We start from the raw sequence: 43,093 nt of genomic DNA on the forward strand, positions 1-43,093 counted from the left end.
CAAACTCTTCAATTAAAAGTTCGATTTGCTTCAACAAGTGAAGCGGTGCTCAGAGATTACTTCGTAATAATTCAACTAAATGAATTACTGCTTGGTCACTCTAAGACTTGATATTTTTTGCCACCGAGGTGGCTGATATCGTCTTGTGAGTGCCCACACAGATTGTCTGATAAATTGTTAAAGAGCATGCCGCGGTTCGCAAGGAATCTTATGCGGCGCGGGAGGCGTATATTACGTTTTCCCGCTGAAGAGTCAAGAGATTATTCATTCGAACATTCTTCTTTTTCTCTTCCAGTCCGGGCGACTTGTCAGTCGTTGTTCCCGGTCAGTGGAGGCGCATTATAGGGAGTTCTCAGAAGGCCGCAACCCCTAAAATACAAATAATTTACCGACCGCTGAATCTTTCATCAAATGATGTTTAAAGCGGCAATTCCTGGATACTTCTGAAGCCATATGCCTGTAAAACAGGCAGCAAACTTTGCGCCTCTGCAGTCATCGCCATGCAGTAGGCGACACACTCGATTTCCACATCGGCTTTTCTTTCAGGAATTGGCACATGAGAAGTTTCAATTAACCAATGCGCACGCCTCGCAATCGCAGAACCCGAGTCGATCATACGCGTACCATCAGGCAAAACCTGTGACAGCTCTTGCGAAAGCAACGGGAAATGCGTGCAACCTAAGACCACCGTGTCTGGCGGTTCACGTAAACGCAACCAAGGATGCAGGATTTTCTTCAACGCCGCTAACGAAACCTCTTCACCATGCAGCTTCGCTTCCGCAAGTTCTACCAGTTCCGCCGAACCCAGCATCAGAATCTGACAATCCGTCGCAAAGCGTGCGACCAGATCATGCGTATAAGGACGCTGAACTGTCGCACGGGTCGCCAGCAATCCGACCACACCATTACGCGTTAATTTAGCTGCAGGTTTGATTGCCGGGACAACCCCGACAACAGGACAACTAAATTTGGCGCGTAATGCGGGGAGAGAAACGGTGCTCGCAGTGTTGCAGGCGATGACAATAATAGAAAGGGGATGGCGTTTCGCAACAGCGGTGACAATCTCCACCACGCGCTCAACGATAAACTCTTCGGATTTCTCGCCGTAGGGGAAAGCCACATTATCGAAGGCATATATATAGTGCAGGTCCGGCAACATCTGCCGGACCTCATCATAAACCGACAACCCGCCGACGCCAGAATCGAAAACCAGCACCGTCGGGCGGTCAGGAACTTGTGTTGTATCAGAAGGTATAGCTTCCAGTAAGGTTGTACTCACGTCCTGGTGTTTCGTAGCCATAAACCGTCTCGTAATCTTTATCAAAGAGGTTGGCAATTCTACCACGAACCGTCAGATGTGACGTTACCGGATATGACACAGCAAGATCCCAAAGACTCACACCACCCAGGCGTACATTTTCATTGGTGTTGTAATTCTTATCGTATCGTTCACCCAAATACTGATAATTGAGCGACCAGTCAAAATCAGCCACAGTCCAGTCGAGCTGATATTTCGCCTGTTGTTTAGCACGGCGTAATAAAATCTCGTTGGTCTCAGCATTGCGGGGATCCAAATATTCCAATGTGACCTGATGCCTCAACGGACCCGTATCGAAAGACCCGGTCCATTCAACACCCTTAATTGTTGCCTTATCGATATTGTAATAACCGAATTGCTGATTGTCGTAACTGATCATCTGATCGATGTCATTACGATAAGCAGACAAACGCCAGTTCAATGGTCCGGTCAGGCCTTCCAGCCCACCTTCCCATTCTTTACTTTCTTCAGGCTTAAGATCGGCATTACCGCCAAAACTGCCATATAACTGTCCCTGATTAGGCGCTTTAAACGCTGTTCCGTAAGACGCAATCAAACGGTAGCCGTCAATAAACTCCCAGGCAGCACTACTTTGCCAGGTGCCATGCGAACCAAACTGTGAATTATCGTCATTACGCACTGCGCCTTCAAAAGTAAAATCGCTCACTTTTTGCTGAGCTGTCGCGTACACCCCCGTGTTTCGTTGGGTATAGCCATCGGTAATATAGTTGGTGCCTGGCTGAGTACTGAGTTTCTGCCAGTCAGCGCCAGCGCTGAGGGTTCCCTGCCCTACCTGGAAAGTGTTTCCCCATTGCAGGTTGTATTGATCTGAATCGTCCAGCGTTGCAGAAGCGGAATAAGGACCGTATTTCGGGTCATAATTGTAGTCTTTAGTATTGCTATAGCTTCCGCTGATTTGCGTCGAATAGATCCCTTGCTGGAAGCGCAACCCGGTATCGTAAGTCCGGCTGTACAACTGGCGTGTGTCAGGCAGCGCATCACTGTGTGCCGGATCTGCGTAACTGTATGTTCCGTCATAGGCCGTGCGGTTATCAAAACCGTATGCGCGGGCAAAACCGCTGAACTGGTCGTTGAACTGATGCTCAAGACCTGCCCAGAGCGTCTTACTCATGAAGCCATCACGATCGGGTTGACGCGGATCACCGTAATTATCCGGCAGATTCGCCACCACATCGGTACCTTTTGTATAGGTATAGTTCCCCGCTACCGTCAGAACAGTATTCTCACCGAGTTTCTGCTGCGTTGAGCCGTCATAAGCCTGATAGCCGTTTGAACCGATACCGGCTGTCAATGTCGTGCCTAATTTATCACGCGTGGTAATGATGTTAACCACGCCCCCAATGGCATCGGAGCCATAAACTGCCGAGCGTGGGCCACGAATAAACTCAATACGCTGAACCAGAGAAATGGGAATCTGGCTGATATCCACCGCGCCGGAAATACCTGCCTGGTTAAGACGCACACCATCCATCAGCACCAATGTGTGGCTGGCATTCGTTCCGCGAACAAATAATGAGGTCTGCTGGCCCATTCCACCGTTCTGGGCAATATCCACGCCCGGTAAACGACGCAAAACATCAGCCACAGATTTTGACTGCCACCGGTCGATATCTGCGCGCGTGACGATATCCGTCGGCGCGAGTACTGAGGAAACGGGCTGTGGAAAACGGTTCGCGGTAACAACCAGATCATCGCCACTGTTTGTGGAAGTGCTGTCTTGCGCCCACCCTGAAAAAGCCGTGACAGATAATGCCGTCAGCAGCACATGCTTTTTAATTGTCATGAATCGAGCATCCAAACTTAATTGGCGGATGCCGCAGAGGATCACCGACGGTATTTCGCGACGACGATGATTAATGCGACGTAACATCGGCAGGTCTTCGGACTTAGGATTTGCAGGCTAATTAATTACGTCGTAATTAATTAAAAAATACCCGCACCGGGCGATGACTTCCCATCTCCTCTTCTCTCTTGTCTTTATATAAAGAGGGAAAGAGAAAGAAGAAACAGTGTCTGCATAATAAAGAATGCTATCGCCGTGATTTCCCCATACCGCTGCGCGCCAGTTCCGGATTCACACCGGATTCCCTTTTAACTCAGTCAATGAGGCCGAAGCGCAATCCTACGATCAACCCATTTGGAAATCCAGACATCCGTAACGTCAGGTATGTTTTAGCGGAAGAAATGCAACAAAGGTGGACATAGGAGTGACTTTCCCTACAATCCCCGCAAAGTTTGTTCATTTACTTCCTGTTAGACGAGATAACCGATGACGCCTGAAAACCTGCCCATTGAACACTATGACGACCAGTTGGCGGAAAAGACCGCACGTCTCACGGCGATGATGTCGCCTTATAATGCGCCGCAGCCTGACGTTTTCCGTTCTCCTGTCAGCCATTATCGTATGCGCGCCGAATTCCGTGTCTGGCACGATGAAGGCGACCTGTACCACATCATGTTTGATCAGCAGACCAAAGCCCGTGTGCGTGTGGACCAGTTCCCGACCGCCAGCGAACTGATTAACCGCCTGATGCCTAAGCTTATTGCGGCCATCAAACAAGATCCGGCATTGCGCCGCAAGATCTTCCAGATCGACTATCTGTCGACCCGCAGTGGCAAAATCATTGCCTCGCTGCTTTACCATCGTAAGCTTGATGACGAATGGCAGCATGCCGCCACCGCCTTGCGCGACCAGTTGCGCGCTGACGGGTTTGACATCCAGCTGATTGGTCGTGCAGCCAAAACTAAAATCATGCTCGATCAGGATTATGTCGACGAAGTCCTTCCGGTGGCGGGCCGCGATATGATTTACCGTCAGGTGGAAAACAGTTTCACCCAGCCAAACGCTGAGATGAACATTCAGATGCTGGAATGGGCGCTGAAGGCCACGGAAAACTCGACCGGCGATTTGCTGGAACTTTACTGTGGTAACGGCAACTTCTCGCTGGCTCTGGCACGCAACTTCCGCCGCGTTCTGGCGACAGAAATCGCCAAACCTTCCGTCACAGCCGCGCAATTCAACATTGCGGCGAACCATATTGATAACGTGCAGATTATCCGCATGGCGGCCGAAGATTTCACACAGGCGCTGAATGGCGTACGCGAATTCCGCCGTTTGCAGGATATTGATTTAAGCGGGTATGAATGCAACACCATTTTTGTCGACCCGCCGCGCAGCGGACTGGATGACGAAACAGTGAAGATGGTGGCAGGCTACGACCGTATTCTTTATATCTCCTGCAATCCGGAAACACTGTGCGCGAATCTGGAAACACTGAGCAAGACGCACCGCGTGACACGTCTGGCGTTGTTTGATCAGTTCCCGTATACGCACCATATGGAATCTGGCGTGCTGCTGGAAAAAATCTGACAGCGGATGAAAAAACAAAAACGGGCACCTTTTGAGTGCCCGTTTTTACTTCAGTCCGTTATCCGCAATACTACAGATAAACCCGCAGATATTCTGACAGACACAGGATCGCCATTGCCTGTCCGTAAGGCATCGAGGTCAGCGCGATTTCACGATAGAAATCGAGATCATTCCCCATCGCCGTTCCGAATGATGTTTGCGTCAGCTCCCCTGCCGGGTTGATGTGTTTGATCACCCCCTGAATGGCTTTCTCCGCCACCGGCGCATAAGACGCATCGATATAACGTTTACGCACGGCTTTCAGAATGCCATAGGCGAAACCGGCGGTCGCTGAGCTCTCAAGATAAGATTGCGGGTCATCAAGCAGCGTATGCCATAAACCGCTGTCATCCTGACATTTCGCCAGCGCACTGACCTGACTTTCCAGCACCTGCAATAAATAGCGACGGGTGGCGTTATTTTCCGGTAAATCCACCAGTTCGAGGAATTCCGGGATCGCGATGGTCAGCCAGCTGTTGCCACGCGCCCAGCGGGCCTGCGCAAAGTTATGATGTCCGTCGAACGTCCAGCCGTGGAACCACAGACCGGTCTCGCGATCCATCAGATACTGCACGTGCATCAGGAACTGATACGTCGCTTCTTCGACAAACTCCGGACGATCCAGCAATTTGCCGATTTTCGCCAGGGGCAACACGCTCATCATCAGCGTGTCATCCCACATTTGCTGGTGATTTTCGTTGTTATAAACGATGTGCTGCATCGCGCCTTTATCAGTGCGCGGCATTTCGTACATTACCCATTCCGCCCAGCGCTCCAGATAAGGGCGCCATGCCGCATTGCCGGTTTCCTCATAACGATAAGCCAGCGTCAGGAACGGGCTCATGGTATTGACGTTTTTGGTCGGCGTGCCTTCCGCCAGACGCGCGGTAAACCAGTCGTCGATCACCGCACGCATTTTTTCGTCACCAGTCTGCTGATAATACTGATAAATCCCGTAAAGTCCGATACCGTGCGTCCACTCCCAGCCTGCCCAGCCTTTGGTATCAATCACGCGGCCATCGTCCAACCGCAGCAGGAATTCACCGGTTTTATCTTCGATATTCACCAGATTGTTGGTCACGTTGTGGATCAGCGATTTCAGTTCCCCGCGAGAAATGAAATGTTCCGGCTGTCGCAGCAAGGCACTGTGTTTAACTTCAAAAACTTTCATGGCGTTCTCCTGTGAATTCAAAATTTATAAACGTCCCTGGACCGGCATTTCAGCGGTATTTTCACGGGTCAGCTTTTCGGGAGGCGGGTTATTGCGATGCAGATAACCGATGTTGTTATTGCCCCACAGAGATTCGTATTTCATTCCTGTCAGCATTTCGACCGTAGCCCGGTCTTCCGGCGTAATTTGCTCCGGTACGATACGGTTAGCATCACGCATTTTCTGCGTTTCGCGGGTCAGCACACCGTGCGTTTTCTGATTAAGACGGAAGAACAGGGAGATGGTGAAACCGATACTGAGCATCAGCAATGACCCGATCACCAGTACACCAAGAATGGTATGACCGACTGCCGGAACCTGCTGACTTTGCCCGGAAACGAACCCGGCAAGTTGCAAGATAATCCCTACCAGCATCACCGCACCGGCCTGTGATGCTTTGCGGGTCAGCGTCATCACGCCGGCGAAAATCCCTTCGCGGCGCTGACCGGTAATGGTTTCATCAACGTCAGCGATATAGGTGTAGATATTCCACGGCACGTAGTTGATCCCGCCACGGCCAAGACCGGCCAGCGCGGAAATCAGCAGCAGTAATGACATCGAATCATTCATACCGGTGTAATACAGCACGCCGTACGAGATAGCGGCCAGCCCGAACAGGGAAACAGCCAGACGATAAGATGGTGCAGGACCAAAGCGGATACACAGCGGGATCATGCCAATTACCGCCACGAATTGCAGGATGGCCATCATGCCCATCAGGTTGGAGGCAATTGCAGCACTTTGCATCAGCACGAACACGACGTAATAGGTGAAGACGGCATTAAACACGTCCTGCGCGATATACCCGCCAAGGTATAACCCCAGATGTTGACGGAAAATCTTGATGCGCAGCGTCGAGGATAATTCCACTTTCAGACGTTTCAGGCTCTGCGCCAGCGTCAGTTGCTGACGTTCGCGCTCAATTTTCTTCGTGGCTTCAGATTTGAGCTCTTCCGGTCTTTCCCAGGTAAAGAAATACACCAGTGTCAGAACGAATGCGCAAATTACCGCAAAGACCAGGCTCGAATAGAAGAAGGAAATGGCATTATCTTTGCCGAAATGCTGCAACAGAATCCCCGGCAGGAAGGCCGCCAGAATCGCTGACAACTGTGCCAGAGCGATACGGGCGCCGGAAAATTTAGTTTTCTGTTTGAAATCATCGGTCATTTCCGGCACCAGTGTTTCATACGGCACCAGAATCATGGTGTAGACGATATCGAACAGCAGATAGGTCAGCAGATAATAGACATATCCCATGTCTCCCACCCACATGAAGCTGTAGCTAAACACACAAGGAATACCGAGCAGGATGAAGAACTTGCGGCGGCCAAAACGCTTGCCGAGCCAGGTGTTGCCGAAATTATCAGTGAGATACCCCATCAGCGGGCTCAGCACCGCATCGGCTACGCGCGCGGTGGCAAAAATAAAGGTCGCTTCAATGGGCGAAAGACCGCAAAACGTGGTGTAAAAATAGAGTAGCCACGCCGCAGTCAGAGCTGTCGTTCCCGCCCCGAGAAAATCGCCTGACCCGTAAGCGATGTAATTAAAGAATCCGATTTTACGTGTTTTCATTGCCGTGTTGCCTCTGTTAAATCACCTATAGGCGTAGGCTGAATGCGAACGAAAATACTTCGTCCGGCCATGATTCAAATTAACGAGGAGCAGGAATGAAAACCTTTTGGTTTTTGCCACTCAAACGGACTTTATGGCAAAGAAATGAAGAAGTGGGCGATCAATCTCTAAATATTGAACATAGGTTTGATATTAATGAAATGACAGTTCATTAAATGGCTGGATATAAAAAAAGGCAATCCGCAGATTGCCTCGTTGGCTTATGAGGAAGGACTACAGAGCGGAAGACTTACGTTTTTTCAGCTTCAGACCTATCCAGAAGATCAGTGCCACACAAATCAGCGACGGCAGGAAGTTTGAGCCCAGTTCAGGGTATTCTGCGCGCACGATGGTGCTGTACAGCAGCAGCCCCAGCAGGAAGCAGGCTGCGGCCAGAACCGGTAACCCTTTCGGCATTTCACCGCGGTGGTAACGAACGTGCAGGCAATACACCGCTAACACCAGAGAAATGATCGGGAAGATCGAAAACGTTACGACAGAACTGAATAACGCATCGAAAGTGCCATTAATTGATAGCCCGGCAATCAAAGCCAAAACCAGAGTGCCATTATCCTGGTTCGGTTGTTCGGTCATCTTCTTTACCTCGGGTCATATTAGTGAGGGGGGTCACAGCCGTCCGTTCCTGCTGACGGCGATACCAGTAATATGCGCCTTTGGAAATCATCCGCAGCTGCAACACCAGGCGTTCCTCCAGCTGGCGTCGCTGTGCAATATCCACATCCAGCGCTTCCGCCCCGGCGTTGAAAACGATGATCACCATGGCTTCAGCCTGCGCTTCAGTAAAACTGCGCGGCATATGGTTTTCGAGTTGCAGATAGTCGGCAAGTTCCGCAATAAAATGCTGAATTTCACGGGCGACGGCGGCACGAAATGCCGATGACGTACCGGAGCGTTCACGCAACAACAGGCGGAATGCGTTGGGATTGTTACCGATGAATTCCATAAACGTGGAGACGGATGTGCGGATCACGCTGCCCCCTTTCGCAATGCGCTGGCGTGCCTGGCGCATCAGCTGACGCAGCATCAGACCACTTTCATCAACCATTGTCAGACCCAGTTCATCCACATCGCGAAAGTGCCGGTAAAAGGAGGTTGGCGCAATGCCTGCCTCGCGGGAAACCTCACGCAGACTCAGACTGGCAAAGCTACGCTCGGCACTAAGCTGGCTAAAAGCCGCCTCAATCAGCGAGCGGCGCGTGCGCTCTTTTTGTTGTGCTCTTACGCCCATAACCTTCATCCGGATAGTATTCTTCTTTTTGATTATTCGCCCGATATCGCTTCACTATACCAAAAATTTTAACGGCCGGAGCCAAAGATACAACAGCATAAAGTGGGTCAGAATGTTGCTGCATTACCATTAAATGACAACTGCATGTGGGGTAAATAGGTGTAATATGTTACTTTCTCGTTGTGATTTTGTATAAAAATAGGTTTCGAACCATGCCACAGCACTCACATTTTGATGCCATCATCATTGGCTCAGGCCCTGGCGGAGAAGGCGCCGCGATGGGACTGGTTAAACAAGGCGCCCGGGTTGCTGTCATCGAACGCTATAACAACGTCGGTGGCGGATGTACTCACTGGGGAACCATCCCTTCCAAAGCATTACGCCACGCCGTCAGCAGAATCATCGAATTTAACCAAAACCCGCTCTACAGTGATAACTCCCGCACTATGAGTTCGAGTTTCCCGGACATCCTGCGTCACGCCGATTCGGTTATTAATCAGCAAACACGTATGCGCCAGGGTTTCTATGAGAGAAACCAATGCCAGCTGTTTTCCGGAGATGCCAGTTTTGTGGATGCCAACACCATCAGCATCCGCTATGCCGATAACACACACGAACAAATTACCGCTGATAACATCGTGATTGCCTGCGGCTCCCGTCCTTACCGGCCAGCCAATGTCGATTTTGGCCATCCGCGGATTTACGACAGCGATCTCATTCTTGAACTGAGCCATGAGCCACGCCACGTGATTATCTACGGAGCGGGTGTAATCGGCTGCGAATATGCGTCGATCTTCCGCGGTCTGAACGTCAAAGTGGACTTAATCAACACCCGTGACCGCTTGTTATCTTTCCTCGATCAGGAAATGTCAGACGCCCTGTCCTATCACTTCTGGAATAACGGTGTGGTTATCCGCCACAACGAAGAGTTCGAGATGATCGAAGGCGTGGAAGACGGTGTGATCATGCATCTTAAATCCGGTAAAAAAGTGAAAGCTGATGCACTGCTGTATGCCAACGGGCGCACAGGTAACACCGATAAACTGGGTCTGGAGAACATTGGTCTGGAAGCTGACAGCCGTGGGCTGCTGAAAGTGAACAGCATGTATCAGACTGCGCTGTCGCATATTTATGCGGTCGGTGACGTCATTGGCTATCCAAGCCTGGCATCAGCGGCTTACGATCAGGGACGTATCGCCGCGCAGGCCATGATTCAGGGCGAAGCGAAAGTCCACCTTATAGAAAACATTCCGACGGGTATTTACACCATTCCTGAAATCAGTTCCGTGGGTAAAACCGAACAGGAACTGACAGCGATGAAAGTGCCCTACGAAGTGGGCCGCGCACAGTTTAAACATCTGGCACGCGCACAAATTGCAGGCATGAACGTGGGTAGTCTGAAGCTCCTGTTCCACCGTGAGACCAAAGAAATTCTGGGAATTCACTGCTTTGGTGAACGCGCCGCCGAGATTATTCACATCGGTCAGGCCATCATGGAACAGAAAGGTGAAGGGAATACTATCGAGTATTTCGTTAATACCACCTTCAACTATCCGACCATGGCAGAGGCCTATCGCGTTGCGGCACTGAACGGCTTAAACCGCCTGTTTTAAGACTGCGGTTCGGTCCATGTAAGGCTGCATGTGCTCTTTGATGGCTTCCGCCAGCTGCTCGTAACGCCCGCGCAGTGGCGAACCGGGACGATATACCAGCGCGATTGTGCGTCGTGGTTCCGGTTTGTCACACATCAGGTACGTCACGCCGTCACGGCTGCGCTCATTGGGCACAGCCAGTGATGGCAGCAAGGTAATCCCGCTTCCCGCTGCCACCATATTACGCAGCGTTTCCAGACTGGTTGCCCGGAAATGGGTATCTTCATCCGCACCTGCCTGGAAGCAGAAACCGAGCGCCTGATCACGCAGGCAGTGCCCGTCTTCCAGCATCAGCAGTTTTTCACCGGCCAGATCTGCCATCGCCACACGATCGCGAGATGCCCATGGATGATCGTCGTAGATCGCCAGCCTCATCGGCTCATCAAACAGCGGCACTTCAATAAACGCTTCGCTCTCTTTCACCAGCGCCAGAATGGCACAGTCGAGTTTTCCGCTGTCCAGTTGAGCCAGTAACTGATGGGTTTGCGCTTCGTGCAGATACATTTCCAGCTTCGGGAAGGTTTTGTGCAGCGAAGGAATAATCTGGGGCAGCAAATAAGGCCCGACGGTCGGGATCAGCCCGATATGCATCGGCCCGGACATCGCTTCACCCTGTTGGCTTGCCATCTCTTTCAGAACTTTCACTTCACGTAACACCGTGCGCGCCTGATCCACCAGCAACAAACCGGCTTGTGTAAACAACACTTTGCGGCTGGTTCTTTCAAGCAACATAACGCCAAGTTCATCTTCCAGTTTACGAATCTGACCGCTTAACGTCGGCTGACTGACATGGCATGAATCTGCTGCGCGGCGAAAGTGACGGAACTCCGCCAGCGCCACCAGATACTCTAGATCGCGAATGTTCATTTTTCCTCCAGTCCCTAAAAGGCAATGAGATAGCTGTTAACGATAGATAAGATAGCAATCAACGATTATATCTATCAACCATTATTGTGAATAATGCCTCCCAGCGAAACGGCAATGCCGAAAATATTTTGTATTTTATTGATTAATTAAGAGGTTATTCATGTTTGCAAGCCAGGAAGGGAAACACGTACCGCACGTTACTTTTCACACCCGACAGGGCGACCAGTGGGTAGATCTCAGCAGCGAGCAGCTGTTTAAAAATAAAACAGTGATTGTGTTTTCATTACCGGGAGCCTTCACCCCGACCTGCTCTTCAAGCCATCTTCCACGTTACAACGAACTGGCTCCGGTCTTTAAAAACCACGGCGTCGACAGCATTCTGTGCGTTTCCGTGAATGACACCTTCGTGATGAACGCCTGGAAAGCCGAACAAAACGCGTCCAACATCACTTTCATTCCGGACGGTAACGGTGAATTCACCAAAGGCATGGACATGCTGGTTGAGAAAGCGGATTTAGGCTTCGGCCCGCGTTCATGGCGTTATTCCATGCTGGTGCGCAATGGTGTAGTCGAGAAAATGTTCGTTGAGCCAAACAAACCGGGTGACCCGTTTGAAGTGTCTGATGCAGACACCATGCTCAAATATCTGGCACCAGAATTTAAAGTACAAGAATCCGTGTCCGTATTCACCAAACCGGGCTGTCCGTTCTGTGCGAAAGCCAAACAAATGTTGCAGGAACGCGGCATTCAGTACGAAGAAATTGTATTAGGTAAAGACGCGACCACCGTCAGTCTGCGCGCCGTGACAGGGCGGGCGACAGTGCCGCAAGTCTTTATCGGTGGACGCCACATTGGGGGAAGTGACGACCTGGAGGTTTACCTCCATTCAGAAACAGAAGCGTTGTGCGAAGTCGCACAATAAGCGTCGGGAAACCAAACAGTAAAATCAGGCGGACTTCGGTCCGCCTTTTTTATTTTACGCTAAACGCGCTTTCGCATCGGCAATCGCCTGCGCGACCTGCTGCGGAGAAACGCCACCTTTGGCGGCACGTTTGTCGAGACAGGATTGCAGTTCAAGGATCGCGTAAACGTCATCGCCAATCACATTGCTGAATTTCTGCAAATCAGCCAGCGGCAATTCTTCCAGCGCCTTCCCCTGATTAATCGCTTCGACCACCGCTTCACCCACAATATGGTGTGCTTCGCGGAACGGCACGCCTTTGGCAACCAGATAGTCTGCCAGTTCGGTGGAATTAGCGTAGCCTTGCTGTGCAGCTTCTTTCGCACGCGGGCGTTTCACCTGAATGCCGTCCAGCACCAGCGACGCCATATTCAGGCAATCCATCCAGGTGTCGAGCGCATCGAACAGTCCTTCTTTGTCTTCCTGCATGTCTTTGTTGTACGCCAGCGGCAGGCCCTTCATGGTCATCATCATGCCAGTCAGTGCGCCTTGTACGCGGCCACATTTGCCGCGGATCAGCTCCAGCGCATCCGGGTTTTTCTTCTGCGGCATCAGGGAGGAACCTGACGTTACGCGATCGGACAAATCAATAAACGCCGCTTCGCCGGTGTTAAAGAAGATCAGGTCTTCGGCAAAACGGGAAAGGTGAACCATACTGATGGCCGCGTTGGACAGCAGTTCAAGAACATGGTCACGGTCAGAAACGCTGTCGAGGCTGTTACGGGTCGCAGAAGCAAAACCTAACCAGCCCGCCAGCTGTTCGCGATCCATCGGATATGCCGTACCGGCCAGTGCACCACAGCCCAGCGGGCTGACGTCCAGACGGGTCAGGGTATCTTTCAGACGGCTTTCGTCACGCGCCAGCATTTCAACATACGCCATGCACCAGTGCGCAAAGGTCACCGGCTGAGCGCGCTGCAGATGGGTGTAACCCGGCATCACCGCGTCCTGATTGGCTTCGGCGGTGGCGACCAGCGCCTGCTGTAAATGATGCAATGCATCGCCCAGTTCAACCACCTGCGCTTTACACCACAGTTTGATGTCGGTCGCGACCTGATCGTTACGGCTGCGGCCGGTATGCAGTTTCTTGCCAAGATTACCGACTTTGTCGATCAGTTTACCTTCGACCCAGCTATGAATATCTTCGGCGTCGCTGGCTAAAATAGCGCGGGGATTGGCACGGACTTCTTCCAGCAGCACGGTCAGCGCCTCTTCCAGCTGGATTTGCTCGTCAGCGGTTAATACGTTGACGGTCACCAGCGCTTTGGACCAGGCTACTGAGCCCACGATGTCCTGCTCTGCCAGCCGGTAATCGAAACGCAGTGAGTCATTGAGTTCTTTAAACCGCTGATCCGCTGCCTGAGTAAAACGTCCGCCCCAAAGTGCCATTTTCCTGCTCCTGAATTTTTTATGCAAAAGGGCGCACTATGCTGCGCCCTTGAAAAGGGTATACCGAATGCGCCGCCGGTGCGTTACGCCAGAATACGTGTGCCGATGGCGACGCCGTTAAACAGTGCCGGTAATTGTTCGGCATGACGCCAGCTGGCAATATCAACCGGACGTCCCAGAGAACGGGCGGCGTCCAGCGCAGCGTGAACTTTGACGATCATGCCATCGGTGATAATACCCTGCGCGATAAGCTGCTCGGCTTTCTCTGCGCTCATTTCCGGAATACGCTGACCTTTGCCGTCAAGAATGCCACTGACATCAGACAGCAGGATCAGATCCGCGCCCAGCGTGGCCGCCAGTGCAGTCGCAGCCTGATCAGCGTTAACGTTCATCAGCTCGCCGTTTGCGGTGATGCCGATAGAACTGACAATCGGCAGGTAGCCTGCGCCGTGCAGCGTGTTAATCAGCGCCGGGTTACCCGCTTCGGCTTTACCGACGAAGCCCAGTGATTCATCCAGCTGTGTAACGCTGACAGTACCGCCGTCTGCCAGAGACAGGCCAACGGCGTTGATATGATTTTTAACCGCCCACACCAGCAGGGTTTTGTTAGCGCTGCCAGCAAGTGCGCCGGTGATAATGTCAATCTGATCAGCCGGAGTCACACGCAGACCGGCTTTTTTCACCACCGGCAGATTCAGCTTTTTCATCAGCTCGTCAACCAGGCAGCCGCCACCGTGAACAATAACCAGCGGGCGGTGATATTCCTGACGATAAGCCACTACCGCCATGAACAGGCGCTCGAGCGCTTCTTCATTGTCCAGCAACACACCACCTAATTTTATGACTAACGGATTCATAGCTGTTCGCGCCCCGACCGGTTGAGAATGTTAATTAATAACAATACATTTAATTTAATCTAACACCCCTGCGCGTCTGAATAAACGCTCAGGGGCGGTTGTTTTTTGTTTGCTGACAATCTGACGAAGTGTTAAAGCAGTGATTGTGTTTCCGGGAAGCCGAAACGGATATTCATGCACTGAACCGCCTGCGCGGACGCGCCTTTAAGCACATTATCCTCCGTCGCCACCACAATCAGATGTTCGCCTTTCACCGCAAAACCGATATCGCAAAACGGCAGGCCAACCACGTCTTTCAGCGCCGGAACGCCTTTGGTGTACAAACGCACCAGCGGTTTATCGTGATAAGCATTATGGAAGGCTTCCGCCACGTCCTGCTCCGTGACACCCGCGTTCAGACGGCAGGTGATGGTCGCCAGAATACCGCGCGGGAAGTTGCCCAGATGCGGTGTGAAAATCACCGGCACGCCAAGGTGCTCGGCAATTTCTGGCTGATGACGGTGGCTGAAAAGTTTGTATGGCTGAAGGCTGACTTCGCAGAAGCTGTTGCCGAGCGTGGCTTTACGGCCTGCACCACTAACACCGCTGGTGGCGTTGATCACCGGCCACTGGCTGTCATTGAGCAAACCATTTTCGATAAGGGGTTTAAGCGCCAGCTGCGAAGCGGTCGGGTAACAGCCCGGAACGGCGATCAGCTGTGCGTCTTTTAATTTGTCAGCCTGCCATTCGGCCAGGCCGTACACAGCTTGGTCGAGCAGGTCGAGATGCTGATGCTCAAAACCGTAGAATTCGGTATAAAACTCAGGTTTGCTGACGCGAAAAGCACCGGATAGATCAAACACCACGCAGCCCGCCGCCAGAAACTGTGGCGCTAAATCGTGGCTGACTTCATGCGCGGTCGCCAGAAATACCACATCGACACCTTTCGCGGCTTCCGCCACGTCAGTCAGTGGCGAAACAGGCAAATCGACGATGCCTTTTAATTGAGGATGCAAATCAGAAAGTAATTTTCCTGCATCTGCACTTTGCGCTGAAACCGTTAAACCGGTTATGTTCATATGTGGGTGGCGATTCAGGTAAGCAGCGAGTTCGGCTCCGGCATAACCTGTGGCACCAACAATCAGCGTATTTAACATAGGGCTTGTTCACCTTCTCAATTTTTGGGTAGGGGCCGGATGAATTTTTTTCCGGTTTCCTTACGCGCTGGCTTATTGTATTTTTATTCACAATTATTGCATGAATATGAATACTACCCTAACTAAAGGCTGTCAACAGTGAAGATGAAATTACCTCCTTTTATTGAGCTCTACCGGGCGTTAATCGCCACCCCTTCCATCAGCGCCACAGACGCTGCACTGGACCAGAGCAATGAGACGTTAATCAATCTACTGGCAGGCTGGTTCGGTGATTTAGGCTTCAAAGTCGAAGTGCAACCCGTGCCAGGAACACGCCATAAATTCAACATGTTAGCCAGTACCGGTGAAGGTGCAGGCGGGTTGCTGCTGGCGGGTCATACCGATACCGTTCCGTTCGATGACGGCCGCTGGACACGTGATCCTTTCACCCTGACCGAGCATGAAAATAAGCTCTATGGTTTAGGGACTGCCGATATGAAAGGTTTCTTCGCGTTCATCCTCGATTCATTGCGTGATGTCGATCTGACCAAACTGACTAAACCGCTGTATATTTTGGCGACCGCCGATGAAGAAACCACCATGGCCGGTGCCAGCTATTTCTCTAAAAATGCCAAAATTCGCCCTGACTGCGCGATCATCGGTGAACCCACGTCGCTCAAGCCGGTTCGTGCGCATAAGGGGCATCTGTCGAATGCAATCCGCATCACCGGTCAGTCCGGCCATTCCAGTGATCCGTCCCGCGGCGTGAACGCTATTGAACTGATGCACGAATCGATTACCCATTTAATGACGCTGCGCAATACGCTGAAAAGCCGTTACAACCACAGTGGTTTCGTGATCCCGTACCCGACCATGAACTTTGGTTATATCAACGGCGGCGACGCACCAAACCGTATTTGTGCCTGTTGTGAAATGCACATGGATATCCGCCCGCTGCCGGGTCTGACGCTGACCGACATTGATGGTCTGTTGAACGAGGCACTGGCCCCCGTCAGCGAACGCTGGCCGGGACGTATTGTGATTGAAGAACTGCATCCACCGATCCCGGGCTATGAATGTCCGCCGGATCACCCGCTGGTGCAGGTGGTCGAGAAATTACTGGGCGTGGAGACGGAAATCGTTAACTACTGCACCGAAGCGCCGTTTATTCAGGAACTGTGCCCGACGCTGGTGCTCGGACCAGGTTCTATCGATCAGGCACATCAGCCAGATGAATATATTGATACTGCGTTCATTAAACCGACTCGTGAGCTGATTTCTCAGGTTGTTCATCATTTCTGTTATCACTGATACTGAATGAAGGATTGATGAAGAAACAATCAGGGCGCTCACGGGCGCCCTTTGATACTGTACAAAAGGTGGATTAGCCAAACTGATATCGCCGCTGTTGTAATTAAATTTCAGCGACATCGCCAAAAAGACCATTTTTCACGTGAGTGTTCAGGGGTTTTTGGGTTAAAACATGTGCTGCATTTAAAAAGTATGGCCAGGTTGGCAGGGTGAACGGGGCAAGAATGCCTGACGGGTGAAAGTTATTTACAGAATATAAAAATTAAACGAGAGAACGGGTCAGAGGTAATATGAACGAACAATATTCCGCAATGCGAAGTAATGTCAGTACTTTAGGTAAATTGCTGGGCGACACGATCAAAGATACGTTGGGAGAGCATATCCTGGATCGTGTTGAGAAAATCCGTAAGCTGTCGAAATCCTCCCGTGCCGGAAATGACGCGGATCGACAGGAGTTACTGTCAACGTTGCAAAACCTCTCAAACGATGAGCTGTTGCCTGTTGCCCGTGCTTTTAGCCAGTTTCTGAATTTAGCCAACGTGGCTGAACAATATCACAGCATTTCGCCGCACGGCGAAGCGGCCAGCAATCCTGAAGCGCTGGCGCAATTGTTCGATCGTCTGAAATCCAAAAACCTCTCTGAGCAGCAGTTACGGGATGCCGTTGACCAGCTTTCTATCGAACTGGTGCTGACCGCACACCCGACAGAAATCGCCCGTCGTACGTTGATCCACAAACTGGTGGAAGTGAATAACTGCCTCAAGCAGCTCGACCATAATGATCTGGCCGATTACGAGCGCAAACAAATCATGCGCCGCCTGCGTCAGTTAATCGCGCAGTCATGGCATACCGATGAAATCCGCAAAAACCGCCCTTCTCCGGTGGATGAAGCCAAATGGGGTTTTGCGGTAGTCGAAAACAGCCTGTGGGAAGGCGTGCCGGCTTTTCTGCGCGAACTGAACGAACAGCTGGAAACCTCACTGGATTACAAAATGCCAGTGGAAGCCGTGCCGGTTCGCTTCACCTCCTGGATGGGTGGCGACCGCGACGGTAACCCGAACGTAACCGCCGATATCACCCGTCACGTGCTGTTGCTGAGCCGCTGGAAAGCGACTGATCTGTTCCTGCGTGATATCGCGGTGCTGGTGTCAGAACTGTCGATGACCGAATGCACACCGGAACTGCGTGAACTGGCTGGCGGTGCGGACATCATCGAACCTTACCGCGAAATCATGAAACAGCTCCGTTCGCAGCTGACCAATACTCAGGTGTATCTGGAAGCCCGTCTGAAAGGCGAGCGTGTTGCACGTCCTCACGATTTGCTGGTGAAAAATGACCAGCTGTGGGCGCCGCTTTACGCCTGCTACCAGTCATTGCAGGCCTGCAACATGGGCATTATTGCCAACGGCCAGTTGCTGGATACCCTGCGCCGCGTGCGCTGCTTCGGCGTGCCGCTGGTGCGTATCGACGTGCGTCAGGAAAGCACCCGCCACACCGACGCTATCGCAGAAATTACCCGTTATCTGGGTCTTGGCGATTACGAAAGCTGGTCAGAATCCGACAAACAGGCTTTCCTGATCCGCGAACTGAACTCAAAACGTCCGCTGGTGCCACGTCACTGGGAACCGAGCGCCAACACCAAAGAAGTGCTCGATACCTGTCAGGTGATTGCCGAAGCGCCGGAAGGCTCGATTGCAGCGTATGTCATCTCGATGGCGCGCACGCCGTCTGATGTGCTGGCCGTACACCTGCTGCTCAAAGAAGCCGGTTGTCCGTTCCCGATGCCCGTTGCGCCGCTGTTCGAAACGCTCGACGACCTGAACAATGCCGACGATGTCATGAAGCAATTGCTGAGCATCGACTGGTATCGCGGTTTCATTCAGGGCAAACAGATGGTGATGATTGGCTATTCCGACTCCGCAAAAGACGCGGGCGTGATGGCCGCATCGTGGGCGCAATATCGTGCGCAGGATGCTCTGATCAAAACCTGCGAGAAAGCCGGAATTGCCCTGACTCTGTTCCACGGACGTGGCGGTTCTATCGGCCGTGGCGGCGCACCGGCACAGGCAGCGTTATTGTCTCAGCCTCCGGGCAGCCTGAAAGGTGGCCTGCGCGTTACCGAACAAGGCGAGATGATCCGCTTCAAATTCGGTCTGCCGGAAGTCACCATCAGCAGTCTGGCGCTGTACACCTCTGCAATTCTGGAAGCCAACCTGTTGCCACCGCCTGAGCCGAAACAAGCCTGGGTGGATATCATGGAACAACTGTCTGACGTGTCCTGCAAAATGTACCGTGGCTACGTTCGCGAAAATAAAGACTTCGTGCCTTACTTCCGCGCCGCAACGCCGGAACAGGAACTGGCCAAACTGCCTCTGGGTTCACGCCCGGCGAAACGTAAAGCCAGTGGTGGCGTCGAAAGCCTTCGTGCCATCCCGTGGATTTTCGCCTGGACGCAAAACCGTCTGATGCTGCCAGCCTGGCTGGGTGCCGGTGCCGGTTTGCAGGCTGTGGTTGATGACGGAAAACGCGACGAGCTGGAAACCATGTGCCGCGACTGGCCGTTCTTCTCCACGCGAATCGGTATGCTGGAGATGGTGTTTGCGAAAGCTGACCTGTGGCTGGCGGAATACTACGATCATCGTCTGGTTGGGAAAGAATTGTGGCCGCTCGGTCAGCAGTTGCGCGATCAGCTGGCAAGCGACATCAAAGTCATTCTGGCGATTTCTAACGACGATCATCTGATGGAAGATTTGCCGTGGATTGCAGAATCCATCGCACTGCGAAACGTCTACACTGACCCGCTGAACGTCTTGCAGGCTGAATTGCTGCACCGTTCCCGCGAGCTGGAAAAAGACGGCAAGCAGGATGCCAACGTCGAACAGGCGCTGATGGTGACGATTGCCGGTGTGGCAGCGGGTATGCGTAATACCGGCTAGTTTTCGCTGACATCAGCCCAAGAAAAACCCGCGAATTCGCGGGTTTTTTGTATTCAGTATCGGGCAAAAAGATTAAGCGCGAACCGGCACGGCGATGTCTGGACGCACACCCAGCGTGTGGCAAATCGCGTAACTCATTTCTGCACGGTTCAGGGTGTAGAAATGGAAGTCCTTCACGCCTTCGCGGCTGAGGATTTTCACCATGTCCATCGCGATATTGGCACCGACCATTTTGCGGGTTTCGGCGTCGTCATCCAGCCCTTCAAACTGACTGTTCATCCAGTGCGGCACACGCACATTGGTCATCGTCGCAAAGCGGGTCAGCTGTTTGAAGTTAGACACCGGCAGGATGCCAGGCACGATTTCCACGTCAATCCCCTGACCGGCGCAGCGGTCGCGGAAACGCAGGTAACTTTCCACATCAAAGAAGAACTGCGTGATGGCGCGGTTCGCACCGGCATCGATTTTACGTTTCAGGTTAATCAGATCTGACTGCGCGCTTTTGGCCTCAGGATGCACTTCCGGATAGGCTGCGACGGAAATATCAAAGTCGCCCACTTCTTTCAGCAGATGCACCAGATCGGTGGCGTACATTTCCGGCTTGCCGCCGCCTGCCGGCAAATCGCCACGCAGAGCCACAATGTGGCGGATGCCACTGTCCCAGTAATCCCGTGCGATCTGACGCAGTTCATCGCGGCTGGCATCGATACAGGTCAGGTGAGGTGCCGCTTCCAGACCGGTACGTTCTTTAATGCCTTTGATGATGCTGTGTGTACGATCACGCTCGCCGGAGTTCGCGCCGTAAGTCACAGAGACAAACTTAGGCTTGAGGCTGCTGAGACGATCAATAGAGCTCCACAACGTATCTTCCATCTCGCTGGTACGAGGCGGGAAAAATTCGAAAGAAACGTTAATCTGACCCTGTAATTCAGCCAGATTCTGATTCAGCGCTTCGCGCTGGTTTGCGTGGAAAAAGCTCATAAACACTACCTCATGGATCACTGCGTTTTGATTATGGTTCGTTATAATGGACGTTTGGACGTCTAAACGTATAGATAGAAAATGACGGAAAGAGAACAAAGTGTCAACGTTAAAATGAAGGCAGGGGATGATTAATCTTCACGCAAACTGAAAGAATTTCACGTTGCGAAAATGAGGCTGAGGGGAAGCTGAGGAAAGTTAGAGGTTTTTTACGCCTTCCCCTCATGGGAGAGGAAGGCGTAAGGAATTACAGAAGTTGCGTCAGACGATTAAGATCAGATTGCAACGCACCTGCGGTCACGTCACGTCCTGCACCCGGCCCGCGGATCACCAGCGGATTATCGCGATACCAGCGACTTTCGATAGCGAACACGTTATCGCACGGCAGTAATGCGGCCAGAGGATGGTCGTCACGCACCGCTTCAACACCCACACGGGCTTTGCCATTGGCATCGAAACGGGCCACGTAGCGCAGCACCAGGCCCATTTCACGGGCGGCTTCCAGACGTTGCAGCATTTGCTGGTTCAGCGCCTCACCGTCTTCAAAAAACTGATCTACGGAACCGTTCGCGCAACTTTCCGGCACCAGCGATTCCACGCGAACCTGGGTCGGTTCGATGTCATAACCCGCTTCGCGCGCCAGGATCACCAGCTTGCGCATGACGTCCTGACCGGATAAATCATCGCGCGGATCCGGCTCAGTCAGCCCCTGCTGCCAGGCTAAATCCACCAGTTCGGTGAACGGCAGCGTGCCGTCAAATTGCAGGAACAGCCAGGACAATGTTCCCGAGAAAATGCCGCTGATGGCCAGAATGCTGTCGCCGCTTTCGCGTAAATCACGCACCGTATGGTTAACCGGCAAACCAGCGCCGACAGTGGCGTTATACAACCAGTGGCTGCCGGTTTTTGAAAACGCGTCGCGGATCTGACGGTATTTATTCGTGTCCGACGCGCCTGCCTGTTTGTTGGCACTGATGACATGGAAACCGTAGCTGGCGAAATCCAGATACTGATCGGCCAGTTCAGCGCTGGCGGTGACATCCAGAACCACTAAATCGTCATAAGGATGCGCGCGCATCCACAGGAACAGCGATTCTTCGTCATGCGCCTGCGATTCATCATCAAAGAAGGCCAGCGCACGGCTGGCGTCCAGCCCTTCATAATTGAGCAGACTGCGCTTGCTGTCGACCACACCGGCCAGCACAAACTCAAAACCGCTGCGGGCAGAAATATTCTTTTGTTCACGGGCGAACAGTTCCAGCCAGCGTGAACCGATATTGCCTTTACCAAACAGCATCAGACCGATTTGCTTTTCAGCACGGAACAACGTTTTGTGCAGCCCCTGAATCAGGTGCGCGGTCGGGCCGATACGCAGTACAGCCACCAGACTGATACCGTCTTCGGCCTGCCAGATAAACTCCACTGGCTGATCTTTCATTTCCTGATAAAAACGGTGGCTGTGCAGCGGATTCTTGCACACGCCCGCCCCGACCAGCGCCACCAGCGCCAGCCCTTCACGCAGGGTCAGACGCGCCGGAAGGGCTGCCTCTTCGAGAACCTGCAACGCGCTACCCGCCACTTCAGAGGTGTAGCAAAGTTGCAGCAGATTACGGTCAGGATGAATGCCGGTACACAGCGGTTTGATCTGCGCACGTTTAAGCAGCAGCTCAACATCTTTTTGTGCCAGACCAAAATCGTGGCCGGAAGGAATGACCATTTCGATCAGACAAATATCATCATGGCTGGTGACAATTTTCGCGCCGGTACCGGAAGCCAGCACGCGTTCAATACGCGTTGAGCCCTGCTCCGGCTGGTAACTGCAACGCAGTTGCAAATCAATATCGCTGCCGGAAACCGGCTGAAGGGTACGGGTGTGCAGAACCGGTGCCGCCAGACGCGCCAGTTCACTGGCTTCATCGAGACGCAATAACGGCAGCAGGCAGGCATCTTTCACTTTGCGCGGGTCGGCGCTGTAGACACCGGCCACATCACTCCAGATGGTCACACGGCTGGCATTAGCCAGTGCGCCAATCTGGGTGGCGGAATAGTCACTGCCGTTACGGCCAAGCAGTACGGTTTCACCCGCGTCACTGCGGGCGATAAAGCCGGTCACCACCAGATATTGCTGAGGATGCTGCGCGAGAAGTTGTTGCAGCAGCGGATACGAACGGCCTTCATCAACCTGAGGTTGCGCAGCGCGTTCAGCCCGCAGGAATTCACGGGCATCCAGCCAGGCGGCCGGTAATTCCAGCTTACACAGCACTGCAGACATCAGGCGTGCAGACCAGACTTCGCCGTGCCCGACGACTTCAGCATAAATTGCATCGGTCATTTTGCCGTCAAGCAAAACAGCCAGACGTTCGAGATCATGAATAAAAGAAGCAATAAGCGGTTCGGCCATTTCCGGCGGCAACAGACCAGTTATCAAATCACTCTGATAACGGCGCAAAGCCTGCTGAACCTGATGCGCAGAAATTCTGTCTGTCTGGCTGAGCTTCAGCCAGCTGATCAGCTGGTTGGTTGTGCTGCCAGCCGCCGACACCACCATCATGTCACCCGGCTTCGCATACTCGGCCATAATGCCAGCGACACGCAGATAACACTTCACGTCGGCCAGACTGCTACCACCAAATTTGTGCAACTGACGACTTCCCGCCGGCGCTGCAACCGCTATTGCATTCATACTTACCTCGTTGCCACTGACTGGAATGCATTTTCCAGATCAGCAATCAAATCTTCGCTGTCTTCAAGACCTACAGAAATACGGAGCAAGCTGTCAGAAATCCCGGCGGCTTTGCGCGCTTCCGGCGCCATGCCAGCATGTGTCATGGTCGCGGTATGAGAAATCAGGCTTTCGACGCCTCCCAGTGATTCTGCGAGGGTAAATAACTTCAATTCTTTCAGGAAATGGCGCAACTGAGCTTCATCTCCGTTAAATTCAAAACTGATCATGGCACCAAAGCCACGTTGCTGGCGGCAGGCAATTTCATGTCCCTGGTTTTCCGGCAGCGACGGATGATACAGCTTTTTGACCTGCAATTGTTTTTGTAAATAAGCAACAATTGCCAGTGCATTTTCCTGTTGCTGTTTCACGCGAACCGTTAACGTGCGCAAACCGCGCAATAACAGATAGCTGTCAAAGGCCGCAGCGGTAACGCCAATGTTGTTCGCCCACCAGGCGAGTTCTGTCGCATGTTCTGCGGTCTTAGATATTACCGTACCGGCGACCACATCAGAATGCCCGTTCAGATATTTAGTACATGAATGGACGACTAAATCCGCACCAAGCTGCAATGGATTTTGCAACGCCGGACTCAGGAAGGTGTTGTCCACCACTGTCAGGGCACCGGCGGCGCGGGACGCGTCGCAAATCGCCTGAATATCCACCACACGCAGCAAAGGATTGCTCGGCGTTTCAATCAGCACCAGCTTCGGTTTTTCTTTCAGCGCATCGGCCAGCGCCTGTGGATCACCCTGATCCACAAACAGCACGCGATACGCGCCACGTTTGCTCAGGCTGTCGAACAACCGGTAACTGCCGCCGTAGCAGTCGTGCGGCGCAACCAGTAAATCGCCAGGTTTCAGAAAGACCGTACACACCAGATGAATGGCTGACATACCGCTGCTGGTCAGAACCGCACCGGCGCCGCCTTCCAGATCAGCCAGCGCACGCTGGACAACATCCCGTGACGGATTGCCGCGACGTGAATAGTCATGGGCTCTTGGCTGATTGAAATCTTCAAAGTTATAGGTACTGGAAAGGTAGATTGGCGGAACTACACAACCATATTGCTGATCATTGTTCAGGCCACTGCCCACGGCAATGGTGGCTTGCTTGTGCGTCATAATCGTTTCTTCCTGACGAATTGCGAAGGATGAGGATATAAAGAGTAACGTCCGGATTTATAGACGTCAATACATCTGGACATCTAAACTTCTTTGCGTATAGATTGAGCAACAGCGCAATACCCGCTAAAATTATGGCGTTAATGAAGATGTCAGGCAGATCTGTCGTGCCGGGAGACGTAAGCTCAAGGTAACAAAATGAACAGTGCCGCAGGGAAAAACGTGAAATGTCCCTGTTAAATTCCGACATTTACTTAGTGAGAACAGTGAAAATCGGGCATAATCACGCGGTTTTCAGAATTTTATTTTTTGATAAATTTAAGGTGTCCCATGGCTGAGTGGAACGGCGAATATGTCAGCCCTTACGCTGAACACGGTAAGAAAAGCGAACAAGTTAAGAAAATCACGGTATCCATTCCGCTGAAAGTCCTCAAAATTCTCACCGATGAACGCACCCGTCGCCAGGTAAACAACCTGCGTCACGCGACCAACAGTGAATTATTGTGTGAGGCTTTTCTGCACGCCTTCACCGGTCAGCCTTTGCCGAATGACGAAGACCTGCGTAAAGAACGCAGTGACGAAATACCGGAAGCGGCGAAGATCCTGATGCGTGAACTGGGTGTGGATCCTGATACCTGGGAATACTGATCGCAACATCGCAAAGATGTGCTGAAAGACCGTGCGGCTCCCGTCGCGCGTTTTTTCAGTATCTGCGCGAAGAAAGAGAGTGCGGGAACGGGCATTTTATCTGGCGGGACGTCAAACGACAGGTAACAAAAAAGGCGCCAAAGGCGCCTTTTTTTGCTCTCAAGCGAAGCTTATTTGCTGCCTGGAACGCTGAAACGCTTGTTGAAGCGGTCAACGCGACCACCGGTAGCCACTTCACGTTGCTTACCAGTGTAGAACGGGTGGCATTCGCCACAAACGTCCAGGTTCAGATCGTGACCCACAGTTGAGTGAGTTTTGATAACGTTACCGCATGAGCAAGTTGCAGTAACTTCTACATATTTAGGGTGAATACCTTGTTTCATGGAAAACCTCTTCTTAAGGCCGCGTCGCTATCCAACCCTGTTCTGTCAGACACCACGCGTAGTGGATGATAGGCTTTGAGTACGAAATGCACCAAAGGCGGCGAATCATACAGAATCTCTGACAACCGCGCAATCATGTTCATGCATTTCGAAGGACACAGTGTACACTATCTCGTCATTTTTTTATAGTCTGGACCCCCAATGCCTGTTGCCCACGTTGCTTTACCCGTCCCGCTCGCCCGTACTTTCGACTATCTGTTGCCGCCTGATATGCAGGTTTCAAAGGGTTGCCGGGTCAGTGTGCCTTTCGGAAAACGCGACGCCATTGGCATCGTCACTCAGGTCAGCGACTTCAGCGAATTTGGCCTGGAGAAACTGAAACCGGTGCGGGAAGTCCTCGACAGCTCCAGCCTGTTTACCCCTGATCTGTGGCGCATCTTGTTTTGGGCCGCCGACTATTACCATTACCCGATAGGCGAAGTGCTGTTCCATGCGCTGCCGGTGTTGTTACGTCAGGGGAAAGCCGCTGAGCTTACACCGCTGTGGCAATGGTTCGCCACCGAGGAGGGGCGCGCTACGCCGCTCGACAGTCTCAAACGTGCGCCAAAACAACAGCAGGCGATGGCAGCACTGATGCAAAAACCGTTGTATCGTCATCAGGTTGCCGATCTTGATCTTACCGATACGGCCCTGCAGGCATTACGAGCCAAAGGGCTGACGGATTTACGCAGTATTGCGCCCGCCACGCACGACTGGCGCCAGGATTTCTCGGTGATCGGCGAACGTTTACGACTCAATACCGAGCAGGCCACCGCCGTCGGCGCGATCCGCAGTGAAGATCAGCAATTTTCCGCCTGGTTGCTGGCCGGTGTAACCGGCTCAGGTAAAACCGAAGTGTATCTGAGCGTGCTGGAAAACATTCTGGCGCAGGGTCGGCAGGCGCTGGTGATGGTGCCGGAAATCGGCCTGACGCCGCAAACCATCGCACGTTTTCGCGAACGTTTCAGTGCGCCGGTGGATGTGCTGCACTCCGGCCTGAACGACAGCGAACGCCTCGCCGTCTGGCTGCGGGCGCGCAATGGCGAAGCGGGCATCGTCATTGGCACCCGTTCATCGCTGTTTACGCCGTTTGCGCGCCTCGGCGTCATTATCATTGATGAAGAACACGACAGTTCTTATAAGCAGCAGGAAGGCTGGCGCTACCACGCCCGCGATCTGGCGGTGTACCGCGCTCACGCTGAAAATATCCCGATTATTATGGGCTCGGCAACCCCGGCGCTGGAAACGCTGCACAATGTTGAACTGGGGAAATATCGTCAGCTCAAACTGACCAAACGTGCCGGAAATGCCAAACTCGCCCGTCAGAATTTGCTGGATTTAAAAGGGTTGCAGCTGAAAGTCGGGCTGTCTCAACCGCTGATCCAGAAAATGCAGGAACATCTGAAAGCCGATAATCAGGTGATGCTGTTCCTCAACCGCCGCGGCTATGCGCCTGCCCTGCTTTGCCATGAGTGTGGCTGGATAGCCGAATGTCAGCGCTGTGACCACTATTACACTCTGCACCAGAATCAGCGTCAGTTACGTTGCCACCATTGTGACAGTCAGCGCGCCGTGCCGCATCAGTGTCCGCATTGCGGCTCAACACAACTGGTCTCGGTCGGCGTCGGTACAGAACAGCTGGAAAACGAACTGGCGCCGTTGTTCCCGGATACGCCAATCACGCGCATTGACCGCGATACCACCAGCCGGAAAGGTTCGCTGGAACAGCATCTGAATGAAGTCCATCGTGGCGGCGCACGTATTCTTATCGGCACACAAATGCTGGCAAAAGGGCACCACTTCCCTGATGTTACGCTGGTGTCATTGCTGGATGTCGACGGCGCGCTGTTCTCGGCAGATTTCCGTTCTGCCGAGCGCTTTGCCCAGCTTTATACGCAGGTTTCAGGCCGTGCCGGACGTGCAGGCAAACAGGGTGAAGTCGTATTGCAAACTCACCATCCCGAACATCCGCTGTTACAGGTGCTGTTGCAGCAGGGCTACGACGAGTTCGCCAGACAGACCCTGGCGGAGCGCAAAAGCGTCTTCCTTCCTCCTTATACCAGCCACATTATGATCCGCTCGGAAGACCACGATAATCAGCAATCTGCGCTGTTCCTTCAGCAGTTACGTAATCTGCTCGAATCCAGTCCGCTGAAAGATGATTCGCTGTGGATCCTGGGGCCGGTTCCTGCCTTACAAGCCAAACGCAGCGGACGTTTCCGCTGGCAGCTTTTATTGCAGCATCCTTCACGGCGCGTTTTGCAGCATCTGATCAAAAGCTCTCAGCCGCTGATTTCAAGTCTGCCGCAAGCCAAAAAAGTGAAATGGACACTGGATGTCGATCCGATTGACAGCTGATTCCAAAAGCGAATTTGCGTGAATAGTCAGGTTTTTTGCGTGATGCATCGAAAAAAGCATCTGGGTCACACTTTTAATGCAAATTAGGTAACAAATCCTACTCACATTCTGTTTAGAATGTGATGAGCTACACATCATGCGTAGCCAGGTGAGGAATGTTGATGTTGTTGTCTCAGTTTGATGCTGTTGCAAGGAGAGAGACGTTGGAGCACAAGAAAGAATTACCCGCCGCAACAATGAAAGATGTGGCTGAACAGGCAGGCGTTTCAACAGCAACCGTATCCCGTGCATTAATGAATCCGGAGAAAGTCTCCGCCGCGACTCGCCAGAAAGTTGATCAGGCCGTCATGGCCGTCGGTTATTCTCCTCATGCCCTGGCCCGCAACCTGAAGCGTAATGAATCACGCACTATTTTGGTGATCGTCCCCGACATCTGCGATCCGTTTTTCGCCGATCTGATCCAGGGGATCGAGCGCACGGCCGCCGAAAGCGGTTATCTGGTGTTGATCGGTGATTGTGCTCAGCAAAATCAGCAAGAGAAAACCTTTATCAATCTGATCATTACCAAGCAAATTGACGGAATGCTGCTGCTCGGCTCTGATTTACCTTTCGATGCCAGCAAAGAAGAACAACGCAATCTGCCGCCGATGGTGATGGCGAATGAATTTGCGCCGGAACTTGAACTGCCGACAGTCCACATTGATAACCTGACGGCCGCGTTCGAAGCTGTGCATTATCTTCTCAAGCTGGGGCATCAGCGTATTGCCTGCATCGCCGGGCCAAAGCATATGCCATTGTGCCAGTACCGTTCACAAGGTTATGTGCAGGCGCTGCGCCGCAACGGACTGAGCGTCGAGAGCAAGCTGACCATTCATGGCGATTTCAGCTATGAATCGGGGGCGCAAGCCGTCACCGAGTTGATGGCTCTGCCCGTGCCGCCGACGGCGATTTTCTGCCACAACGATGTGATGGCGATTGGTGCCATGTTCCAGGCGAAAAAAATGGGTCTGCGCATTCCGCAGGATTTGTCGGTTGTCGGCTTCGATGACATCAAGGCCAGCCAGTATACCGATCCTCCGCTGACGACCGTTGCGCAGCCGAGATTCCAGCTTGGCCGTCAGGCCATGTTATTATTACTTGAGCAGTTACAGGGAAATCCGGTACAAAACGGTTCGCTGCTGCTTGATAGCGAGCTGGTGGTGCGGGAAAGCACTGCGGCCCCAAAAGCGTGAGTCCGATTTTATGCTGTTCAACAGTTTTAATTTCAGTAAATGTTCAGGGTTGAGTAACATGACGCACTTCTTCATTCATCACGACACAGCGAAACGATAGTGGCACAAAGAGACTATGTAAGCCGTGGGCGCTCAGGAGCGCGGCGGAAAAGTACCAGCCGGAGTAAAAAACGCAGTTCCACAACGATCTCCAAAACCATGGTGGTGTTAGCCGTTGCGGTACTGGTGGTGTTTGTCGGTGGCCTCTATTTTATTGCGCACAATAAACATGAAGAAGCGACAGTGTTGCCGACGCACGCTGTCCGTCCGGGTAATGGATTGCCACCTAAGCCAGAAGAACGCTGGCGCTACATTAAAGAACTGGAAAACCGCCAGATGGGCGTCACCACGCCGACAGAACCGACGGCGGGCGGACAGGTCGAATCCAAAACACAACTGACGCCTGAACAGCGCCAGCTTCTCGAACAGATGCAGGCCGATATGCGCCAGACACCAACACAGTTGTCTGAAGTGCCGTATAACGACCCGAATCAGGCCACGCAGGCACCGGCGCATACTCAACGTCAGGTTCAGCAACAGCAGCCGACGTACGCGCAGCAGCAGCCGGTAACTCAGCCGCGTCAGGTTCAGCCACAGCCAACGTATACGCCGCAAACGCAGCCGGTACGTGCGCCTCAGGCCCAGGTGCAAACGCAACCCGTTCAGCCAAAACCGAAGCCGCAAGTGAAAGAGCCGGTGAAAGAAGCACCGAAACCGCAACAGCCAGCCACCATTACCCAGGCTGAGCCGGAAAAACCGAAAGCACAGGAAAAAACCCAGCGCTTTGTGGTTCAGTGCGGTTCGTTCAAAGGATCTGAGCAGGCGGAATCCCAGCGCGCCAAGCTGGCATTCGAAGGTTTTGAAGGCCGGATCACCACCGGCGGTGGCTGGAGTCGCGTCGTCATCGGCCCGTACAACAGCCGTTCTGGTGCTGACAGCACACTATCGCGCCTCAAAGGCGCTGGCATCTCCGGTTGCATTCCCGTCGCAACCGGGGGTTGAAAACCCGTAATCCTTCCCCAATCTATACTTTCAATATGCCCCGTAAGTTTGTGAGACACGTTCAGTGTCCCGCAAACCTGCGGGGATCTTTTCCGTCTGCAACGAGGAACCGCTCGTGACAACAATTGTAAGTGTACGCCGCAACGGCAAGGTCGTTATCGGTGGTGATGGCCAGGCCACATTGGGAAATACCGTCATGAAGGGCAACGTCAAAAAAGTACGTCGCCTGTATAACGACAAAGTGATCGCGGGCTTTGCTGGCGGCACGGCTGATGCCTTCACGCTGTTTGAGCTGTTCGAACGCAAACTGGAAATGCACCAGGGTCATCTGGTGAAAGCCGCCGTTGAACTGGCAAAAGACTGGCGTACCGACCGTATGTTACGCCGTCTGGAAGCCCTTCTGGCCGTGGCCGATGAAAACGCCTCGCTTATCATCAGCGGTAACGGTGACGTTATCCAGCCTGAAAACGATCTGATTGCCATTGGTTCCGGTGGCCCGTATGCCCAGGCTGCTGCACGCGCGTTGCTGGAAAACTCCGAGCTTGAAGCGCGCGACATCGTCGAAAAATCGCTGAGCATCGCCGGTGACATCTGCATCTACACCAACCAATTCCACACTATCGAAGAATTGTCTTCTAAAGCGTAAGGATCGAAAATTATGTCTGAGATGACCCCGCGCGAGATCGTCAGCGAGTTAGACAGTTACATCATTGGCCAGGATAAAGCGAAACGCGCCGTGGCTATTGCTTTGCGTAACCGCTGGCGCCGGATGCAGCTTGATGAAGCGCTGCGCCACGAAGTCACCCCGAAAAATATTCTGATGATCGGTCCGACCGGTGTCGGTAAAACCGAAATTGCCCGCCGTCTGGCGAAGCTGGCTAACGCGCCGTTCATCAAAGTAGAAGCGACTAAATTCACGGAAGTCGGTTACGTCGGTAAAGAAGTGGATTCAATTATCCGCGACCTGACCGATTCCGCCGTAAAAATGGTGCGCCTGCAATCTATTGAGAAAAACCGTTATCGTGCTGAAGAACTGGCCGAAGAACGTATTCTGGATGTGCTGATCCCGCCAGCGAAAAACAACTGGGGACAACCTGACGAAGCGCAGGAACCTTCTGCTGCACGCCAGAACTTCCGCAAAAAACTACGTGAAGGCCAGCTCGACGACAAAGAGATTGAAATCAGCCTGGCATCCGGCCCGATGGGCGTGGAAATCATGTCCCCTCCGGGTATGGAAGAAATGACCAATCAGTTGCAGTCGATGTTCCAGAGCATGGGTGCTCAGAAACAGAAACCGCGCAAACTGAAAATCAAAGAAGCGCTGAAGCTGCTGATCGAAGAAGAAGCCGCGAAACTGGTGAACCCGGAAGATCTGAAAGAACAGGCAATCGAGGCCGTTGAGCAACACGGCATCGTGTTTATCGATGAGATCGACAAAATCTGTAAACGTGGCGGCCAGAGTTCAGGCCCGGACGTCTCCCGCGAAGGTGTTCAGCGTGACCTGCTGCCTCTGGTGGAAGGCTGTACGGTGTCTACCAAGCACGGCATGGTGAAAACCGATCACATTCTGTTTATCGCTTCCGGCGCATTCCAGACGGCCAGCCCGTCAGACCTGATCCCTGAGTTGCAGGGTCGTCTGCCTATTCGTGTGGAACTGCAGGCGCTGTCGACTGAAGACTTCGAACGCATACTGACCGAGCCAAGTGCTTCGCTGACTCATCAGTACAAAGCATTGATGGCGACCGAAGGCGTAACCATTGATTTCACCGCTGACGGTATCCGCCGTATTGCGGAAGCCGCATGGCAGGTGAACGAAACCACCGAGAACATAGGTGCGCGTCGTCTGCATACCGTTCTGGAGCGTCTGATGGAAGATATCTCTTACGATGCCAGCGAAAGCAACGGTATCTCCATAAACATTGATGCAGATTATGTTAGAAGCCACCTTGACCAGCTGGTAGCTGATGAAGATCTGAGCCGTTTTATCTTATAATTTGCTCATACGTTCCGAAAGTGATCTTCAGGGAGGCGTTTGCCTCCCTGATTTTTTTAGATTTCGGACTGATTCTTCACCTGAGAAATCACCTATGAGCACAATCACGCCTTTCACTCCGACAACACCCGCCCGCGCCTGGCTCGAAAGCCTGCGCCCGAAAACCTTGCCACTGGCGTTTGCTTCTATCGTTATGGGTTCTGCCATTGCCAGCCTGCAAGGCGTTTTCCATCCGCTCATTGCACTACTGGCGCTGCTGACTGCGGGCTGTTTGCAAATTTTGTCAAATCTGGCGAATGACTATGGCGATGCCGAGAAAGGCAGTGACACGCCGGAACGCGTCGGGCCCTTACGCGGCATGCAAAAGGGCCTGATTACCGCCGGGCAGATGAAGCGCGCGATTATCCTGACCATCGCGCTGACCCTTATCTGCGGTACTGCGCTTATTGCCGTGGCCTGTCATAAGCCTAGTGACGTGGTCGGGTTTCTGATCCTCGGCTTGCTGTCGATTGGCGCCGCCATTACCTATACCGTCGGCACACGACCTTATGGCTACATGGGACTTGGCGATATTTCCGTGCTGATCTTCTTCGGCTGGATCAGTGTCGCAGGGACGTTTTATTTACAGGCAGGCTATTTCGACTGGATCGTAATGCTTCCGGCGACGGCGACAGGTTTGCTGTCCACTGCGGTACTCAATATCAATAATTTGCGCGATATCGAAACCGACAGCGCCAACGGCAAGAATACCCTGGCGGTTCGCCTCGGGCCGGTTAACGCACGACGCTATCACGCCATCATTCTGACCGCCGCCGTGCTGTGTCTGGTGATTTTCTCCGCCCTGCACCTGCCTCACTGGACCGGCTGGCTGTTTATCCTGGCGATCCCAATGCTGGCAAAACATCTGATACGGGTGATGAAATCGACAACATCCACTGAAGTCCGCCCGTTGCTGGAACATATGGTAAAAACCGCGTTGCTGACTAACGTCTTGTTTGCAGTGGGTCTGTTGCTCAATTGAGTAAAGTTGGCCTGATGTGCGTTTATCAGGTCGCTTTTCACATTTAACAATTGATGATTTTGCCAACATCCGCCGGAAAGGGATATACTGAACACTCATGCAGCAACCAGATGAAATCCTATGAAATACGATACTTCCGAACTTTGCGACATCTACCATGAAGAAGTGAATGTCGTTGAACCCTTGTTCTCCAACTTTGGCGGCCGTACTTCATTTGGCGGGCAAATCACCACCGTGAAATGCTTCGAAGATAATGGCTTGCTTTATGACCTGCTGGAAGAAAATGGCCGTGGCCGTGTATTAGTGATCGATGGTGGCGGTTCTGTTCGTCGCGCACTGCTGGATGCCGGACTGGCACGCCTTGCATTGCAAAACGAATGGGAAGGCATCGTGATTTACGGTGCAGTCCGTCAGGTTGATGATCTCGAAGAGCTGGATCTGGGTATCCAGGCGATGGCGGCTATCCCGGCTGGCGCAGGCAGTGAAGGGATTGGCGAAAGCGACATTCGTGTCAATTTCGGCGGCGTCACCTTCTTCTCCGGCGACCATCTTTATGCCGATAATACCGGTATCGTGCTGTCCGAAGACCCGCTCGATATTGAGTGATTTCCTTCTGAGCACAACAAAAAAGGACGCCAAGGCGTCCTTTTTTATTTGGAATATGAAGTAATTAAACTTCTTCCATTTTTCCCAACAATGCACGCAGACGATCCTGCCATACGTGTTGTTCTTCTTTCAGCTGCGCATTTTCACGCACCAGAGACTCATGGTTGCCGCTGGCTTGCTGAACTTCCTGAGACAGGGTGTTGTTCTGCTCTTTCAGTTCTTCGATTTCCATCTGCAACAGAGTAATGGTATCAATCGCTTGCTGAACTTTAGCTTCTAATTTCTCAAATACTTCAAATGACATTTTTCGGTCCCCTTATGTTCGCAAGGCGCACATCTTATGTTCTGCCGCATCGTCCGGACACGGCTCAAAAATTCCTGCACTCCGTCGATTTTTATAACGAATTCATCAGAGAATTGCGCAAAACCAGCGTGTGTCTTAACGGGTGATTGTATGTAGCCAGCTTTGTTCTGTCTACCCGCAACCCCTTTATCCACGCAGTCTGTTGCAATTTAACAGCGCCGGGTATCAGGAAATGCTTAAAAAGCAGCGTCACACACCAGAAATACTGTTTAATGCCGAATAACCTTAGCCGCTGCGCGGGAAGGCATGTTGATGTTCGTTTGTCACAAATGGCGGCTGAAAATGTTAAATCATGGACTTTTTGCGCTGCATCAAGTTCCAGCAATACGCGAAATCGCTCATTTTTATGACGCGACACACAAAATTTGATTTCGCTATTTCTCGTTTATGCTCGTTAACGATAAATTCACATTACGTTCTCATTTAATGATGAACGCCAAAATCCGATTACGTTGACAAACGACATAACAGAAAAATTATAACTAACCATTAACATCATCCTTAGCAGGATCAAACTATGAGCCAAACCATGAGTTCCACATTAAAAGGTCAGTGCATCGCTGAGTTTCTGGGTACCGGGCTTATCATTTTCTTTGGTGCGGGCTGTGTCGCAGCAATGAAACTTGCCGGGGCAACCTTTGGTCAGTGGGAAATCAGTATTATCTGGGGTCTGGGTGTGGCAATGGCCATCTACCTGACTGCCGCCATCTCCGGCGCACACCTGAATCCGGCGGTGACCGTCGCACTTTGTTTGTTTGCAAACTTTGAAGGACGCAAAGTTCTGCCTTACATCATTGCGCAGGTCGCGGGAGCTTTCTGCGCCGCCGCACTGGTCTACGGCCTTTACTACAACCTGTTCTTCGATTTTGAGCAAAGCCACAACATGGTGCGCGGCAGCGTCGAAAGTCTGGATCTGGCCGGTATTTTCTCTACCTATCCAAACCCGCACATCAGCGTATTGCAGGCGTTTCTGGTAGAAACGGTGATTACGGCCATTCTGATGGCGCTGATCCTCGGCCTGACCGATGACGGCAACGGCATTCCACGTGGTCCGCTGGCGCCATTGCTGATCGGTATCCTGATCGCGGTTATCGGTGCCTCCATGGGGCCACTGACCGGATTCGCCCTGAACCCGGCACGTGACTTTGGTCCGAAAGTCTTCGCCTACTTCGCTGGCTGGGGCAAGGTTGCCTTCACCGGCGCGCGCGATATTCCTTATTTCCTGGTGCCGATTTTTGGCCCGCTGCTCGGTGCTTCTCTGGGTGCCATCGCGTATAAAGCGCTGATCGGCCGCCATTTGCCAAATCAGATTAATGAGCCGGCAGAAGAAAAAGCACCTCAGCCATCCAAACAGCGTAAGGCCTGATCGGCTAAACTGTTCCACAGCTTACTCATTCGCAGGATGAATATTATGTCAGCAGATACGACTCACGAAAAAAAATACATTGTTGCACTCGACCAGGGTACAACCAGTTCACGCGCGGTAGTGCTGGATCACGATGCCAATATCGTCAGCGTGTCACAACGCGAATTCACCCAGATCTACCCTAAGTCAGGCTGGGTTGAGCACGACCCGATGGAAATCTGGTCATCGCAAAGCTCGGTGCTGGTGGAAGTGCTGGCGAAAGCCGACATTAACTCCGATCAGATTGCCGGTATCGGTATCACCAACCAGCGCGAAACCACCATCGTGTGGGAAAAAGAAACTGGCAAGCCAATCTATAACGCGATTGTCTGGCAATGTCGCCGAACTGCTGACATCTGCGAAAAACTGAAAAAAGACGGTCTGGAAGAATACATTCGCCATAACACCGGCCTGGTTATCGACCCTTACTTCTCCGGCACCAAACTGAAGTGGATCCTCGACAACGTTGAAGGCTCTCGCGAACGCGCTAAACGCGGCGAACTGCTGTTCGGCACCGTCGACACCTGGTTGGTCTGGAAAATGACGCAGGGACGTGTTCACGTGACGGATTACACCAACGCTTCGCGTACCATGCTGTTCAACATCCATGATCTGCAATGGGATGAGCGCATGCTGGAAGTGCTGGATATTCCACGTGAAATGCTGCCGGAAGTTCGCTCTTCTTCTGAGATTTACGGCCAGACCAACATTGGTGGTAAAGGCGGTACGCGTATTCCTATCGCTGGCATCGCAGGTGACCAGCAGGCGGCGCTCTATGGTCAGCTGTGTGTACAACCGGGTATGGCGAAAAACACCTACGGCACTGGCTGCTTCCTGCTGATGAATACCGGTACTGAAGCGGTCGCCTCTAAAAATGGCCTGCTGACTACCATCGCCTGCGGCCCGCGCGGCGAAGTCAACTACGCGCTGGAAGGGGCTGTGTTTGTCGGCGGTGCGTCCATTCAGTGGCTGCGTGATGAACTGAAGCTGATCAGCGACGCAACTGACTCCGAATATTTCGCCATGAAAGTGAAAGACACGAACGGCGTTTACGTAGTGCCTGCCTTTACCGGCCTCGGCGCCCCTTACTGGGATCCGTATGCCCGCGGCGCAATCTTCGGTCTGAGCCGTGGTGCGAACAGCAACCACATCATCCGCGCGACGCTGGAATCTATCGCTTACCAGACCCGCGACGTACTGGATGCCATGCAGGCAGACTCGGGCGCTCGTCTGCAGGCACTGCGTGTGGACGGCGGTGCGGTGGCCAACAACTTCCTGATGCAATTCCAGTCAGACATTCTTGGCACCCGCGTTGAGCGCCCTGAAGTGCTGGAAGTCACCGCGCTGGGTTCTGCTTTCCTGGCAGGTCTGGCCGTCGGCTTCTGGAACGACCTGGAAGAAGTGCGCAGCAAAGCGACCATCGAACGTGAATTCCGCCCAAGCATTGAAACGACGGAACGTAATGTCCGCTATAAAGGCTGGCAAAAAGCGGTGGCACGCGTTCGTTCGTGGGAAGATCACGACGAGTAATCGCCAGATATTATCGCCAACACCCCTTTCTGAAACTCCCCATCCGGGGAGTTTTTTTATGCACCTTTCCCGTTGTGCTAAAATCTGCGCCACAGATGAGCCTCGCCTCACCGACCTCTTTTTTTCTTTCTACAGGCTTTCCAATGAAACGTGAATTAGCAATCGAGTTCTCCCGCGTGACCGAAGCTGCCGCGCTCGCCGGTTACAAATGGCTGGGTCGTGGCGATAAAAACCTTGCCGATAACGCTGCCGTTCAGTCCATGCGCATCATGCTCAATAAAGTCGATATCGACGGCACTATCGTGATTGGCGAAGGGGAGATTGATGAAGCGCCGATGCTGTATATCGGTGAAAAAGTCGGTACCGGCAACGGCGACGCGGTGGATATCGCGGTCGATCCTATTGAAGGTACACGCATGACCGCCATGGGCCAGTCCAATGCGCTGGCTGTGCTGGCAGTTGGCGACAAAGGTTCGTTCCTCAATGCACCCGACATGTACATGGAAAAGATCGCCGTCGGGCCGGGTGCCAAAGGCGCGATTAATCTCGAACTGACGCTGGCAGAGAATCTGGCCAATATTGCTAAAGCGCTGGATAAACCGCTGACCGAACTGACCGTCGCTGTTCTGGCAAAACCCCGTCACGACGACGCCATCCGCGAAATGCTGGCGTCAGGCGTGCGTGTGTTCGCATTCCCGGACGGCGATGTGGCGGCGACAATCCTGACCTGCATGCCGGAAAGTGAAGTGGATGTGCTGTATGGCATCGGCGGTGCGCCGGAAGGCGTGATTTCCGCTGCGGTGATCCGTGCGCTGGATGGCGATATGCAGGGCCGTTTGCTGGCGCGTCATGATGTGAAAGGCGATACACCGGAAAACCGTCGTATCGGCGAAGAAGAGCTGGCGCGCTGTAAAGCGATGGGGATCGAGGCCGGTAAAGTGCTGCTGCTGGATGATATGGCGCGTAACGATAACGTGATTTTCTCCGCGACCGGTATTACCAAAGGCGACCTGCTGGAAGGCATCAGCCGTCAGGGAAACATGGCGACCACCGAGACGCTGCTGATCCGCGGAAAATCCCGCACCATTCGCCGTATCCGCTCGACCCATTACCTCGACCGAAAAGACGCTGCGCTGCACGAATTTATTATCTGATCAACTTCCTTCCGGTCATCAAAAAGCAGGGCCATCAGCGCCCTGCTTTTGCACCATCAGGCAGTATGTCCTTCATGCTGGCTACGGTTCGACATCGGCCACCAGCACAGTAAAATCAGCAATGCCATCGCAAACATCAGTAACCCGAGACTGAACTGACCGGTTTGCGGCAACATCGCCGACATCCATGCTACCAGCCCTGACCCCATATTCTGCAATCCGCCAACCAGCGCACCGGCCGCGCCCGCCAGATACGGGAAAGGCTCCATTGCACCGGTGGTCGCCAGCGGGAACAACATGCCAGCGCCAAAGAAAAACAGCGAAGCCGGCACCACCAGCGTCCAGATATTCATGATACCCAGCCAGCCAGGGATCCACATCGCCAGACCGGCCAGCAGACAACTGATGACCGAATGCCACATCAGTTGCTGGAAACTTTTCTCCGCCCGCCCGGCATACCAGGCACCAAAGAAGGCAGCAGGGATCGGCAGGATAAACAGTACGCTGACCATCACACCGCTCAGCCCGAGGACGCCGCCCATCAGCACACCGCAACTGGCTTCAAACACCGCCACACCGGCCAGTGCACCGACCAGCATCACCAGATAGCGGCTGAAATTGGCGTCGGCCAGTAATAAACGCAGGCTGCCCAGCATGTTGCGCGGCGGATGGTCGGCAGTGAATTCCGGACGAGTTTCCGGCAACCAGCGGTACATCGAAAACGCCACACCGGCGCACAGAATCAGCAGGAAACCAAAACTGGCCCGCCAGCCTAACCACGCAGACAGTGCGCCACCAATCACCGGCGCCAGCAGCGGGCTGATCAGAATGCCCATGTTCAGCAGGCTGTTGGCATGGCGCAACGCGCCGCCTCTGTAGAGATCACGCGGCATGGTTCTCGCCATTACGCCCGCCACGCCGGTGCCCAACCCCTGAATGGCTGCAAAGGCGATCAGCATATTCAGGCTCGTTGACATCATCGCTCCCGCCGCACCAATCAGGAAAATCATCAGGCCGGTGAGGATCACCGGTTTACGGCCAATATTATCGGAAAGCGGGCCGTAAACCAGTTGCGAGCCGCCGTATGTCAGCAGATAGGCTGCCATCACCCGCTGTACCGCGCCCGGTTTCACGGCCAGACTGGTGGCCATGTCCGCGATATTCGGCACATAAATGGTTTGTGCCATTTGCCCGACAGCCACCAGCAAAATGAGCATGATAAGCAGGTGGATATTTTCCAGATTTTTCATTTTTCAGTTCATTATCAAATAAGATTGGAAAAGTGCAGAACAAATAACCAGTAAATTCAGCCAGACTACAGCGGCGCATAAGTTAACAAATTAATATGAATAAGCGAGTGTTGTAGGAAACTCTTCTCAACCTGTACTGGCAGCAGCGGGAACCACATGTGTAACGCAGGGTGTACGAAAATCGATATTGGCTAACGGGTGATGAACAGGCTGATAACATTTAACCGATACGGGATTCGGAAAATTTGAAATAAAATCAGGACATAATTTTGCAATTCATATTTCTCACTACATGAAGAAATCAGAAACCACGGGAGTTTTTTATGGCTGATTGGGTGACAGGAAAAGTCAAAAAAGTTGAGCACTGGACAGACAATTTGTTCAGCATCACGGTCAATGCGCCCATCGATCCTTTTACCGCTGGCCAGTTCGCCAAACTTTCGCTGGATATTGACGGCGAGCGGGTGCAGCGCGCGTATTCCTATGTAAACCCACCCTCCAGCGGCGAACTGGAGTTTTATCTGGTGAATGTGCCGGAAGGAAAACTCAGCCCGCGGCTTCACGTGATGCAGCCCGGTGACGAAATCAACATCACCAAAGAAGCCGCCGGATTTTTCGTGGTTGAAGAAGTGCCTGAATGCGCGACCCTGTGGATGCTGGCAACCGGTACCGCTATCGGGCCGTATCTGTCTATTTTGCAGGAAGGCATCGGACTGGAGCGGTTCAAGAATATTGTTCTGGTTCACGCGGCACGCTTTGCAGCGGATCTCAGCTATCTGCCATTAATGCAGCAACTGCAACGCCGTTATGAGGGCAAACTCCATATCCAGACCGTGGTCAGTCGCGAGGAGATTTCCGGTTCGCTGACCGGTCGCGTGCCTGCGCTGATTGAAAGCGGCGCACTGGAAGCGGCTGTCGGCCTTAAGATGCTGGCAGAGGACAGCCACGTGATGTTGTGCGGCAATCCGCAGATGGTTCGCGATACCCAGCAAGTACTGAAAGACACGCGGGGTATGCGCAAACATCTCAAACGTAAGCCTGGCCATATGACCAGCGAGCATTACTGGTAAGTCTGTTACCGCGAAACTAGCGGAATTTAACGTCGTCCGGTTCCGGGCCAAAGCGATTTGCGCCCGGTGTGCCGGTAAAACCGCCGCAGTCGATCAGCAACATGATGAAAATCACTGATGGCGCGAGCCGGCCCAGAACCCAGCTCCACGTCTGCGGCATCGCCGCTGCCCAGTTACCCGCCACCAGCATCCACGCCAGCACAAACAGCAGCGCCCACCAGGCCGATTTATTGCGGTCATGCAATCTTTTCACCAACACTGCGGCAGTCGGCCACAGTAAAACCACCAGCGCGAATCCGGCGGACTGATAGGTAATCCATTCCTGTGCGGCAAAAAAGAAATCAACCACCATCAGAATCAACCAGCTAACCATCCAGAGCCAGAAATCGCGGCGGCCCAGGCGGCCGTTAAAAGAAAACAGTGCATGCTGTAACGTCATTGGCAGTCCGTTCCGTAAAGTACAAGGGGAGTAAAATATTAAAACAGGCGGAGTGTAACTCACGGGCAGCGATGACGAGAATCTTTACGCACTCCTTTTGACATTACCCCCCGTTCCCCGCTTTAATCGGACTGTTGAAACAAAATAAGAAACGCCCTATGACTGTTGCTCAATCCTTATTACGACTGGCGCTGCCCGCGCTGCTTATGCTCGCTTGCCAGAATAGTGCACTCGCCGATCCGCCGGTCGATCACTCTGGCGCAGAGGAGATGCCAAAAGCCCCTTACCTGCTTGCTGGCGCACCCACCTTTGAAACGACACTGATCAATTTTCGCGCCAAATACAATGAAGCCAATCCGACCCAGCAGATTGGCGAGTTCCGGTCGATCAGTGATAAATCTCCAAACAGTTCCCTGACCCGCGCCGCCAGCAAGATTAATGAAAACCTGTATGCCTCGACCGCACTGGAAAAAGGCACCGGTAAAATCAAAACGCTGCAAATCACCTATCTGCCGATTCAGGGGGCTGAAGAAAAGGCCGCACGCACGCTGGCGATAAGCTATATGGCTAACCTGATGCGTCAGTTCGACGCCACATTATCCACCGAGCAAAGCGTGGCAAGAGTCGCTTCTCTGATCGAAAAAGGAAAAGGTCAGCAGTTTTATAAGCAGGAGGTAGGCGCGGTGCGTTTTGTCATTTCAGACAATGGCGAAAAAGGACTGACATTCGCCGTTGAGCCGGTCAAGCTGGCGCTTGCTGAGCCGTGAGATGACGGTTTTTAATGACAAAAAGCAAAGCCTTTATGACCAATGATCTCTATACTGTTGCACAGGTAATCTGCTTATTTGGCAGAAATTTTAATCGACACTCGCGTCCCCTTTTGGAGGAAAAAACATGCGACATCCATTAGTGATGGGTAACTGGAAGCTTAACGGCAGCACCCACATGGTTAACGAACTGATTGCTGCTCTGCGTACTGAACTGAGCACAGTTGTAGGTTGTGGCGTTGCAATTGCTCCACCAGAAGTTTACCTGTCACAGGCTAAACACGCTCTGGCTGGCAGCCGTATTACGCTGGGTGCTCAGAACGTTGATGCTAACCTGTCTGGCGCATTCACCGGTGAAATCTCTGCCGACATGCTGAAAGACATCGGTGCGCAATACATCATCATCGGTCACTCAGAACGCCGCACTTACCACAAAGAAAGTGATGAGTTCATCGCGAAAAAATTCGGCGTGTTGAAAGAAGCGGGTCTGACTCCTGTTCTGTGCATCGGTGAAACCGAAGCAGAAAACGAAGCAGGCAAAACTGAAGCCGTTTGCGCTAAACAACTGGACGCGGTTCTGAGCACTCTGGGTGCGAAAGCATTCGAAGGCGCAGTCATCGCTTACGAACCTGTTTGGGCGATCGGTACCGGCAAATCTGCCACCCCGGCTCAGGCTCAGGCTGTTCACAAATTCATCCGTGACCACATCGCGAAACAAGATGCTGCGGTTGCTGAACAAGTTATCATCCAGTACGGCGGTTCTGTTAACGCTGCAAATGCTGCTGAACTGTTCACCCAGCCAGACATCGATGGCGCACTGGTTGGCGGCGCATCACTGAAAGCAGACGCTTTCGCTGTGATCGTGAAAGCCGCTGCTGAAGCTAAACAAGCGTAAGCCTGTTTCTTCTGCGCAATAAAAAACCCCGGCATGCCTAATGCCGATCGTTTAAGGATCAGTTGACCGATCCGGTGGCTCGTGTAAAAAGGGTTCATGCTCATCATGGACCCTTTTTAAATGGAACTTTCACAAGCTCTCGGTATTATCAATCTCACTGCCCCC

At 52.7% G+C, this 43,093-nt stretch carries 36 protein-coding genes and 1 riboswitch; of the genes, 19 read left to right on the forward strand and 17 right to left on the reverse strand.

Annotation, left to right across the window (positions count from 1 at the left end):
• Positions 1–418 precede the first annotated feature (418 nt).
• Both murI and btuB read right to left on the reverse strand, forming a co-directional pair.
• The gene (gene murI, locus LC431_RS24775) at positions 419–1,300 is read right to left on the reverse strand and encodes a glutamate racemase (RefSeq protein ID WP_013577558.1); all 882 of its coding nucleotides are present in this window, start codon (positions 1,298–1,300) and stop codon (positions 419–421) included.
• Positions 1,245–3,122: a TonB-dependent vitamin B12 receptor BtuB gene (gene btuB / locus LC431_RS24780; RefSeq protein ID WP_223510417.1), complete on the reverse strand. Its 1,878-nt coding sequence runs from the start codon at positions 3,120–3,122 to the stop codon at positions 1,245–1,247. The genes murI and btuB overlap by 56 nt, the downstream gene beginning before the upstream one ends.
• Positions 3,123–3,192: 70 nt before the next feature.
• A riboswitch (cobalamin riboswitch) is annotated at positions 3,193–3,468 on the reverse strand.
• Between the two features lie 140 nt (positions 3,469–3,608).
• Here btuB and trmA point away from each other — a divergent pair.
• Positions 3,609–4,709, forward strand: a complete 1,101-nt coding sequence (gene trmA / locus LC431_RS24785; RefSeq protein ID WP_223510418.1) for a tRNA (uridine(54)-C5)-methyltransferase TrmA — start codon at positions 3,609–3,611, stop codon at positions 4,707–4,709.
• A 70-nt stretch (positions 4,710–4,779) separates the two neighbouring features.
• Here trmA and LC431_RS24790 read toward each other — a convergent pair whose 3' ends face one another.
• The 4 genes from LC431_RS24790 to fabR all read right to left on the reverse strand — a co-directional run bounded on the left by LC431_RS24790 (position 4,780) and on the right by fabR (position 8,818).
• Entirely contained in the window at positions 4,780–5,919 is a 1,140-nt protein-coding gene (locus LC431_RS24790) for a glycoside hydrolase family 105 protein (RefSeq protein WP_112152604.1), read from the reverse strand.
• A gap of 24 nt (positions 5,920–5,943) precedes the next feature.
• Positions 5,944–7,530 carry an MFS transporter gene (locus tag LC431_RS24795; protein ID WP_013577562.1) on the reverse strand — a complete coding sequence of 529 codons (1,587 nt, stop codon included), beginning with the start codon at positions 7,528–7,530 and terminating at the stop codon, positions 5,944–5,946.
• A gap of 273 nt (positions 7,531–7,803) precedes the next feature.
• Complete coding sequence (locus LC431_RS24800) at positions 7,804–8,163, reverse strand: YijD family membrane protein (RefSeq protein WP_223510419.1); 360 nt, start codon at positions 8,161–8,163, stop codon at positions 7,804–7,806.
• Entirely contained in the window at positions 8,138–8,818 is a 681-nt protein-coding gene (gene fabR / locus LC431_RS24805; RefSeq protein ID WP_013577565.1) for an HTH-type transcriptional repressor FabR, read from the reverse strand. The genes LC431_RS24800 and fabR overlap by 26 nt, the downstream gene beginning before the upstream one ends.
• Positions 8,819–9,030: 212 nt before the next feature.
• Between fabR and sthA the strand changes: the two genes are divergently transcribed.
• Entirely contained in the window at positions 9,031–10,431 is a 1,401-nt protein-coding gene (gene sthA, locus LC431_RS24810) for a Si-specific NAD(P)(+) transhydrogenase (RefSeq protein ID WP_013577566.1), read from the forward strand.
• Here sthA and oxyR read toward each other — a convergent pair.
• Positions 10,414–11,337: a DNA-binding transcriptional regulator OxyR gene (gene oxyR, locus LC431_RS24815; RefSeq protein WP_013577567.1), complete on the reverse strand. Its 924-nt coding sequence runs from the start codon at positions 11,335–11,337 to the stop codon at positions 10,414–10,416. The genes sthA and oxyR overlap by 18 nt on opposite strands.
• A 160-nt stretch (positions 11,338–11,497) precedes the next feature.
• Here oxyR and LC431_RS24820 point away from each other — a divergent pair, with 160 nt between their 5' ends.
• Positions 11,498–12,259, forward strand: coding sequence for a glutathione peroxidase (locus LC431_RS24820; protein WP_013577568.1), 762 nt, complete (start codon positions 11,498–11,500; stop codon positions 12,257–12,259).
• A 54-nt stretch (positions 12,260–12,313) separates the two neighbouring features.
• On the opposite strand, the gene argH is transcribed toward LC431_RS24820, so the two are convergent.
• From argH to argC, 3 genes are all read right to left on the reverse strand, one after another.
• The gene (argH, locus tag LC431_RS24825; RefSeq protein ID WP_013577569.1) at positions 12,314–13,687 is read right to left on the reverse strand and encodes an argininosuccinate lyase; all 1,374 of its coding nucleotides are present in this window, start codon (positions 13,685–13,687) and stop codon (positions 12,314–12,316) included.
• A gap of 83 nt (positions 13,688–13,770) precedes the next feature.
• A complete protein-coding gene (gene argB, locus LC431_RS24830) occupies positions 13,771–14,544 on the reverse strand; it encodes an acetylglutamate kinase (protein ID WP_223510420.1) in 774 nt (257 codons plus the stop codon).
• Between the two features lie 131 nt (positions 14,545–14,675).
• The gene (gene argC / locus LC431_RS24835; RefSeq protein WP_015690596.1) at positions 14,676–15,680 is read right to left on the reverse strand and encodes an N-acetyl-gamma-glutamyl-phosphate reductase; all 1,005 of its coding nucleotides are present in this window, start codon (positions 15,678–15,680) and stop codon (positions 14,676–14,678) included.
• 138 nt (positions 15,681–15,818) lie between these two features.
• Here argC and argE point away from each other — a divergent pair, with 138 nt between their 5' ends.
• Together argE and ppc are read left to right on the forward strand one after the other, a co-directional pair.
• Positions 15,819–16,970, forward strand: a complete 1,152-nt coding sequence (gene argE, locus LC431_RS24840) for an acetylornithine deacetylase (RefSeq protein WP_041673179.1) — start codon at positions 15,819–15,821, stop codon at positions 16,968–16,970.
• A gap of 290 nt (positions 16,971–17,260) precedes the next feature.
• Positions 17,261–19,906 carry a phosphoenolpyruvate carboxylase gene (gene ppc / locus LC431_RS24845; RefSeq protein ID WP_013577573.1) on the forward strand — a complete coding sequence of 882 codons (2,646 nt, stop codon included), beginning with the start codon at positions 17,261–17,263 and terminating at the stop codon, positions 19,904–19,906.
• A 72-nt stretch (positions 19,907–19,978) separates the two neighbouring features.
• On the opposite strand, the gene metF is transcribed toward ppc, so the two are convergent.
• From metF to metB, 3 genes are all read right to left on the reverse strand, one after another.
• Positions 19,979–20,887, reverse strand: a complete 909-nt coding sequence (gene metF, locus LC431_RS24850; protein WP_013577574.1) for a methylenetetrahydrofolate reductase — start codon at positions 20,885–20,887, stop codon at positions 19,979–19,981.
• 247 nt (positions 20,888–21,134) lie between these two features.
• A complete protein-coding gene (locus LC431_RS24855; RefSeq protein ID WP_013577575.1) occupies positions 21,135–23,570 on the reverse strand; it encodes a bifunctional aspartate kinase/homoserine dehydrogenase II in 2,436 nt (811 codons plus the stop codon).
• A gap of 2 nt (positions 23,571–23,572) precedes the next feature.
• Positions 23,573–24,733 carry a cystathionine gamma-synthase gene (metB, locus tag LC431_RS24860; protein ID WP_013577576.1) on the reverse strand — a complete coding sequence of 387 codons (1,161 nt, stop codon included), beginning with the start codon at positions 24,731–24,733 and terminating at the stop codon, positions 23,573–23,575.
• A gap of 330 nt (positions 24,734–25,063) precedes the next feature.
• Here metB and metJ point away from each other — a divergent pair, with 330 nt between their 5' ends.
• Positions 25,064–25,381 carry a met regulon transcriptional regulator MetJ gene (gene metJ / locus LC431_RS24865; RefSeq protein ID WP_004392248.1) on the forward strand — a complete coding sequence of 106 codons (318 nt, stop codon included), beginning with the start codon at positions 25,064–25,066 and terminating at the stop codon, positions 25,379–25,381.
• 170 nt (positions 25,382–25,551) lie between these two features.
• Here the strand turns inward: metJ and rpmE are convergent, their stop codons facing one another.
• Positions 25,552–25,764 (reverse strand): 50S ribosomal protein L31, encoded by a 213-nt coding sequence (gene rpmE / locus LC431_RS24870; RefSeq protein WP_013577577.1) that lies wholly within the window; start codon positions 25,762–25,764, stop codon positions 25,552–25,554.
• 201 nt (positions 25,765–25,965) lie between these two features.
• On the opposite strand from rpmE, the gene priA reads away from it, so the two are divergent.
• The 7 genes from priA to rraA all read left to right on the forward strand — a co-directional run bounded on the left by priA (position 25,966) and on the right by rraA (position 34,054).
• Positions 25,966–28,161, forward strand: coding sequence for a primosomal protein N' (gene priA, locus LC431_RS24875; protein ID WP_015690597.1), 2,196 nt, complete (start codon positions 25,966–25,968; stop codon positions 28,159–28,161).
• 203 nt (positions 28,162–28,364) lie between these two features.
• Positions 28,365–29,393, forward strand: coding sequence for a DNA-binding transcriptional regulator CytR (gene cytR, locus LC431_RS24880; RefSeq protein ID WP_015690598.1), 1,029 nt, complete (start codon positions 28,365–28,367; stop codon positions 29,391–29,393).
• 99 nt (positions 29,394–29,492) lie between these two features.
• The gene (ftsN, locus tag LC431_RS24885) at positions 29,493–30,434 is read left to right on the forward strand and encodes a cell division protein FtsN (RefSeq protein WP_071823634.1); all 942 of its coding nucleotides are present in this window, start codon (positions 29,493–29,495) and stop codon (positions 30,432–30,434) included.
• A gap of 115 nt (positions 30,435–30,549) precedes the next feature.
• Entirely contained in the window at positions 30,550–31,080 is a 531-nt protein-coding gene (gene hslV, locus LC431_RS24890) for an ATP-dependent protease subunit HslV (protein WP_015690599.1), read from the forward strand.
• Positions 31,081–31,092: 12 nt separating this feature from the next.
• Entirely contained in the window at positions 31,093–32,427 is a 1,335-nt protein-coding gene (hslU, locus tag LC431_RS24895) for an HslU--HslV peptidase ATPase subunit (RefSeq protein WP_013577582.1), read from the forward strand.
• A 94-nt stretch (positions 32,428–32,521) separates the two neighbouring features.
• Positions 32,522–33,448 (forward strand): 1,4-dihydroxy-2-naphthoate polyprenyltransferase, encoded by a 927-nt coding sequence (locus LC431_RS24900; protein WP_121020205.1) that lies wholly within the window; start codon positions 32,522–32,524, stop codon positions 33,446–33,448.
• A gap of 120 nt (positions 33,449–33,568) precedes the next feature.
• The gene (gene rraA / locus LC431_RS24905) at positions 33,569–34,054 is read left to right on the forward strand and encodes a ribonuclease E activity regulator RraA (RefSeq protein ID WP_013577584.1); all 486 of its coding nucleotides are present in this window, start codon (positions 33,569–33,571) and stop codon (positions 34,052–34,054) included.
• Between the two features lie 64 nt (positions 34,055–34,118).
• Here rraA and zapB read toward each other — a convergent pair whose 3' ends face one another.
• Complete coding sequence (zapB, locus tag LC431_RS24910; RefSeq protein WP_013577585.1) at positions 34,119–34,358, reverse strand: septal ring assembly protein ZapB; 240 nt, start codon at positions 34,356–34,358, stop codon at positions 34,119–34,121.
• Between the two features lie 577 nt (positions 34,359–34,935).
• Between zapB and LC431_RS24915 the strand changes: the two genes are divergently transcribed.
• From LC431_RS24915 to glpX, 3 genes are all read left to right on the forward strand, one after another.
• Positions 34,936–35,784: an MIP/aquaporin family protein gene (locus LC431_RS24915; protein WP_013577586.1), complete on the forward strand. Its 849-nt coding sequence runs from the start codon at positions 34,936–34,938 to the stop codon at positions 35,782–35,784.
• 45 nt (positions 35,785–35,829) lie between these two features.
• A complete protein-coding gene (glpK, locus tag LC431_RS24920) occupies positions 35,830–37,353 on the forward strand; it encodes a glycerol kinase GlpK (RefSeq protein ID WP_013577587.1) in 1,524 nt (507 codons plus the stop codon).
• A 143-nt stretch (positions 37,354–37,496) separates the two neighbouring features.
• Positions 37,497–38,507 (forward strand): class II fructose-bisphosphatase, encoded by a 1,011-nt coding sequence (gene glpX / locus LC431_RS24925; protein ID WP_013577588.1) that lies wholly within the window; start codon positions 37,497–37,499, stop codon positions 38,505–38,507.
• A gap of 56 nt (positions 38,508–38,563) precedes the next feature.
• On the opposite strand, the gene emrD is transcribed toward glpX, so the two are convergent.
• Entirely contained in the window at positions 38,564–39,757 is a 1,194-nt protein-coding gene (emrD, locus tag LC431_RS24930) for a multidrug efflux MFS transporter EmrD (RefSeq protein ID WP_223510421.1), read from the reverse strand.
• A gap of 323 nt (positions 39,758–40,080) precedes the next feature.
• Here emrD and fpr point away from each other — a divergent pair, with 323 nt between their 5' ends.
• Positions 40,081–40,827, forward strand: coding sequence for a ferredoxin--NADP(+) reductase (fpr, locus tag LC431_RS24935; protein WP_112152574.1), 747 nt, complete (start codon positions 40,081–40,083; stop codon positions 40,825–40,827).
• 16 nt (positions 40,828–40,843) lie between these two features.
• Here fpr and LC431_RS24940 read toward each other — a convergent pair whose 3' ends face one another.
• On the reverse strand, positions 40,844–41,266 hold the full coding sequence (locus tag LC431_RS24940; RefSeq protein WP_013577591.1) for a DUF805 domain-containing protein: 423 nt from the start codon (positions 41,264–41,266) through the stop codon (positions 40,844–40,846).
• A 158-nt stretch (positions 41,267–41,424) separates the two neighbouring features.
• On the opposite strand from LC431_RS24940, the gene LC431_RS24945 reads away from it, so the two are divergent.
• Both LC431_RS24945 and tpiA read left to right on the forward strand, forming a co-directional pair.
• Positions 41,425–42,033 carry a DUF1454 family protein gene (locus LC431_RS24945; RefSeq protein WP_013577592.1) on the forward strand — a complete coding sequence of 203 codons (609 nt, stop codon included), beginning with the start codon at positions 41,425–41,427 and terminating at the stop codon, positions 42,031–42,033.
• A 127-nt stretch (positions 42,034–42,160) separates the two neighbouring features.
• Complete coding sequence (tpiA, locus tag LC431_RS24950; protein ID WP_119262197.1) at positions 42,161–42,928, forward strand: triose-phosphate isomerase; 768 nt, start codon at positions 42,161–42,163, stop codon at positions 42,926–42,928.
• Positions 42,929–43,093: the final 165 nt, after the last annotated feature.

Source organism: Rahnella sp. GSA61A, assembly GCF_019969905.1.
Taxonomy (GTDB): domain Bacteria; phylum Pseudomonadota; class Gammaproteobacteria; order Enterobacterales; family Enterobacteriaceae; genus Rahnella; species Rahnella aceris.

Excerpts from the sequence above, each read along its gene's own strand:
- ppc (WP_013577573.1), top strand. The coding sequence starts at position 17,261 with ATGAACGAACAATATTCCGCAATGCGAAGTAATGTCAGTACTTTAGGT.
- priA (WP_015690597.1), top strand. The coding sequence starts at position 25,966 with ATGCCTGTTGCCCACGTTGCTTTACCCGTCCCGCTCGCCCGTACTTTC.
- metJ (WP_004392248.1), top strand. The coding sequence starts at position 25,064 with ATGGCTGAGTGGAACGGCGAATATGTCAGCCCTTACGCTGAACACGGT.
- LC431_RS24945 (WP_013577592.1), top strand. The coding sequence starts at position 41,425 with ATGACTGTTGCTCAATCCTTATTACGACTGGCGCTGCCCGCGCTGCTT.
- LC431_RS24915 (WP_013577586.1), top strand. The coding sequence starts at position 34,936 with ATGAGCCAAACCATGAGTTCCACATTAAAAGGTCAGTGCATCGCTGAG.
- trmA (WP_223510418.1), top strand. The coding sequence starts at position 3,609 with ATGACGCCTGAAAACCTGCCCATTGAACACTATGACGACCAGTTGGCG.
- zapB (WP_013577585.1), bottom strand. The coding sequence starts at position 34,358 with ATGTCATTTGAAGTATTTGAGAAATTAGAAGCTAAAGTTCAGCAAGCG.
- argB (WP_223510420.1), bottom strand. The coding sequence starts at position 14,544 with ATGAATCCGTTAGTCATAAAATTAGGTGGTGTGTTGCTGGACAATGAA.
- LC431_RS24820 (WP_013577568.1), top strand. The coding sequence starts at position 11,498 with ATGTTTGCAAGCCAGGAAGGGAAACACGTACCGCACGTTACTTTTCAC.
- fpr (WP_112152574.1), top strand. The coding sequence starts at position 40,081 with ATGGCTGATTGGGTGACAGGAAAAGTCAAAAAAGTTGAGCACTGGACA.
- glpX (WP_013577588.1), top strand. The coding sequence starts at position 37,497 with ATGAAACGTGAATTAGCAATCGAGTTCTCCCGCGTGACCGAAGCTGCC.
- LC431_RS24940 (WP_013577591.1), bottom strand. The coding sequence starts at position 41,266 with ATGACGTTACAGCATGCACTGTTTTCTTTTAACGGCCGCCTGGGCCGC.
- LC431_RS24795 (WP_013577562.1), bottom strand. The coding sequence starts at position 7,530 with ATGAAAACACGTAAAATCGGATTCTTTAATTACATCGCTTACGGGTCA.
- LC431_RS24800 (WP_223510419.1), bottom strand. The coding sequence starts at position 8,163 with ATGACCGAACAACCGAACCAGGATAATGGCACTCTGGTTTTGGCTTTG.
- rpmE (WP_013577577.1), bottom strand. The coding sequence starts at position 25,764 with ATGAAACAAGGTATTCACCCTAAATATGTAGAAGTTACTGCAACTTGC.
- hslU (WP_013577582.1), top strand. The coding sequence starts at position 31,093 with ATGTCTGAGATGACCCCGCGCGAGATCGTCAGCGAGTTAGACAGTTAC.
- metF (WP_013577574.1), bottom strand. The coding sequence starts at position 20,887 with ATGAGCTTTTTCCACGCAAACCAGCGCGAAGCGCTGAATCAGAATCTG.
- glpK (WP_013577587.1), top strand. The coding sequence starts at position 35,830 with ATGTCAGCAGATACGACTCACGAAAAAAAATACATTGTTGCACTCGAC.
- metB (WP_013577576.1), bottom strand. The coding sequence starts at position 24,733 with ATGACGCACAAGCAAGCCACCATTGCCGTGGGCAGTGGCCTGAACAAT.
- LC431_RS24855 (WP_013577575.1), bottom strand. The coding sequence starts at position 23,570 with ATGAATGCAATAGCGGTTGCAGCGCCGGCGGGAAGTCGTCAGTTGCAC.
- oxyR (WP_013577567.1), bottom strand. The coding sequence starts at position 11,337 with ATGAACATTCGCGATCTAGAGTATCTGGTGGCGCTGGCGGAGTTCCGT.
- argC (WP_015690596.1), bottom strand. The coding sequence starts at position 15,680 with ATGTTAAATACGCTGATTGTTGGTGCCACAGGTTATGCCGGAGCCGAA.
- rraA (WP_013577584.1), top strand. The coding sequence starts at position 33,569 with ATGAAATACGATACTTCCGAACTTTGCGACATCTACCATGAAGAAGTG.
- tpiA (WP_119262197.1), top strand. The coding sequence starts at position 42,161 with ATGCGACATCCATTAGTGATGGGTAACTGGAAGCTTAACGGCAGCACC.
- LC431_RS24900 (WP_121020205.1), top strand. The coding sequence starts at position 32,522 with ATGAGCACAATCACGCCTTTCACTCCGACAACACCCGCCCGCGCCTGG.
- sthA (WP_013577566.1), top strand. The coding sequence starts at position 9,031 with ATGCCACAGCACTCACATTTTGATGCCATCATCATTGGCTCAGGCCCT.
- LC431_RS24790 (WP_112152604.1), bottom strand. The coding sequence starts at position 5,919 with ATGAAAGTTTTTGAAGTTAAACACAGTGCCTTGCTGCGACAGCCGGAA.
- emrD (WP_223510421.1), bottom strand. The coding sequence starts at position 39,757 with ATGAAAAATCTGGAAAATATCCACCTGCTTATCATGCTCATTTTGCTG.
- fabR (WP_013577565.1), bottom strand. The coding sequence starts at position 8,818 with ATGGGCGTAAGAGCACAACAAAAAGAGCGCACGCGCCGCTCGCTGATT.
- argH (WP_013577569.1), bottom strand. The coding sequence starts at position 13,687 with ATGGCACTTTGGGGCGGACGTTTTACTCAGGCAGCGGATCAGCGGTTT.
- btuB (WP_223510417.1), bottom strand. The coding sequence starts at position 3,122 with ATGACAATTAAAAAGCATGTGCTGCTGACGGCATTATCTGTCACGGCT.
- murI (WP_013577558.1), bottom strand. The coding sequence starts at position 1,300 with ATGGCTACGAAACACCAGGACGTGAGTACAACCTTACTGGAAGCTATA.